General features: G+C 67.8%; 57 protein-coding genes (2 of these 57 cut by a window edge). 36 read left to right on the forward strand and 21 right to left on the reverse strand.

The genetic code is table 11. The features are described 5' to 3' along the window. From CGU34_RS08875 to CGU34_RS08890, 4 genes are all read left to right on the forward strand, one after another. A protein-coding gene (locus tag CGU34_RS08875) for an NYN domain-containing protein (RefSeq protein ID WP_036300938.1) crosses the window boundary here: on the forward strand, positions 1-290 show its 3' portion. It extends 274 nt beyond the left edge of the window; the window shows 290 of its 564 coding nt (coding positions 275-564); its start codon lies beyond the left edge, outside the window; its stop codon occupies positions 288-290. Between the two features lie 79 nt (positions 291-369). Next, positions 370-798 carry a DUF6325 family protein gene (locus tag CGU34_RS08880; protein WP_036300936.1) on the forward strand — a complete coding sequence of 143 codons (429 nt, stop codon included), beginning with the start codon at positions 370-372 and terminating at the stop codon, positions 796-798. Positions 799-890: 92 nt separating this feature from the next. After that, positions 891-1,244 carry an SHOCT domain-containing protein gene (locus tag CGU34_RS08885; RefSeq protein WP_332870614.1) on the forward strand — a complete coding sequence of 118 codons (354 nt, stop codon included), beginning with the start codon at positions 891-893 and terminating at the stop codon, positions 1,242-1,244. 88 nt (positions 1,245-1,332) lie between these two features. Then, entirely contained in the window at positions 1,333-2,034 is a 702-nt protein-coding gene (locus tag CGU34_RS08890) for a DUF2510 domain-containing protein (protein WP_100813885.1), read from the forward strand. A gap of 6 nt (positions 2,035-2,040) precedes the next feature. Here CGU34_RS08890 and CGU34_RS08895 read toward each other — a convergent pair whose 3' ends face one another. The 3 genes from CGU34_RS08895 to CGU34_RS08905 are packed head-to-tail and all read right to left on the reverse strand — an operon-like array spanning position 2,041 to position 4,574. Beyond that, the gene (locus CGU34_RS08895) at positions 2,041-2,850 is read right to left on the reverse strand and encodes an alpha/beta fold hydrolase (protein WP_100813886.1); all 810 of its coding nucleotides are present in this window, start codon (positions 2,848-2,850) and stop codon (positions 2,041-2,043) included. Positions 2,851-2,859: 9 nt separating this feature from the next. After that, the gene (locus CGU34_RS08900) at positions 2,860-4,029 is read right to left on the reverse strand and encodes a DUF4349 domain-containing protein (RefSeq protein WP_100813887.1); all 1,170 of its coding nucleotides are present in this window, start codon (positions 4,027-4,029) and stop codon (positions 2,860-2,862) included. Beyond that, the gene (locus CGU34_RS08905) at positions 4,026-4,574 is read right to left on the reverse strand and encodes an RNA polymerase sigma factor (RefSeq protein WP_100813888.1); all 549 of its coding nucleotides are present in this window, start codon (positions 4,572-4,574) and stop codon (positions 4,026-4,028) included. The genes CGU34_RS08900 and CGU34_RS08905 overlap by 4 nt, the downstream gene beginning before the upstream one ends. Before the next feature lie 304 nt (positions 4,575-4,878). Here CGU34_RS08905 and CGU34_RS08910 point away from each other — a divergent pair, with 304 nt between their 5' ends. Beyond that, entirely contained in the window at positions 4,879-5,967 is a 1,089-nt protein-coding gene (locus CGU34_RS08910; protein WP_198517728.1) for a TerC family protein, read from the forward strand. 141 nt (positions 5,968-6,108) lie between these two features. Here the strand turns inward: CGU34_RS08910 and CGU34_RS08915 are convergent, their stop codons facing one another. Next, positions 6,109-7,002 (reverse strand): hypothetical protein, encoded by an 894-nt coding sequence (locus CGU34_RS08915; protein WP_157811267.1) that lies wholly within the window; start codon positions 7,000-7,002, stop codon positions 6,109-6,111. Positions 7,003-7,441: 439 nt separating this feature from the next. On the opposite strand from CGU34_RS08915, the gene leuC reads away from it, so the two are divergent. The 6 genes from leuC to CGU34_RS08950 are packed head-to-tail and all read left to right on the forward strand — an operon-like array spanning position 7,442 to position 13,813. After that, entirely contained in the window at positions 7,442-8,926 is a 1,485-nt protein-coding gene (gene leuC / locus CGU34_RS08925; protein WP_232711618.1) for a 3-isopropylmalate dehydratase large subunit, read from the forward strand. Position 8,927: 1 nt separating this feature from the next. After that, entirely contained in the window at positions 8,928-9,539 is a 612-nt protein-coding gene (leuD, locus tag CGU34_RS08930) for a 3-isopropylmalate dehydratase small subunit (RefSeq protein WP_036300885.1), read from the forward strand. Between the two features lie 11 nt (positions 9,540-9,550). Then, the gene (gene murA / locus CGU34_RS08935; RefSeq protein ID WP_036300882.1) at positions 9,551-10,933 is read left to right on the forward strand and encodes a UDP-N-acetylglucosamine 1-carboxyvinyltransferase; all 1,383 of its coding nucleotides are present in this window, start codon (positions 9,551-9,553) and stop codon (positions 10,931-10,933) included. A gap of 4 nt (positions 10,934-10,937) precedes the next feature. After that, positions 10,938-11,702, forward strand: coding sequence for a lysophospholipid acyltransferase family protein (locus CGU34_RS08940; RefSeq protein WP_036300879.1), 765 nt, complete (start codon positions 10,938-10,940; stop codon positions 11,700-11,702). After that, positions 11,692-12,819 (forward strand): NAD(P)H-dependent glycerol-3-phosphate dehydrogenase, encoded by a 1,128-nt coding sequence (locus CGU34_RS08945; RefSeq protein WP_036300875.1) that lies wholly within the window; start codon positions 11,692-11,694, stop codon positions 12,817-12,819. Before CGU34_RS08940 ends, CGU34_RS08945 begins: the two co-directional genes overlap by 11 nt. Then, positions 12,725-13,813, forward strand: a complete 1,089-nt coding sequence (locus tag CGU34_RS08950) for a D-alanine--D-alanine ligase family protein (protein WP_036300872.1) — start codon at positions 12,725-12,727, stop codon at positions 13,811-13,813. The genes CGU34_RS08945 and CGU34_RS08950 overlap by 95 nt, the downstream gene beginning before the upstream one ends. An 18-nt stretch (positions 13,814-13,831) precedes the next feature. Here CGU34_RS08950 and CGU34_RS08955 read toward each other — a convergent pair whose 3' ends face one another. Further along, a complete protein-coding gene (locus tag CGU34_RS08955; protein WP_036300869.1) occupies positions 13,832-14,308 on the reverse strand; it encodes a DUF3515 family protein in 477 nt (158 codons plus the stop codon). Positions 14,309-14,594: 286 nt separating this feature from the next. Here CGU34_RS08955 and thiL point away from each other — a divergent pair, with 286 nt between their 5' ends. Continuing rightward, positions 14,595-15,584, forward strand: a complete 990-nt coding sequence (gene thiL, locus CGU34_RS08960) for a thiamine-phosphate kinase (protein ID WP_036296886.1) — start codon at positions 14,595-14,597, stop codon at positions 15,582-15,584. Positions 15,585-15,605: 21 nt separating this feature from the next. Here the strand turns inward: thiL and rsmD are convergent, their stop codons facing one another. Next, complete coding sequence (gene rsmD / locus CGU34_RS08965) at positions 15,606-16,160, reverse strand: 16S rRNA (guanine(966)-N(2))-methyltransferase RsmD (protein ID WP_036296888.1); 555 nt, start codon at positions 16,158-16,160, stop codon at positions 15,606-15,608. 81 nt (positions 16,161-16,241) lie between these two features. Between rsmD and CGU34_RS08970 the strand changes: the two genes are divergently transcribed. The 6 genes from CGU34_RS08970 (at position 16,242) to mutM (ending at position 21,525) form a co-directional block, all read left to right on the forward strand. Beyond that, complete coding sequence (locus CGU34_RS08970; protein WP_036296891.1) at positions 16,242-18,413, forward strand: ATP-dependent DNA helicase RecG; 2,172 nt, start codon at positions 16,242-16,244, stop codon at positions 18,411-18,413. A 76-nt stretch (positions 18,414-18,489) separates the two neighbouring features. Beyond that, the gene (gene coaD / locus CGU34_RS08975; RefSeq protein WP_036296894.1) at positions 18,490-18,987 is read left to right on the forward strand and encodes a pantetheine-phosphate adenylyltransferase; all 498 of its coding nucleotides are present in this window, start codon (positions 18,490-18,492) and stop codon (positions 18,985-18,987) included. A 145-nt stretch (positions 18,988-19,132) separates the two neighbouring features. Beyond that, entirely contained in the window at positions 19,133-19,624 is a 492-nt protein-coding gene (locus CGU34_RS08980) for a YceD family protein (RefSeq protein WP_051513164.1), read from the forward strand. A gap of 24 nt (positions 19,625-19,648) precedes the next feature. Beyond that, complete coding sequence (gene rpmF, locus CGU34_RS08985; protein ID WP_036296900.1) at positions 19,649-19,858, forward strand: 50S ribosomal protein L32; 210 nt, start codon at positions 19,649-19,651, stop codon at positions 19,856-19,858. 16 nt (positions 19,859-19,874) lie between these two features. Beyond that, complete coding sequence (gene rnc, locus CGU34_RS08990) at positions 19,875-20,597, forward strand: ribonuclease III (protein WP_051513166.1); 723 nt, start codon at positions 19,875-19,877, stop codon at positions 20,595-20,597. Further along, entirely contained in the window at positions 20,590-21,525 is a 936-nt protein-coding gene (gene mutM / locus CGU34_RS08995; RefSeq protein ID WP_036296903.1) for a bifunctional DNA-formamidopyrimidine glycosylase/DNA-(apurinic or apyrimidinic site) lyase, read from the forward strand. The genes rnc and mutM overlap by 8 nt, the downstream gene beginning before the upstream one ends. Before the next feature lie 145 nt (positions 21,526-21,670). Here mutM and CGU34_RS09000 read toward each other — a convergent pair whose 3' ends face one another. Beyond that, positions 21,671-22,759, reverse strand: a complete 1,089-nt coding sequence (locus tag CGU34_RS09000; protein ID WP_036296906.1) for a GNAT family N-acetyltransferase — start codon at positions 22,757-22,759, stop codon at positions 21,671-21,673. 56 nt (positions 22,760-22,815) lie between these two features. Next, the gene (locus tag CGU34_RS09005) at positions 22,816-23,085 is read right to left on the reverse strand and encodes a hypothetical protein (RefSeq protein ID WP_036296908.1); all 270 of its coding nucleotides are present in this window, start codon (positions 23,083-23,085) and stop codon (positions 22,816-22,818) included. Between the two features lie 499 nt (positions 23,086-23,584). Here CGU34_RS09005 and smc point away from each other — a divergent pair, with 499 nt between their 5' ends. The 3 genes from smc (at position 23,585) to CGU34_RS09020 (ending at position 28,608) form a co-directional block, all read left to right on the forward strand. Next, a complete protein-coding gene (gene smc, locus CGU34_RS09010; protein ID WP_100813891.1) occupies positions 23,585-27,115 on the forward strand; it encodes a chromosome segregation protein SMC in 3,531 nt (1,176 codons plus the stop codon). Between the two features lie 9 nt (positions 27,116-27,124). Beyond that, entirely contained in the window at positions 27,125-27,997 is an 873-nt protein-coding gene (gene ftsY / locus CGU34_RS09015; protein ID WP_100813892.1) for a signal recognition particle-docking protein FtsY, read from the forward strand. 110 nt (positions 27,998-28,107) lie between these two features. Next, on the forward strand, positions 28,108-28,608 hold the full coding sequence (locus CGU34_RS09020) for a DUF2004 domain-containing protein (protein WP_036296915.1): 501 nt from the start codon (positions 28,108-28,110) through the stop codon (positions 28,606-28,608). A 69-nt stretch (positions 28,609-28,677) separates the two neighbouring features. Here CGU34_RS09020 and lipA read toward each other — a convergent pair whose 3' ends face one another. Together lipA and lipB are read right to left on the reverse strand one after the other, a co-directional pair. Continuing rightward, positions 28,678-29,640 (reverse strand): lipoyl synthase, encoded by a 963-nt coding sequence (lipA, locus tag CGU34_RS09025; RefSeq protein ID WP_036296949.1) that lies wholly within the window; start codon positions 29,638-29,640, stop codon positions 28,678-28,680. A gap of 83 nt (positions 29,641-29,723) precedes the next feature. Next, positions 29,724-30,362 (reverse strand): lipoyl(octanoyl) transferase LipB, encoded by a 639-nt coding sequence (lipB, locus tag CGU34_RS09030; RefSeq protein ID WP_100813893.1) that lies wholly within the window; start codon positions 30,360-30,362, stop codon positions 29,724-29,726. Between the two features lie 173 nt (positions 30,363-30,535). On the opposite strand from lipB, the gene CGU34_RS09035 reads away from it, so the two are divergent. The 4 genes from CGU34_RS09035 to ffh all read left to right on the forward strand — a co-directional run bounded on the left by CGU34_RS09035 (position 30,536) and on the right by ffh (position 33,884). Then, positions 30,536-31,123, forward strand: a complete 588-nt coding sequence (locus tag CGU34_RS09035; RefSeq protein ID WP_036296921.1) for a TetR/AcrR family transcriptional regulator — start codon at positions 30,536-30,538, stop codon at positions 31,121-31,123. Positions 31,124-31,184: 61 nt separating this feature from the next. Further along, complete coding sequence (locus tag CGU34_RS09040) at positions 31,185-31,796, forward strand: hypothetical protein (RefSeq protein ID WP_036296924.1); 612 nt, start codon at positions 31,185-31,187, stop codon at positions 31,794-31,796. Continuing rightward, on the forward strand, positions 31,793-32,287 hold the full coding sequence (locus CGU34_RS09045) for an RNA polymerase sigma factor (protein ID WP_100813894.1): 495 nt from the start codon (positions 31,793-31,795) through the stop codon (positions 32,285-32,287). Before CGU34_RS09040 ends, CGU34_RS09045 begins: the two co-directional genes overlap by 4 nt. Positions 32,288-32,327: 40 nt before the next feature. Then, positions 32,328-33,884, forward strand: a complete 1,557-nt coding sequence (ffh, locus tag CGU34_RS09050) for a signal recognition particle protein (protein WP_100813895.1) — start codon at positions 32,328-32,330, stop codon at positions 33,882-33,884. A gap of 140 nt (positions 33,885-34,024) precedes the next feature. Here the strand turns inward: ffh and CGU34_RS09055 are convergent, their stop codons facing one another. After that, on the reverse strand, positions 34,025-35,188 hold the full coding sequence (locus CGU34_RS09055; protein ID WP_100813896.1) for a glutamate--cysteine ligase: 1,164 nt from the start codon (positions 35,186-35,188) through the stop codon (positions 34,025-34,027). Positions 35,189-35,394: 206 nt separating this feature from the next. Here CGU34_RS09055 and rpsP point away from each other — a divergent pair, with 206 nt between their 5' ends. Genes rpsP through rimM form a run of 3 tightly spaced genes read left to right on the forward strand, consistent with a single transcriptional unit; the run spans position 35,395 to position 36,707 of the window. Beyond that, entirely contained in the window at positions 35,395-35,820 is a 426-nt protein-coding gene (gene rpsP, locus CGU34_RS09060) for a 30S ribosomal protein S16 (RefSeq protein ID WP_100813897.1), read from the forward strand. A 4-nt stretch (positions 35,821-35,824) separates the two neighbouring features. Continuing rightward, positions 35,825-36,055 carry an RNA-binding protein gene (locus tag CGU34_RS09065; RefSeq protein ID WP_036296939.1) on the forward strand — a complete coding sequence of 77 codons (231 nt, stop codon included), beginning with the start codon at positions 35,825-35,827 and terminating at the stop codon, positions 36,053-36,055. Continuing rightward, positions 36,039-36,707, forward strand: a complete 669-nt coding sequence (gene rimM, locus CGU34_RS09070) for a ribosome maturation factor RimM (protein ID WP_100813898.1) — start codon at positions 36,039-36,041, stop codon at positions 36,705-36,707. Before CGU34_RS09065 ends, rimM begins: the two co-directional genes overlap by 17 nt. A 38-nt stretch (positions 36,708-36,745) precedes the next feature. Here the strand turns inward: rimM and CGU34_RS09075 are convergent, their stop codons facing one another. From CGU34_RS09075 to CGU34_RS09085, 3 genes are read right to left on the reverse strand one after another with little or no spacing between them, the layout of a single operon-like run. Next, positions 36,746-38,929 (reverse strand): molybdopterin oxidoreductase family protein, encoded by a 2,184-nt coding sequence (locus tag CGU34_RS09075; protein ID WP_269800298.1) that lies wholly within the window; start codon positions 38,927-38,929, stop codon positions 36,746-36,748. Continuing rightward, positions 38,926-40,530: an FAD-dependent oxidoreductase gene (locus CGU34_RS09080; protein ID WP_232711611.1), complete on the reverse strand. Its 1,605-nt coding sequence runs from the start codon at positions 40,528-40,530 to the stop codon at positions 38,926-38,928. The genes CGU34_RS09075 and CGU34_RS09080 overlap by 4 nt, the downstream gene beginning before the upstream one ends. 5 nt (positions 40,531-40,535) lie before the next feature. Continuing rightward, on the reverse strand, positions 40,536-41,960 hold the full coding sequence (locus CGU34_RS09085) for an MFS transporter (RefSeq protein WP_100813899.1): 1,425 nt from the start codon (positions 41,958-41,960) through the stop codon (positions 40,536-40,538). Between the two features lie 165 nt (positions 41,961-42,125). On the opposite strand from CGU34_RS09085, the gene trmD reads away from it, so the two are divergent. Continuing rightward, positions 42,126-42,803: a tRNA (guanosine(37)-N1)-methyltransferase TrmD gene (gene trmD, locus CGU34_RS09090; RefSeq protein ID WP_036296374.1), complete on the forward strand. Its 678-nt coding sequence runs from the start codon at positions 42,126-42,128 to the stop codon at positions 42,801-42,803. A 15-nt stretch (positions 42,804-42,818) separates the two neighbouring features. On the opposite strand, the gene CGU34_RS09095 is transcribed toward trmD, so the two are convergent. The 6 genes from CGU34_RS09095 to CGU34_RS09120 form a co-directional block, all read right to left on the reverse strand. Further along, entirely contained in the window at positions 42,819-43,541 is a 723-nt protein-coding gene (locus tag CGU34_RS09095) for a sirohydrochlorin chelatase (RefSeq protein ID WP_036296371.1), read from the reverse strand. Then, on the reverse strand, positions 43,538-44,680 hold the full coding sequence (locus CGU34_RS09100; RefSeq protein ID WP_036296369.1) for a uroporphyrinogen-III synthase: 1,143 nt from the start codon (positions 44,678-44,680) through the stop codon (positions 43,538-43,540). Before CGU34_RS09100 ends, CGU34_RS09095 begins: the two co-directional genes overlap by 4 nt. Further along, positions 44,677-45,930, reverse strand: coding sequence for a uroporphyrinogen-III C-methyltransferase (gene cobA, locus CGU34_RS09105; protein ID WP_051513087.1), 1,254 nt, complete (start codon positions 45,928-45,930; stop codon positions 44,677-44,679). Before cobA ends, CGU34_RS09100 begins: the two co-directional genes overlap by 4 nt. After that, a complete protein-coding gene (gene nirD / locus CGU34_RS09110; protein WP_036296366.1) occupies positions 45,927-46,310 on the reverse strand; it encodes a nitrite reductase small subunit NirD in 384 nt (127 codons plus the stop codon). The genes cobA and nirD overlap by 4 nt, the downstream gene beginning before the upstream one ends. After that, positions 46,307-48,883 (reverse strand): nitrite reductase large subunit NirB, encoded by a 2,577-nt coding sequence (nirB, locus tag CGU34_RS09115; RefSeq protein ID WP_100813964.1) that lies wholly within the window; start codon positions 48,881-48,883, stop codon positions 46,307-46,309. The genes nirD and nirB overlap by 4 nt, the downstream gene beginning before the upstream one ends. Before the next feature lie 303 nt (positions 48,884-49,186). Next, positions 49,187-49,852: a GAP family protein gene (locus CGU34_RS09120; protein WP_100813900.1), complete on the reverse strand. Its 666-nt coding sequence runs from the start codon at positions 49,850-49,852 to the stop codon at positions 49,187-49,189. 127 nt (positions 49,853-49,979) lie between these two features. Between CGU34_RS09120 and pyk the strand changes: the two genes are divergently transcribed. Beyond that, positions 49,980-51,443 (forward strand): pyruvate kinase, encoded by a 1,464-nt coding sequence (gene pyk, locus CGU34_RS09125; protein WP_100813901.1) that lies wholly within the window; start codon positions 49,980-49,982, stop codon positions 51,441-51,443. 57 nt (positions 51,444-51,500) lie between these two features. Here pyk and map read toward each other — a convergent pair whose 3' ends face one another. Then, on the reverse strand, positions 51,501-52,283 hold the full coding sequence (gene map / locus CGU34_RS09130; RefSeq protein WP_100813902.1) for a type I methionyl aminopeptidase: 783 nt from the start codon (positions 52,281-52,283) through the stop codon (positions 51,501-51,503). Positions 52,284-52,414: 131 nt separating this feature from the next. Between map and CGU34_RS09135 the strand changes: the two genes are divergently transcribed. The 6 genes from CGU34_RS09135 to CGU34_RS09160 form a co-directional block, all read left to right on the forward strand. Continuing rightward, on the forward strand, positions 52,415-52,966 hold the full coding sequence (locus tag CGU34_RS09135; protein WP_232711612.1) for an MFS transporter permease: 552 nt from the start codon (positions 52,415-52,417) through the stop codon (positions 52,964-52,966). 165 nt (positions 52,967-53,131) lie between these two features. Then, on the forward strand, positions 53,132-53,479 hold the full coding sequence (gene rplS / locus CGU34_RS09140; RefSeq protein WP_036296357.1) for a 50S ribosomal protein L19: 348 nt from the start codon (positions 53,132-53,134) through the stop codon (positions 53,477-53,479). 166 nt (positions 53,480-53,645) lie between these two features. After that, positions 53,646-54,410, forward strand: a complete 765-nt coding sequence (gene lepB / locus CGU34_RS09145; RefSeq protein ID WP_100813965.1) for a signal peptidase I — start codon at positions 53,646-53,648, stop codon at positions 54,408-54,410. Then, complete coding sequence (locus tag CGU34_RS09150; protein WP_036296355.1) at positions 54,407-55,063, forward strand: ribonuclease HII; 657 nt, start codon at positions 54,407-54,409, stop codon at positions 55,061-55,063. The genes lepB and CGU34_RS09150 overlap by 4 nt, the downstream gene beginning before the upstream one ends. Positions 55,064-55,139: 76 nt before the next feature. Further along, positions 55,140-55,466, forward strand: coding sequence for a DUF2469 family protein (locus tag CGU34_RS09155; RefSeq protein ID WP_036296353.1), 327 nt, complete (start codon positions 55,140-55,142; stop codon positions 55,464-55,466). A 127-nt stretch (positions 55,467-55,593) separates the two neighbouring features. After that, positions 55,594-55,807, forward strand: partial view of a YraN family protein gene (locus CGU34_RS09160; protein ID WP_036296350.1) — the 5' portion only. The gene runs 149 nt beyond the window's last position; the window shows 214 of its 363 coding nt (coding positions 1-214); its start codon is at positions 55,594-55,596; its stop codon lies off the right edge, out of view.

A 55,807-nucleotide genomic window follows, 5' to 3' on the forward strand; every position in this document is an offset into this window, starting at 1 on the left:
TGGTCGACATCGCCATCCAGCGCACTTTGCAGGCGCTGCTCGCTCGCCCCGAAGACGTCATGCTCGTCAGCCACGACGGGGACTTCCTGCACGACCTCGGGGCTTTGCTCGCGGCCGATCGCCGGGTCGGTGTCGCCGCGTTCTCGGAGTTCCGCAACGCCGGCTTCGGCACCCTGGCCGGGCTCGAGAAGTTCGATCTCGAATACGACGCACACGTCTTCGATGCGCCGCTCCCGCGCATCCGGGTCATCCCGATCGACGAATTCGACCCCAGCGACTTCCTGCGCTGATTCCGCGACGACCGCGGGTGGCGGCGGGCCTCGACGGGGTGTCAGGATGAGCAGCACACCCCTACCCGGAAGGCGCCCCATGGTTGCGTTCGCATACGGTCCCGTCGAGCTGTATCTCGTCGGTCTGGAGAATGAACGTCCCGCGCCGGCGGTCGTCGATGCGCTCGCGGAGGTCCTCGACGCGGGGCTCGTACGCTTGCTCGACCTGGTACTGATCTCGCGCGACGAGGACGGCAACCTCACGGTTGTCGAGATCGAAGACGAGGCCGACGAGTACGGATTCGAGGGCGTCGAGCTGGCCGTGGTCGGCATCGTCGGTGACGAAGACATCGCGGAGCTCTCCGAACTGGTCGAGCCAGGAACATCTGCGGTTCTGGTTGCGCTCGAGCTCGCGTGGGCTCGGCGGCTCTCCGAGAAGCTCGCTGCCTCGGGCGGGCAGCTGCTGAGCGTCGAGCGGATTCCCGCTCCGGTCGTCAACGCGCTGATCGATTCCATCGACGAGGAGTGACGACCAACACGGCGTGTTCACCCGACCGCGTCGCTTGAGATACGCGTCGACCGGGCGACTGGAACGGCCGACATCACGAACGGATGCTTCACATGAGAAGAATGGGACGCCCCGGGTTGCTGGGGCTCGCGGCCCGCACCGCCGTCGTCGCGGGCACGGCATCGGCCGTCAGCGGCGCGATGTCCGGACGCCAGCAGCGCCGCGCCCAGGATCAGTACGAGCAGGATCAATACCGAGCAGCGCAACAGCAGGCACAGATCGACACGGCCGCGCAGGCTGCCGCCGCCCATGCCGCAGCTCAGGCGCCCGCCGCGCCGGCACCCGCATCGAATCCCGCTCCCGCCTTCGACCTCGTCGGCGAGCTGCAGAAACTTGCCGCGCTGAAGGATGCCGGCGTCCTGAGCGACGCCGAGTTCCAGGCCGCGAAGGCCAAACTCCTCGCCTGACGCCTGGGTAAACTCATCGGTTCCCGCGCTCGATGCGCCCCGGCGTGCCCGCGGACCACGAACTCGACACGAACGACGAGAGGCGACGATGTCTGACACGACACCCACGAACGTTCCCGCAGGCTGGTACCCCGACCCGACGGATGCGTCGTGGCAGCGGTGGTGGGACGGCTCTCGGTGGACCGAGCACGCGGTGCCCGCGGCATCCGCCGCCGTTGTGCACAACGCCGGCACCGCTCAAGCGCCCGCGTACGCGCAGGCCCCCGCGGCGCCGAGCGCGCCGTTGCGCACCGACATCCAGACCAACACGGTCTGGATCTGGCTCGTCGTGCTGCTCCCGCTCGTGACGCTGCCGATGATCTTCCTGATCGACTGGCGCGGATACCTCGAGTCGAGCATCGACATGTCGATGACCGACACCGCGAACCCGATGCTGCCGTCGGTCGGCGTAACCCTCGCGTCGCTGGTGCTCAGCGTCGTCGGATATGTCGTGGTGGGCCTCGGCATTCTTTTCGCGTGGCTCGACTGGCGCGAATTGAAGCGCCGCGGCATTCAGAAGCCGTTTCACTGGGCCTGGGCGTTCTTGGCCTTGGTCATCACGAACGGTGTCTACGTGATCGGGCGCGGAGTCATCCTGCGTCGTCAGACGGGCAAGGGTCTCGGCCCGGTCTGGGTGTGGATCGCGGTCACGCTGTTCAGCCTCATCGTCGGCCTGGTCTTCGCGGGCATCATCGTGTCCGAGGTCTTCGACCTGATCTTCGAACAGACCGGCGACATGCAGTTCTCGTAGCGCCGACTACGATTTCGCCGACTCAGGTGCTGATCCGTTCGGCGAGTGTCGCGCGTGCGCGATGATCAGTCGCGCCGCCGGATCGGGGTTCGTGATCATCGCTTCGTGGCCGCGTTCGGGGATTTCCCGCATCCCGGCGTGGGGGAGAAGCTCGGTGACGTGCGCGACCCACTCGCGGGGGCACACGCGGTCGTCCGCCCCACGCAGCACGAGCGCGTCGGCCTGCACCTCGGGCAGCGTCTCTTCGATGTGGTGGTCGAGCATCACGCGCAGTTTCCGCAGAAACCAACGCGGACCCGTCTTGACGTAGTGCACGGCGCCGATCCAGATCACGCGCGGGTTCTCGTCGACCAGGTCCTGAACCATCCGCCACGCCTGCTTCCGCACGCTCCGCTCGGCGGTGTTCACCGTCGGTGCGATCAGCACGATGCGATCGGATACTTCCGGATGTCGTGCCACCGCCTCGACGACGACCTGTGTTCCCATCGAGTGACCGACGAGCACGGGATCGTCGATGCCCAGCTGCTTCACGAAGTCGACGATCAGATCACCCGACTCCGCCATCGAGCGCGGACTCGACGGCTCGGGGGACTCGCCGAAGCCGGGCAGGTCGAGCGCGAGCACGCGCCCCACGGTGCCGAGCTCACCCGCGAGCGCCCGGAACACGCTGTGCCCCATACCGATCCCGTGCACCAGAACGAAGGTCGGGCCTCCGCGCACACCGGTGTCTTCGTAGACGACATCCTGGTCGCCGATACGCACCGTCCGGTCACGTGGTTCGGCATCGCTGCTCGGCGCGGGGTGGCTCTTCGGCACCCCGTGAGCCTAGTCGCGTGGCGTGGCGGGCCCGGTTTCGCCGTCTCGACCGGTCGAAGACGCAACGGAATCGCGTGAGCGCAACTCCGCCCGCCTCATCCGCCCGCGCCGGATCGCTCGGCGGATAGCCCAGACGATCACGCCCGAAACAGCGATGACGACGATCCAGGGCAACAGGAAGCCCAGCCCGATCACGATGCCGTTGAGCGTCGCGATCAACCCGTTCCATCCCGCGACCAGTCCGTCGCCGAAGCCGGCGGGGTCGGCCTCGATGGTCTCTTGCGCGAGCGTCAGATCGACGCTCAGACTCGACATCGCGACCTGGCCCTCGAGCATCTCGAGCTGCTGCTGCAGGGACTCCAGGGTCGCCTGCCGTTCGGCGAGCGCCGACTCGGCCGCGATCAGGTCGGCGACCGACCCGCTCTGCGACATCAGCTCGGTCAGACGGGCGACGGATGTCTCGGCCGACGTGATCCGGGCACGCAGGTCCACCGCCTGCTCGGTCACGTCTTGCCGCGAGATGTTCGACGCCGTCACCTCGCCGAGCGAGCCGAGTTCGTCGATTATCGCGGTCAGCTGGTCGGCGGGCACCCGCACCTGCACCCACGCCCCGTTGGGAGCCGCGGGCATCGTCGTCATGCCGTCGATATCCATCACCAAGCCGTTGGTGCCCACGTTGAGGCTCTCGACGTATCCGCCGCGTGCCTCCGCAGCATCCGCCACGGCCGCCGCCGAGGCGTCGATGTCATCGACCCGCAGGCTGAGCGACCCCGACGCGATCAGTTCACGATCGCCGGATGCATCGGACTCGGCTGTTGCATCGCTTCCTGCGATCGCGCCGCCCTCGATCGCGCCACTGTCGGCTCGGAAGCCGTCCTCCGACTCGGGGATCACGGCCATGTCGCCGTCCTGCACCTGGCCGATCGCCGGCTGACCGGCCTCGTTCGACGCACCCGAGAATCCACCGAATCCGCCTGCGAGTGAAGGGCCGACGATCGCGGCGACCACGACGACGGCGGCGGCAGCTCCGACGCCGGCCCACACCCGCCCACGCCGCGCACTCCGTCGTCGCCGGTCCGCACCGATTTCGGCGAAGACCCCCGTCTCGATCCGGGTGATCGTCTCGTCCGTCACTTCGGGCAGCGCGTCGGCGTGCGAAGCATCCTGTGTCGTGTTCATGTCGTCTCTCCGATGGCCGACCGCATGCGCGTGCGGATTCGCGAGAGACGATTGCGGACCACGCCGTGCGGTACACCGAGTTCGTCGGCGGCCGCCTGGTAGGCGTACCCGCCCGAGGCGCACAGCACGAAGATCTCGCGATCGAGCGGCGACAACCCCTCGACCTCGCGCAGGATCCGTTCGGCCACCTCGGCGTCGATGATCTGCTGCTCGACATTTATCGTGTCGGGCAGGTTTTCGTCGGCCACGGCGCCCGTGTGCTCACGGTCGCGCCTCCGGGCACGCATCCGATTCGCCGCCTGGAAGCGGCAGATGGTGCTGAGCCACGGCAGCAGTGAATCGCTTGCCAGCTCGAGCGACGGCAGCTTCCTCCACGCCACCACGAACGTCTCTTGCGTGACGTCCTCGGCGTCGGAGGTGTCCTGCAGCAGCCGATGCGCGATCCAGTACACGGGCTTCACATAGGCCGCGTAGAGGGCACGAAACGCGTGCTCACTGCCCGCGGCGGCCTGCGCCACCAGCATCCTGTCGCTCACGTCCACCATCCCGCCAGTCGGCAACGCCCCACGGCGTCTTGGGCGCGCCGCCCACTGCGGTGGCACGGCTGTCGCTCATTGTCTCTCACCCTGCAGGTGTCGACATCGGGCCGATCGTCTCAGATCTGGCCGATCGTCTCAGATGCGCTGCCGCGCAGTATGCTTGCCGACGCGAGAGGGAGTATCCCGACAGCGCACATCCGTCATCACGGGTCCCGACGACGCGGCCCCGGGTGTGCGCCGCCCGGCACGATCCGGACGAGGGAGAGACTTTCGTCTTCGAACGACCCTCCCTCTTCTTTGAAAGGCCCTCATGGACCTGGAACTTCCCCTGTGGTTCGAGATCGGCTCGCTCGTCGTGCTGACGCTGATCTTGGCCGCCGACCTGCTGCTGATCCTGAAGCGCCCGCACATCCCCTCGACGCGGGAGTCGACGCTCTGGGTCGTCTTCTACGTCACCCTCGCGCTGATCTTCGCGGGATTGATGTGGATCTTCGCGGGCGGTGAGTTCGCGGGGCAGTTCGTGGCCGGATGGCTGACGGAGTACAGCCTCTCGATCGACAACCTGTTCGTGTTCGTGCTGATCATGAGCCAGTTCGCGGTGCCGCGCCGGTACCAGCAGGAGGTGCTGATGGTGGGCATCATCATCGCGCTCGTGCTGCGCGGCGCGTTCATCCTCGTCGGCGCCGCCGTGATCGAGAATTTCAGCCCGATCTTCTACATCTTCGGCGCGTTCCTGGTGTGGACCGCGATTCGCCAGGCATTCCCGGGCGATCACGATGAAGAGGTCAAGCGCGAGAACTTCATCGTGCGGATGCTCCGCCGCACGATCGACATCAGCGACGAGTACGACGGCAAGAAGATCCGAACCGTGGTCAACGGCAAGAAGATCTGGACGCCCATGATCATCGTGTTCGCGGCGATCGGTGTGACGGACCTGCTGTTCGCGATCGACTCGATCCCGGCGATCTTCGGCATCACGACGAGCCCCTTCATCGTGTTCACCGCCAACATCTTCGCCCTGATGGGCCTGCGCCAGCTGTACTTCCTGCTCGGCGACCTGCTCGATCGCCTGCGCTACCTCCACTACGGCATCGCGTTCATCCTGGCGTTCATCGGTGTGAAGCTCGTGCTGCACGCCATGCACGTGAACGAACTGCCGTTCATCAACGGCGGTGAGCACATCGAGTGGGCTCCCGAGATCTCGACATGGACGTCGCTCGGTGTGATCGTGGCGTCTATGGTCGTCGCGACGGTCGCGAGCCTGATCGCTTCGTCCCGAGACCGTCGCGTCGCCGAGGCCAGCCTCGCGGCAACGCCAGAGGCGGCCGCTGCCGTCGTCGCGGATGAGAAGGGCACGCCGCCGACGGTCGAGCAGCCCCCGGCCCCCGACGCCCGCTGAGAACCCCATGGCGGCGGTCGTGCGCCCGGGGTCGCCAGCCCGAAACACCGAGAGGACGCAACATGCCGTGCGTGCGTCACGCCCCACGGCATGTTGCGTCCTCTCGGGAAGGTAGAGACGAGGCGCGCGCGCACCGCGCCACTACTCGGGCCATCCGCGCGAACGAAGCGCGCGTGCCGCTCTTGCGGCAAGGTCGCCGTCGGTCATCGTCTTCGAGGCCCGGATGACGAGCCAACCGGCCTCGGCAAGGTCGTTGTAGCGTTCGAGATCGTGTGCCCATTGCCACGGATCGGCGCGGTGGTGGTCGCCCTCGTACTCGATGAGAACGCGCCACCGTCGATACAAGAGATCGCCGTGAACCGTCCGACGGCGCAGGACGATTTCGGCGTTCAGCTCAGGTTCCGGAAGCCCCGCGCGGACGAGGGCCAGCCGCGCGCGTGTCTCGCGCGGCGAGCGCGAGCCTGGCCGCACCAGTTCGAAGGCGCGCACGAGCGTTCGGTATCCGCGTAGACCCGCGCTCGCGTCCATCGCCTCGGACATCGCCGCATGAGTGGTCAGTGAGCGAGGTTGCCCGATCAGGCGATCACCGGCTTCGACGAGTTCATCCACGCTCAGTTGCGACGCCAAGTCCGTCCATGTCCGCAGCGCTGATGTCACCCGAAGGCCGCCCGAGACGCGCTCGACGAGCGTTTCGCGGCGGGTGGCGTATCCGGCGACTCGGATGCCGCGGGGCGCGCGACCGTCGACGGCCGTGACGTGCACTCGTGTGTCGTGCGACAACCGGGCGGGCAGGGGGATACCGAGCAGGCGAGCGGCAGTGACATGCGAGAAGACATGGTTGGCAGGCATCCGTGTCGCGTACGCGATGCAGTCGGAGTACCCACCCGCTTGTTGTGCGGGTCGACGCACGCCGTGGAACGGGGCCGCGAGATCCGTGCGGCGCAGCCGGTCGGCCAGGATTCCGCGCCCGACCGCATCGGCGACGGCAAAGGCGCGGTCGCGAAGCTCTGGGGGAAGTTCACGTGGCTGAGGCATCAGCGCATCATCGTCACGGGAGTGTGGCCCCGCGTGTCCTCCGGCCCATTTCAGTGAGGCCGGACTCGACGGGGCACCGGGGGAGGAGCGGCCATCTGTGCACCGAGAGGACGCAACATGCCGTAGGCGGAGGACACCGCACGGCATGTTGCGTCCACTCGCGCCATCCCGAGGCGTGCTGACGCGCCGCCCCGGTGCCGGCGCGCGCTGCCCGGCGACGGCGGGGGAGCGCCGCGCGGTGGTAGCCTGGCCGGATGCTGATCGCTCGCCTTCTCCTTAGTGGCCGCGACGAGTCCTAGTCCCAGGCCTCACTCGTCGCGGAGTCTGTCGCGGGCTTGATCCACCCTCACAGGAGAGAACGACTGATATGAGCACCCCCGAATCCACGTTCACCGCGTCCAGCACAGCGGAGCCTTCCGCCGCGCAGATCGCGGCCCGCATGCCGGATGCCCCGCGCACCCTGGCCGAGAAGGTCTGGGACGACCATCTCGTCGTCAAGGGTGAGAGCGGTGAACCCGACCTCATCTACATCGACCTGCACCTGGTGCACGAGGTCACGAGCCCCCAGGCCTTCGACGGCCTGCGCGCCGAGGGCCGCCCCCTGCGCCGCCTCGATCTGACGATCGCGACGGAAGACCACAACACCCCGACGCTCGACATCGACAAGCCGATCGCCGATCTGACGAGCCGCACCCAGATCGACACGCTCCGCCGTAACGCCGAGGAGTTCGGCGTGCGCCTGCATTCGCTGGGTGACAAAGAGCAGGGCATCGTGCACGTCGTCGGACCCCAGCTGGGCCTGACGATGCCGGGCATCACCGTCGTCTGCGGCGACTCGCACACGAGCACCCACGGCGCGTTCGGCGCGATGGCGTTCGGCATCGGAACGAGCGAGGTCGAGCACGTCATGGCGACGCAGACACTGCCGCTCAAGCCCTTCAAGACCATGGCGATCACGGTGGAGGGCGAGCTGAAGCCCGGTGTCACGGCCAAGGACATCATCCTCGCGATCATCGCGAAGATCGGCGCCAACGGCGGTCAGGGCTACGTGCTCGAGTACCGCGGCAGCGCCATCCGCGCCCTCTCGATGGAGGGCCGGATGACGATCTGCAACATGTCGATCGAAGCGGGCGCTCGCGCGGGCATGGTCGCGCCCGACGAGACGACCTTCGCGTATGTGAAGGACAAGCCGCACGCGCCGCAGGGCCAGGACTGGGAGGATGCCGTCACCTATTGGCGCACGCTCCCGTCCGATGAGGGCGCCGTCTACGACGCCGAGGTCTTCCTCGACGCGAATGAGCTCGAACCGTTCGTGACGTGGGGGACGAACCCGGGCCAGGGTGTCTCGCTGAGCGACGTCGTGCCGACCCCGGCAGACATCGCGGACCCGAACGAGCGCGCCGCCGCCGAGCGGGCGCTGGAGTACATGGATCTGAAGGCCGGAACGCGGATGAAGGATGTCCCGGTCGACGCCGTCTTCATGGGCTCGTGCACGAACAGCCGTATCGAGGACCTGCGCGCCTTCGCCTCCATTATCGAGGGTCGCAAGAAGGCCGATGGCGTCCGCGTCATGGTGGTCCCGGGCTCCGCGCGGGTGCGGCTCGAGGCAGAGGCCGAGGGCCTCGACAAGATCATCACGGACTTCGGCGCTGAATGGCGCTTTGCCGGATGCTCGATGTGCCTCGGCATGAACCCCGACCAGCTCGCGCCGGGGGAGCGGTGTGCCTCGACGAGCAACCGCAACTTCGAGGGACGTCAGGGCAAGGGGGGCCGCACGCACCTCGTCTCGCCCCTCGTCGCCGCTGCCACCGCGATTCGCGGCACGCTGTCGAGCCCGAGCGACCTCGAAGCCGACGTGATCGCCGACACGATCGACGACAACGACACACCCATCTACGCGCGCGTCGAGGCGGGGGAGATCTGACATGGACAAGTTCGCTACCCACACCGGTATTGCGGCGCCGCTGCGGCGTTCCGCGGTCGACACCGATCAGATCATCCCGGCCGTCTATCTCAAGCGCGTCACCAAGACCGGCTTTGAGGACGCACTGTTCGCGTCATGGCGTCAGGACCCCGAGTTCGTGCTCAACCAGCCCGCGTATCAGGGAGCATCCGTCCTCGTCGCAGGACCCGACTTCGGTACGGGGTCAAGTCGCGAGCACGCCGTCTGGGCGCTCCGCGATTTCGGCTTCAAGGTCGTTCTGAGCCCCCGCTTCGCGGACATCTTCCGCGGCAACGCAGGAAAGCAAGGCCTACTCACAGGTGTGGTCCCCGAGGCCGAGATCGAGCGCATCTGGGCGCTCATCGAGGCAAACCCCGGCGTGCAGATGACGGTCGATCTGGAGGCGCGCGAGGTCGCTATCGCTGATATCCGGGTCCCGTTCGAGATCGATGATTACACTAGGTGGCGTCTCTTGGAGGGACTCGACGACATCGGGCTGACCCTCCGGAACGAAGACAAGATCGCCGCCTACGAAGCGCGACGCGAACCCTGGAGGCCACGCACTTTACCGGTGCCGCCGCTTCCCGCACAGTAAGGCTGCACCGCATGACGACACTCCTGAACGACACCGCGGGCAACAAGAAGTCGGGGCCAGGACGGAGCGCGAAAGTGAGTGCAGAGGTTCTGGCGATCCGGGGTGGCCGGCCGCTGCGGGGAACGATCGAGGTCAAGGGCGCGAAGAATCTCGTCACCAAGGCGATGGTGGCGGCGCTCCTCGGCGAGACCCCCAGCATCCTGCGTGATGTGCCCGAACTGAGTGACGTCGCGGTTGTTCGCTCGTTGCTCGAGGTGCACGGCGTCACGGTCATGGACGGCGATGAACCGGGCAGCCTCGTGCTCGACCCGAGCGGCGCCGCCTCGGCGCACTTCGAAGAGATCGACGCGCATGCGGGAGCCTCGCGCATCCCGATCCTGTTCTGTGGTCCTCTGCTGCATCTGCTGGGCGAGGCGCTGATTCCGGATCTCGGTGGATGTCGCATCGGTGACCGTCCGATCAACTTCCACATGGACGCGCTTCGCGCATTCGGTGCCATCGTCGACAAGAGCTACGAGGGCATCCGCATCACGGCGCCGAACGGCCTGCACGGCGCGAACATCGAGCTGCCGTACCCGAGCGTCGGGGCGACGGAGCAGGTGCTGCTGACGGCCGTCAAGGCGAAGGGCATCACCGAGCTGAAGAACGCGGCCATCGAGCCCGAGATCATGGACCTGATCGCGGTGCTGCAGAAGATGGGCGCGATCATCTCGTACGAGCCGAACCGCGTCATCTTGATCGAGGGTGTCGAGACTCTGCGCGGCTACGACCACCGCTCCATCTTCGACCGCAATGAGGCCGTCTCGTGGGCCTGCGCGGCTCTCGCGACAGATGGCGAGATCTTCGTCGCGGGCGCGAAGCAACAGGACCTGCTCACGTTCCTCAACGTGTTCCGGAAGGCCGGCGGATGGTTCGACATCCGCGAAGACGGCATTCTGTTCCGTCGTGACGGATCGATCAAGCCGGTCATCGTCGAGACGGATGTGCACCCCGGCTACATGACCGACTGGCAGCAGCCCCTCATCGTCGCGCTGACCCAGGCCGAGGGCGAGTCGACCGTGCACGAGACGGTGTACGAGAACCGCCTCGGATTCACCCAGGCTCTGGTCAAGATGGGCGCCGACATCGTCGTTCACCCGCACGGGCTCGAGGGGGGCGAGCGCCGCGTCCCGCGTCGTGCGCTCGAGCAGGCCGCAGTCATCAACGGTCCGACGCCGTTGACCGGTGCCGACATCGAGGTGCCCGACCTGCGCGGAGGCTTCTCGTACGTCGTGGCGGCTCTCGCAGCCCAGGGCGAGTCCCGCGTGTCCGGAGTCGGCATCATCAGCCGGGGTTACGAAAAGTTCTTCGACAAGCTCACCGCGCTCGGCGCCGACTTCGACATCGTCGGGTGACCCGGTGACCCGGACCCGCCCGCGATCAAGCGAAAAGACACGACCGAGCGTCTTCTGGTTGCTCGGCGGCATCGTCGAACCGTTCACCAAGTACTTCGCCCGCATCCGCATCCACGGTGCCGAGAAGATCCCCACCGAGGGGGCGTTCATTCTCGCCCCGAACCACTACAGCGAATTCGACCCGCTCATCGTCTCGGTAACGGTGTGGGACATCGGCCGCGCGCCGCGGTTCCTCGTCAAGGAGAGTCTGTTCCGTGTGCCGGTGCTCGGGTGGGCGCTGAAGGCGACCGGCATGGTGCCGGTCTCGCGCGACTCCAGCTCGTCGTCGGCGAAGTCGACGCTGTCGGGCGCCGAGCACCTCGCAACGACCGGCAGCAGCATCATCGTCTACCCCGAGGGCACGCTCACGCGCGATCCTGACCTGTGGCCCATGCGCGGCAAGACCGGCGCCGTGCGGCTCGCTTTTGAATCCGGTGTTCCCCTGATTCCCGTTGCCCACTGGGGAGCGCAAGAGATCATGCCGAGGTACGGCGGCAAGCTCCGGTTCTGGCCTCCGCGGAAGCCGGTCGATTTCTTGGTCGGCGACCCCCTCGACCTGTCCGACTTCGACGGGCGCCACCATCAGCCCGGCGCCCTGGTCGAGGCGACCGAGCGTCTCATGAACGCGATCGCCGCGCTGCTGGAAGAGCTGCGGGACGAGAAGGCGCCGCCCGTTCGCTGGAACCCGGCCACGCACGCGCAGAAAGAGACGGGTCGCTTTGAGTCGTAAAGCTCCGGATGGTCCGAAGGTCGCCGTCATCGGCGCCGGCAGCTGGGGCACGACCTTCGGCAAGATTCTCGCCGACGGTGGTGCCGCGGTCACGATGTGGGCCCGTCGCCCCGAACTGGCGCACGAAATCGCCGAAGGCAAGCGCAACAGCGAGTATCTGCCGGGCGTCAACCTGCCCCGGTCGATGACGGCGACGGCGCACCTCTCCGAAGCCCTCGACGGTGCCACGCAGATCTACCTCTCGGTACCGAGCCAGGCCCTCCGCGAGAGCCTCAAAGCCGTCCGCCCCCTGGTCGCCGACAACGACGCCCTGCTCATCAGCCTGATGAAGGGCGTCGAGCGGCGCTCGGGCATGCGCATGAGCCAGGTCATCGAGCAGGAGCTCGCCTGCGATCCAGCGCGCATCGCCGTGGCATCCGGCCCGAACCTGGCGCTCGAGATCGCGCGAGAGCAGCCCACCGCGGCGGTCATCTCGTCGACGAGCCAAGAGACCGCGGACGCCGTCGCACGTCGAGCGCGGAACGCCTATTTCCGCTCGTTCGTGAACACGGATGTCATCGGCACCGAGTTCGGCGGCGTGCTGAAGAACCTGATCGCGGTCGCGATCGGCATCGTCGACGGCGTCGGCTACGGCGAGAACACGAAGGCGTCGATCATCACGCGCGGACTCGTCGAGATGACGGACTTCGCGGTGGCCTACGGCGCGCAGCCCGAAACTCTGCAGGGTCTCGCGGGGCTCGGCGACCTGATCGCGACGTGCCAGTCGCCGCTCTCGCGCAACAACACGGCGGGCCGACTGCTCGGTCAGGGATACTCGTTCCAGGATGTCGTGAAGCAGATGCAGCAGACGGCCGAGGGACTCGCATCCGTCGCACCCGTGCTGCAGCTGGCGAAAGAGGTCGGCGTCGAGATGCCGATCGTCGAGCAGGTCAAGCGCGTGCTGGATGGCACGATGAAGCCGCAGCAGATCGCCCCACACCTGACCACCGACGATGACACCCCCCGGGGCGAGAGGACGCAGAATGCACAAACGGGCGGTGGCGGTGCTCTTTGGCGGTCGCTCCAGCGAGCACTCGATCAGCTCCGCAACGGCGGGCGGGGTGCTGCGGGCGATTGATCGCGAGCGGTATCGGGTAATCCCGATCGGCATCACCCGCGCGGGGGTCTTCGTGCTCGAAGACGACGATCCCGACAAGTTCGCCCTCGATGCCGAGAAACTGCCGGAGGTCGACGATAACGGCACCCGCATCGTCTGGCCCGAGGGCGGCGCTGCGCGTGAACTGCGCGTGCGCCGCGCCGACGGAACGGTGGATGATCTCGGTGCCATCGACGTCGTCTTGCCGATCCTGCACGGCCTGCACGGCGAGGACGGCACGATCCAGGGGTTCCTCGACACCCTCCAGCTGCCCTATGCCGGTGGCGGGGTGCTCGATTCTGCGCTGTGCATGGACAAGCACTTCATGAAGATCGCGCTGCAGGCCGAGGGCGTGCCGGTCGCTCCCTGGGTGACCGTGCGGCGCGCACTCTGGGACAGCGACGCCGAGGGTGTGCGGACGGATGCCGCGGCACTCGGAGAAATCCTGTTCGTCAAGCCGGCTCGTGCCGGGTCAAGCGTCGGTGTCTCGAAGGTGCATCACCTGGGCGAACTCGATGACGCCCTCGCCCTGGCCTTCGCCGAGGACGACAAGGTGTTGATCGAATCGGCGCTCGTCGGGCGCGAGATCGAGGTCGCCGTGCTGGAGGGACGTGGGGGAGCACCCGCCCGGGCCTCGCTACCCGGTGAGGTCGTGCTGACGACTCGCGAGTTCTACGACTTCGAGGGCAAGTACCTCGGCGGCGACGGCGTGGACGTGCGTTGCCCGGCCGATCTGGAGGCATCCGAGATCGAGGCGATCCAGGCGCTCGGCGCGCGAGCCTTCGAGGCTGTGGACGGGCGCGGACTCGCCCGCGTGGACTTCTTCCTGACCGATGACGGGCTCGTCGTGAACGAACTCAACACGATGCCGGGGTTCACCCCGATCTCGATGTTTCCGAAGTGCTGGATCGCATCCGGCATGTCGTACGCCGAGCTCATCACCGAACTGATCGACACGGCCCTCGAGCGCGCCTGACGGGCGTCTGTTCGGCTTTTAGGGCACAGGGACGTCGGTGCAGGCCCCGTCGATGGGTAGCCGTCCGACCGACGAGGCGAGCGCCTCGAGCACGACGGCACTCGATACGCCCGTGTCGACGTTCGTGTCGAGATAGAGCTCGACCGCCGGCGTCCGCCCGAACGTGGTCACACGGAAGCGGAACTCACCGAGGTCCTCGATGATCCAGTCGACACCATCGACCGTGCTGCACGGGAGCGTCGTCGGTCCGGGCGGCTCGATGCCGCACGTCAGCAGCACAGCGGCCGGGTCACCCCACGCGCCGGTGGCCTGGGCATCCGTCTGACGCCGCTCTTTGCCGTCGAGCGTTGCGGGCAGCCGCACCGAGACCTCGGCGCAGAGCGGATCGTTCGCGCTCGGAGCGGGCTGCATGGCCACGGGTGCGGTGCAGCCGCTCAGCACGCCCGCCGACACGAGCACTGCCGCCGAGAGGACGAGCAGGCGACGCGGGGGCATCCCTCCAGCCTACCCAGGCCGTGTCGGTCGGGCCCGCGGCGGGCCATGCGCGGCCGGTGCTTCCACCTCAGCGTTCACAATTCAGTCTCCACGGACGAGCCGCAGCCCTGGGCCCCCGGTGGTTCCGGCTGTGCGCCGGGCTGCTGCCCGCGGCGAGACTGAATTGTGAACGGACTACCGTGGGTAGAGGTCGGCGAAACCGCGCGTTCGGTGGCAGGCGCGGCTGGTGGCCGGCACCGTCGGAGCAGGCAAAGTCTGTCTCAGACGGCATACAGAGGAGACGTGGATGACCGAACTGGACGATCCGCGGGTGGGGGACCTCGCCGAGTCCACCATCCTGCGCGTCATTCTCGACAGCGTCGGCATGGCCGAGGGGGCCGAGGTAGGGCCCGGCGATGACGCTGCCGTCCTACGCGTTCCGGACGGTCGTGTTGTGGCGACGACCGACACGCTCGTGCACGGCCCGGACTTTCGGCTGGCCTGGTCGTCGGGCACCGATCTCGGGTGGAAAGCAGCCGCGGTGAACCTCGCCGACGTCGCGGCGATGGGGGCACGCCCGACCGGCTTGCTCGTCGCGCTAGCGATGCCCGCCGACACCCGCCTGTCGTTCGTGCGCGCTCTCGCGGAGGGACTTGCCGCGTGCTGCAGCTCGCTCGCGCCCGGCTGCGCGGTGATCGGCGGTGACCTGACCATCTCGTCCACGCTGACGATCGCCGTGACGGCTCTCGGATCGCTCGAGGGCCGCGCACCGGTGCTCCGCTCGGGCGCACGCCCGGGGGACGTCGTCGCATTGGCTGGGGCAGCCGGTGTGGCAGCGCGCGGGATCGATCTGTTGTTTTCGCGATTCACGGATAGCTCGGGCCCTGTCGCCGTCGACCGGGCGACGCTCAACGCGGCCGAGCTCGAGGCGCTCGACGCCCAGCTGCGCCCGTCGCCCCCGATCGGACAGGGCGTGGCGGCGGCGGATGCCGGTGCCACCGCCATGATGGATGTGTCGGACGGACTCGCTCTCGACGCGACGCGCCTGGCGGAAGCATCCGGGGTGACGCTCGCGCTTCGCATTGCTGAGGTCGGCGGCGATCCGCGCTGGGCCATCGATGGCGGCGAGGACCATGCGCTGCTCGCGACCTTCGCCCGCGGCTCGGACCTGCCGGAGGGATTCCGCGTGATCGGCGACGTCACAGCGGCGGGTGCGCATCCGTTGCTGCTGGATGGTGAGCCCCGAGCACCCCGCGGTTGGGACCCGTACCGGGACTGGGACGCCGGAATTGGCTGAGCCGGACGTGGGCGTGTCCCGTCAGTGTGCCTGCCAGATGACCGTGTCGCCGTAGGTGCGTTCGCGCGCGAGTGCCAGACCCGCTGGCCATCCTGGCTCGGGTGAGTGCCGCGAACGTTCGACGACGACCAGGCCGTCCTCCGCCAGATGCGGCGCGAGGAGCGAGAGGGTTGCGGTCAACTCCGATTCTCCGAGCTCGTAGGGCGGGTCGAGAAACACGAGATCGAAGGGGCCGACGGGGCCGCGCAAGTACGCATCCGCCGCGATCGTGTGCACGCGTCCGAGCCCCGTACGACCGAGGGATCGCTCGACCCGGCCGATATTTTCGCGCGCGATCGCCGCGGCCGGGCGAGACAACTCAACCAGGTCGACGGATGCGGCACCCCGAGACAGGGCCTCGAGGCCCAGCGCGCCGGAACCCGCGTACAGGTCCAGGACGCGCGCGTCGTCCAGCGCACCCGCCGACTCCATCCCGGCGAAGAGCGACTCGCGCACGCGGTCGCTCGTGGGACGTGTGCCGCGAGCGGGGACGGCGAGCCGGATGCCGCGGGCGTCGCCGGCGATGATCCGGGTCATCCCCTCACCCTACAAACCGCGCGCACCGATGACGCACACGCCGGGCACAGCGACGTCCCACCCGCGAACTAGAGTCGTGGCATGTCGTCGGTGGTTCTCGAAACCCGACTCGAGGGCGTCGTGGGTGGCAAGACCTCCGCGGCCCTCGAGCGAGCATTTGGCATGCGAACGGTCGGCGACCTGCTCGCCCACTATCCCCGGCGTTACGCCCAGAGGGGTGAGCTGACGCCGATCCGCGATCTGCCGGTGGGGGAGCAGGTCACGATCGTCGCCGAGGTCGTCAGCGCGGGCGAACGTCGTATGCAGGCACGCAAAGGGTCGATTCTCGAGGTCGTCATCAGCGACGGGCAGGGTCGCCTCACGCTCACGTTCTTCAACCAGACGTGGCGTCTGAAAGAGCTCCACGCGGGCCGGCGGGGGATCTTCGCGGGCAAGGTCGGCGAGTACCGCGAGACCAAACAGCTCGCACACCCCGACTACGAGCTCTTCGACGACGAAGAAACCGCACGTCGCAGCGCCCAGGAATATGCGAACCTGCCGATCCCGATCTATCCCGCCACGTCGACGATCGCGAGCTGGCAGCTGGGCAAGATCATCGCGATCGTGCTCGACGCCCTCGGTGAGGTGGACGATCCGATCCCCGCTGCGCTGCGTTCGCGCAAGGGTCTGGTGCCGGCGCGGGATGCCCTCGAGAAGATCCATCGCCCGGCGTCCGATACCGACGTTTACATCGCCCACGAAACGCTGCGGATGCACGAGGCCCTCGTACTGCAGACGGCGCTCCTCCAGCAGCGTGCCGCGGTCCGCGCCCTGTCGGCTCGCCCGCGCCCGGCACAGGAGGGCGGCTACCTCGAGCGCTTCGACGCGGCGCTGCCGTTCTCGCGGACACCCGACCAGGACGACGTCGGTGAACGGATCGCGGCCGACCTGGTCGGCGCGTGGCCGATGAACCGGCTCGTCCAGGGTGAGGTGGGGTCGGGCAAAACTCTCGTTGCCCTGCGCGCGATGCTGCAGGTGGCGGAGTCCGGCGGACAATCCGCGCTGATCGCTCCGACGGAGGTGCTCGCCGGGCAGCACGTGCGCTCGATCGCCCGGATGCTGGGACCCGATCTGGCTCCGGAACTCATGCCGACCCTGCTCACGGGTCAGCAGGGTGCCGCGGATCGGCGCCGCGCAGCGCTCCGTGTCGCGTCGGGGCAGGCCCTGATCGTGATCGGAACACACGCGCTCCTGAGTGACACGACCACTTTCGCCGACCTCGGCCTCGTCGTGGTCGATGAGCAGCACCGCTTCGGCGTCGAGCAGCGTGAGACATTGCGCGCGAAGGGCTCCAGCCCGCACGCCCTCGTCCTGACGGCGACGCCGATTCCGCGCACCGTCGCGATGACCGTCTTCGGCGACCTGGACGTGTCGACCATCCGAACCATGCCCGCCGGCCGCGCCGGCATCGAAACCTTCGTTGCGCCGGTCGGGGAGCGCCCGGCCTGGTTCGAGCGTGTCTGGCAGCGCGCCGCAGAAGAGGTGTCGAAGGGGCATCAGGTCTTCGTCGTCTGCCCCGCGATCGATGTCGAGGCCACGGGCAAGGCGGCGACCGACGACACCGTCGAGGCTCCACCCGTCGCGGGGGAGTCGGCGCGAGAGCGTTGGGGGGTGGTGCAGGTGGATCGGATGCTCGCCGCTCGCGCCGACTTCGCCGACCTGCGCGTTTCGATTCTGCACGGGCGCATGCCCGGGGATGAGAAGGATGCGACGATGCGGGCCTTCGCCGACGGCCAGATCGACGTGCTCGTCGCGACCACCGTGATCGAGGTCGGCGTCGACGTTCCCAATGCCTCGACCATGATCATCCTCGAGGCCGACCGTTTCGGTGTCTCGCAACTGCACCAGCTGCGGGGCCGTGTCGGCCGCGGAGGCGTCCCCGGCCTGTGTCTGCTCGTCACCGAGGCGCCGGGCGGAACGCCCGCTCGCGCCCGCGTCGAGGCCGTGGCGCGCACACTCGACGGCTTCGAACTCGCCGAGGTCGACCTCGAGCTGCGGGGTGAAGGCGATGTGCTGGGAGACATCCAATCGGGCGCTCGCTCGTCGCTACGGTTGCTGCGCGTTGTGACGGATGCTCCGCTCATCGCCGAAGCGCGCGCTGAAGCCGAGGGGATTCTTCGCGACGATCCGGACCTGAGCGCCCATACCGGGCTCGCTCGTGCCATCGATCGTCGTCTGGACGTCGAGGACCGCGCGGCGATGGCGCGCAACTGATCGAAAGTATGCCGAGAAGCGCCGTCGGACGTAACGCTGCTCGGTCACGTGCGGTGAGCGCGGATAGGCTGGCCGAGTGAACAACAGGATCGCGGTCGTTCCGGGTTCGTTCGACCCGCCGACCCTCGGCCATCTCGATGTCATCCGTCGCGCTGCATCGCTGTACGACTCGCTGCACGTCCTCGTCGTGCACAACCCCGACAAAGAAGCGATGCTCCCCATCGCCCACCGTCTGGAGTTGCTCGAGCAGTCGATCGCCGAGAGCGGGATCGACGGTGAGATCATCGTCGCGTCGTGGAGCATGGGCCTCCTGGTCGACTACGCCACCGATGTGGGTGCGGGAGTGCTCGTGAAAGGCATCCGTTCGCAGATCGACGTCGTCTACGAAACGCCCATGGCGATCGTGAATCGTCACCTCGCGCACGTGGAGACCGTCTTTCTCCTGCCCGATCCGTCCCACGCTCTCGTGTCGAGTTCGCTCGTGCGTCAGGTTGCGGGGCTGGGCGGGGATGTCTCGCCCTACGTACCGGCGCCCGTCGCGCGATTCCTCGCCACGGGAACCAGCGCCGGCTAGAGCCCCCTCGCGTGCTGGCAGGCCGGGCGCGCGGGTCGGCTGACCCCGACGCAGCGCACCGCGGGTAGCATGGTCCCCCGTGAGAAACCGCAGGCCAGGACCATTCGCCATCAACGTCCGCGACATCGAGCGCCGTCCGGGCGAGATGCGCGAGCACGACTTCGAGGTGACCCTCGCCGAGCGATGGGGCGAAGGCCTCGTCCACCTCGAGCAGGGCGGCGCGATCGACGTGGATGTGAGGCTCGAGTCCGTCCACGAGGGCATTCTGGTCACCGGAGAGGCGCACGGGGAGTACGTCGGGATCTGCGGCCGCTGCCTGATCGACATCGCCGCGCCCCTCGAAGTCGAATTCCAAGAGCTTTTCGCGTACCCTGGACAGGAAACATCTGACTTCGAGGTTCAAGACGATCACGTGGATCTTGAAACTCTTGTCAGGGATGCGGTCATTCTGTCGCTTCCGTTTCAGCCGGTATGCCAGCCGGATTGCCCCGGGTTGGACCCGGTAACGGGCGAGCGACTGGCCGATACGGATAGTACTTCTTTGAGTTCCGACCTCGATCCACGCTGGTCGGCGCTCAGGCAACTGGCCCAGGACGACGCTTCAGCGAGCGCCCGCGAGCCGGACCAGAACCCCTAAGACTCGAACGAAAGAGATAGAGCCATGGCAGGTAACCCCCCGAAGCGCAAGGTTTCGCGCTCCAACACCCGTTCGCGCCGCGCGCAGTGGAAGGCCGAGCCCATCGCGCTCGTCAAGACCATCGAGAACGGCAAGGTCGTCTACAGCCGTCCCCACCAGGCCAAGGTGGTCACCGACTCGCAGGGAACCGAACTGTTCCTCGAGTACAAGGGCCGCAAGGTCGCCGACGTCTGATCGGCTCGCTGTAGCCGTGGCAGTGCTTCCGGGGGGGAGACGCGCTCTTGTCCAGCGCCTCGGGGTCGTCATTGACCCCGGTTTGCTGACGCTTGCGCTGACCCACCGCTCGTACGCGTATGAGAACGGTGGCACGCCGCACAACGAGCGCCTCGAGTTTCTCGGGGACTCGATCCTCGGTCAGGCCGTGACGGTGATGTTGTTCACGCGGCATCCTGAGCTCGACGAGGGATCTCTGGCGAAGCGCCGGGCGAGCCTCGTTTCGACGGTTGCTCTCGCCGAGGCCGCGCGCCACATCGACCTGGGCCGCCACGTCCTTCTCGGGCGGGGTGAAGAGCAGACCGGTGGACGCGACAAGGACTCGATCCTCGCCGACACCACGGAAGCGATCATCGGAGCGACGTACCTGTCGGCCGGAGCGGAAGCCGCGACCGACCTCGTGCTGCGTTTGATGGAACCCCTGCTCGGTGACCCCGAGCGCTACGGGGCCGCGATGGATCCGAAGACGAGCCTGCAGGAACTGGCTGCTCGCCGACAGGAGTCGCCGCCCGCGTACTCGGTTCAGGCGGCGGGTCCCGATCACAACCGCATCTTCACCGCCACGGTGCGGGTCGGCGCCACCGCGGCGCAGGGCGTCGGTTCCAGCAAGAAGTCCGCCGAGATGGCTGCTGCACTCGCGGCCTGGCGGGACATCACGACGCGAGACGTCGAGAGCGACGACATCTCCGCGAGTGCCTGAGCTTCCCGAGGTCGAGGTCGTTCGCGCCGGGCTTTCCCCTGCTGTGACCGGTGCCCGCATCGTCGCTGTCGACGCACGGGACCCTCGCGCTCTGACCCGGCACACGGGAGGGCCGCTCGATTTCGAGGCCCGCCTGCGAGGGCGCAGCATCACCGGAGCGGCACGGCGCGGCAAATTCCTCTGGTTGCCTCTTGATGCCGATAGTACGGACGGCGAGAATCTATCCGATGTGCCCGAGGCGATTCTCGTCCACCTCGGGATGAGCGGACAGATGCTGCTGCGCGCAGACGGCGCATCGATCGAACGTCACGAACGCATCCGCCTGTCGATCGAGCACGCCGACCACGGGCCCCTCGATGTCGTATTCGCCGATCAACGCACGTTCGGATCGCTCGCGATCGACCACCTCGTGCCGACCGCGGATGGCGAGGCGGCCGGATGGGGCACACCGGATCCGCTTCTGCCGAGTCAGGTCTCGCACATCGGTCGTGACCCGCTCGACCCCGCATTCCGCGACCGAGCGTTTGTGCAGGCGCTGTCCCGGAAGGACTCGGCGATCAAGCGCGTGTTGCTTGATCAGACCCTGGCGAGTGGCATCGGGAACATTTACGCCGACGAGGCGCTCTGGGCGGCACGCATCCATCCCGAGACTCCCGCTCGTACGCTTTCGTCGCGCGCCGCCGGACGATTGCTCACGGAGGTGCGGGCGGTGCTGAACCGCGCGCTGGCCGAGGGTGGCACGAGCTTCGACGCGCAGTACGTCAACGTCAACGGCCAGGCCGGCTACTTCGCGCACAGTCTGCGGGCGTACGGCCGCACGGGTCAGCCGTGCGAGAGGTGCGGGCGGCCGATCGTGCGCGCATCCTTCATGAATCGTTCGAGCCACTTCTGTCCGCGCTGCCAGCGCCTCCCGTCGCCGCGACCCTGACCCTCGTTCACCGTGCGCCGCGCTGCAGCCTTTCTTGGCGCCGAAACACCCCCTCCGCGGCCAAACACCCCGTGCCAGGGGGTGTCTCGGCGCACCAGGGGTGTTTCGGCGAAGTCGCGGTGGAGTGAGGGACGGATGTCGGAGGTCAGGCGCCCAGCACCTTCTTCCACGCACCCTCATAGGCGATCGGCGCGAAGCCGATGGCCTCGTTGATGTCGAGCATCGGGCGATTCTCCTCGGCGTTGTACGTGATCACGCGGGGCGACTCGGGTGCGATGTCCCGCCACGCCCGAAGGCCCGCGCACTTCACGAGCATGCCGAGGCGGTGGCCGCGGTGCTCGCTCAGCACGAGCGTGTCCTCCTGATGGGATGCGGCGGTGCGGTCCGGCCCGATCGCCAGCTCGTTGAACGCACACAGCTCACCCGTCTGGATGTGCTGCGCCGCCGTGACGTGCAGCAGGCGGCCCGCATCGATCGCACGTGCGTCATGGATCGCGACGCGTGTCGCATCCCACTTCTCTTCGTCGTACTCGATCGCCGCGGACGGGGCATCCGTCACCATGCGCGACTTCATCCACGCGTAGCCGTCGGCGAATTCCGGGGGAGTGGGGGCATTCCATGACACGACTCGATAGCCCTCGGTTGCCGCAGTGGCCTCCGCGAGAAGGCGGTCGACGTTGTCCCGCGTCGCCCGTAGGTCGAGTGCGCTGTTGCGCTCGATCTGCTCGAGCGTGAATCCGTGCCGCACGAAGAATCGCGCGCCGGGGTCCTCCGCGGGAATGCTGCCGAAGCCGGTCGGAGGCTCGAGCCTGGGACCAGGGCGGTCCGGGTGCTCCGCCCACGACTGCAGGATCGTGCGCTTGTTCTCGCGCGCCACCCGTTCGATCAGCGCGAGAGCTTCGGTGCCGATGCCCCGACCCCAGACATCCGGAAGCAGCTCGATGAACATATATGCGACGCGCGAGTCGGTCTCGACGGGTAGGTCGAGACCGACTCGCCCAACCGGACGTCCGCGGTCGAGAACGAGCCACATCATGCGGATCTCGTACGGTTCGGGCCGGTAGCTGGGCAGCAGTTCGGCGGGTGAGAGGGATTGATCGTCGTGACCCGAGATATGCCGGTAGACCGCGTTTCTCACCTCGGTCATGGCGCGGAAGTCCGCCGCGCCATCGGCATCCACACTCTCGGGGATGACCAGCGGCCGGTATTCGATACCGGCGAGGGTCTTGCTCATCAGGTTTCTCTTTCGTCAGATGTTCGGATGCAGGGGTGCGGATGCACGGCGTCGGATCAGGCGCCGTGCATCCACAAGCGGGTTGCCAGGGCCGCCTCGGCCTCGCGCTGCGCCCGCTCCTGGGCAAGGAAGGCGCGGTGCCGGTGACGCGCGAGCGCCTCGGCGTTCGACACGGGGCGTGAGCCCCAGAGCACGAGCCACAGGCCGACGCGCATCGCGGCGCGATCGAGCCAGGATGCTCCGGCGACGCGGTTGGTGGTCGGCGCGAGGAGCGCGAGCGGTTCGGGCGGGTGGGACAGGTGCGGCTGCTTCAGCTGCGTATTCATGGTGGTTCCTCGGATGGGAAGAGAGAAGTGGGTGAATCGAGGGAAGCCGGAGTGGAGGCATCCGGATCCCGTCGCCGGCTACGCGCGAAAGTGCGCCGAGAGGGCCGGTCGGGCGGGAGGGAATGCGGGCGAGCCGCTGGGCGGACCGCGCACGCGTGAGGAACGAGCCCGGCGACGGGCAGAGTTCTCCTACGCGCGGGTCAGCTGCCGGTGTGGGCGCGGTGTCCCGAGAAGGCGCCGAGGGAAACGGTCACCAGGGGGAACGCGACGACTCCTCCGAGAGCGGAGCGAGTGGCGGTAATGCGGGTGCGTGTGCAGTTCATCAACATGGTGACCTCCTTTCAAACCTCTGACGCGAGAAGCGACGCTAGCGCGGACCCGGTCGCCGCGTCAAGCCGATTCACAGAAATCGTGGACGCCCGGGCGTTGCCTGACGGGAGGCACGCCCCGCCTCGGGTAGCCTGAACCGCACTGTAATGCTGGGTCGGAGGCTGAATTCATGCACCTGAAGAGCGTGACGCTCAAGGGGTTCAAGTCGTTCGCCCAACCCACGACGTTCGCGTTCGAGACGGGCGTGACGGCGATCGTCGGCCCCAACGGATCCGGAAAATCCAACGTGGTCGACGCCCTCGCCTGGGTGATGGGCGAGCAGGGCGCGAAGACGCTCCGCGGCGGCAAGATGGACGACGTCATCTTCGCCGGTACGTCGACGCGCGGCCCTCTCGGTCGCGCCGAGGTGCAGCTCACAATCGACAACGCGGATGGTGCGCTGCCGATCGAGTACTCCGAGGTCACGATCAGCCGCACGCTGTTCCGCAACGGTGCGAGCGAGTACGCGATCAACGGCGACACCTGCCGACTGCTCGATGTGCAAGAGCTGCTGAGCGACTCGGGCCTCGGGCGGGAGATGCACGTGATCGTCGGTCAGGGCCGGCTCGACACGGTGCTGCAGGCGAGCCCCGAAGATCGGCGAGGCTTCATCGAAGAAGCCGCGGGCATCCTGAAGCATCGCCGCCGCAAGGAGAAGACCCTCCGCAAGCTCGAGGCGATGGAGGCGAATCTCACGCGACTGAGCGACCTCGCCGGGGAGATCCGACGGCAGTTGAAGCCGCTGGGTCGTCAGGCCGAGATCGCGCGTGAAGCCCAGACGATCGCGGCCGTCGTGCGTGACGCCAAGGCCCGCTTGGTCGCCGACGAACTGGTGGGGTTGCGCAACGAACTCGCGGCACATGTGCGCAGTGAGCATGAACGCCACTCCGAGCGACTGGTGCTGCAGGAACGCGCGGACGACGTCCGCAAGCGTGTCGAGGTGCTCGAGACCGAGCGTCGGGGATCGGATGCGGTCGACGCGGCCCGCAGCGTGTTGTTCGAACTCGAACGGGTCCGCGAGAGGTTGCGTGGATTGTTCACGCTCGCAAATCAGCGCATCGCGCTGCTCGGATCGGCCGATGAGCAGACCGAGATCGGTTCGAGCGTTTCGCAGGCGGACATCGACGAGGCGCGCGCGGAGATCATCGAGCTGCGCGACGCCGTGGACGCCGCGGCCGAGATCGCGACGGATGCTGGTCGTGCCGTTGCGCACGCCCGCGCCGAGCTCGACGCTCTCGACACCGATATCGCCGCACAGAGTGCCCTCGTCTCCGAGCATGAGATGCGCATCACGGCCCTTCGCGGGTCGGCGGATGCCGCGGCATCCGCTCTGGCCGCCGTCCGGGGCGCCGTGCTCCGCCAGCAGAACGCGCTCGATGCGGCCCTCGCCCGGCGCGCGGCCGCTGCCGAGGCGCTCGACGGCCTCGAACCTCTGCCGCAGCCAGCCGGAGACGTCGACCATCCCGCCGCGTACGACCATGCCCAGCGTGCTGTCGCCGACGCGGATGCCGAGCTCGCGGGTATTCGCGACCGCCTGCACGAGGCCGAGCGTGAGGCCGGTGCCTTGACCGCGCAGACGGCCGCGCTCACCCGCGCGCTCGACGTGCGCAATGGCGCCTCGGCCCTGATCGAACGGGGACTCGCCGGTGTGCGGGGCCTCGTGGCGGACGGCATGCAGGTGCGTCCGGGGTACGAGGCCGCCGTTGCTGCGGTTCTCGGGTCTGTGGCCGAAGGATTGCTCGTGGATTCGCGTGACGAGGCGTTCGGCGCCCTCGCCGAGGCCGAGCGCGCTCAGCTCGGGTCTGTGGAGGTCGTCGTGGGCGACGCGGACGGGTCGGCATCCACGAGTTTCCCGACCCTCGACGGCATCGTTCCCGCCCTCGACGTCGTCACCGCGCCGAGCGGAGTTTTGGGCCTGCTCGCGCATGTCGCCATCGCCGATGATCTCGATGCAGCACGCGCCGCGTGGCCGCGCCTGCAAGAGGTCGCGAGCGGCACACCCCTCACGGTCGTCACACTCGCGGGCGAGGTCGCGACCGCGTATCTGTTGCGCGGGGGGAGCGGCGGGTCGCCGTCGCGCCTCGCTTTGGTAGCCGAAAGGGATGCCGCGGCTGATCGGTTGAGCGAGCTGACCGTGATCGTCGATTCGCTCCGCGAAGCATCGGCCGACGCGAAGGCCGGCCTCGCCGAATCACGACAGAAGGCAGCGGCGGCGCTACACGATATGCGGGCGTACGACGCCGCCCTCGCCGCGCGGGCCGAGCACGTCAACCGTGTGACGGTGCAGCATGAGGCCGCGGTAGCCGAGTGCGAGCGCCTCGAGGCGGGTCTGGTTCAGGCTGAGTCTGCCGTCAGCGAAGCGGAGGCCGCGGCACACCGCACCGCGCGTGAACGTGACACCGCGCTCGAAGCACCGCGGCCGATCCTCGATGCGTCGGCGCGGGAGGGCGTGCTCGGTGAGGTCGAGGCGGCGCGTGAGTCCGAGATGCGCGCCCGACTCGAGGTCGAGACGCTGCGCGAGCGCGTGCGTGCGCAGGAGGCGCGGGTCGTTTCCCTCGAACGGCGTCGCGAGAGCGAGCGCGCCGCCGCCGAAGAAGCTGCCCGTCGGGCCGTCATCCGACGCGCTCAGCGCGAGGCTGCCGCCGGGGTGATCGCGCGGGTGCCGCACGTGCTCGATGCGGTGGAGCGATCCGTCGCGCAGGCCGGCATGGATCTGGCCAATGCCGAGCGTGAGCGCACCGAGCAGAACGTCGAATTGGCGACCCTTCGCGAGCAGGACGTGCAGCTGCGTGAGCGCCTCGCGGCCCTGACGGAGGGTGTGCATTCGCTCGAACTGCGCATTCATGAAAAGCGCCTGCATGTGTCCGGGCTCCTCGACCGCGCGCGATCGGAGCTTGGTCTCGAGGAAGATATTCTTATCGAGGAATATGGTCCGGATCGCGAGGTACCCACACCCGAGGCCGGCGAAGATTCATCCGAACCCTTCGACCGTTCGCGTCAGCAGCGGCGTCTGCAGCAGGCCGAACGCACGCTTGCTCAGCTCGGCCGGGTGAATCCGCTCGCGCTGGAGGAGTTCGCGGCTCTCGAGCAGCGGCACGCATTCCTGGTCGAACAGCTGGGCGATCTGACGCAGACGCGCAAGGACCTGATGACGATCATCGGCGACCTGGACGAGCGGATGCAGACGATCTTCGCCGCGGCCTTCGACGATACGAAGGCGGCTTTCGCCGAGGTCTTCCCCGTGCTGTTCCCCGGCGGAACGGGAAGCATCTCTTTGACCGACCCCGACAACATGCTCACGACGGGCATCGAGGTGTCGGTGCGCCCGGCGGGCAAGAAGATCGAGCGTCTCTCGCTGCTGTCGGGCGGAGAGCGCTCGCTCGCGGCCGTCGCCCTGCTCGTGGCGATCTTCAAGGCGCGCCCGAGCCCGTTCTACATCCTCGACGAGGTCGAGGCAGCGCTCGACGATGCGAACCTCGGTCGCCTGCTGAGTGTGTTCGAGCAGCTGCGCGAGAGCAGCCAGCTGATCGTCATCACTCACCAGAAACGGACCATGGAGATCGCGGACGCCCTGTATGGCGTTTCGATGCGCCAAGACGGGGTCTCGGCTGTCGTCGGGCAGCGCGTCGGCGATCGAACGTCCGAGCGCGCCTCCGCGTAGGCTGGACGGATGGCGGAAAGTTCCTGGTCGCTCGGTCGTGCCCTGCGCGGCATGTTCGTCAAGCCCACGATCGACGAGACCACGTGGGAGGACCTCGAGACGGCCTTGATCCAGGCCGACTTCGGCCCGGACATCACCGAGCGCATCGTCGACGAACTGCGGGCGAAGGTCGAACGTTATCGCACGACCGACCCGAAGGACCTGCAGCGTATGCTGCGCGAAACGCTCGAAGAGCACTTCGCCAAGTTCGACACCACGCTGAACCTCACCGAACGGCCGGCTGTCGTTCTGGTCGTCGGCGTCAACGGCGTGGGCAAGACGACGACGATCGGCAAGTTCGCGAAGTTCCTGCAGCGCTACGGTCGCTCGGTCGTCGTCGGTGCGGCCGATACCTTCCGCGCCGCCGCCGTCGACCAGCTCGCGACCTGGGCCGAGCGCGGTGGGGCGGCGATCGTGCGGCCGCAGCAAGAGGGTCAGGATCCCGCATCCGTCGCTTATCAGACGATCGAGTATGCGCAACGGACCGGCACCGAGATCGTGCTGATCGACACCGCCGGGCGCCTCCACACCAAGGGTGGGCTCATGGACGAGCTCGGCAAGATCAAGCGCGTGATCGAGAAGCAGGCGCCGATCAGCGAGGTGCTGCTCGTTCTCGACGCGACGACAGGTCAGAACGGCGTGATGCAGGCGCAGGCGTTCCTCGAGCACGCCGGCGTGACGGGTCTCGTGCTGACGAAACTCGACGGATCGGCCCGCGGGGGCTTCGTGCTCGCGGTGCAGGAGCGCACCGGCATCCCCGTCAAACTCCTGGGCCAGGGCGAAAGCATCGGGGACCTGACGGGTTTCACCCCGCACGTCTTCGCGTCCGCGCTCGTCGACTGAAGCGGCTGAACGCGCGCCGACAGCGGCCGCACAGATCTCGGTTCGCCTCGTAAGTGGCGCCGCGCCGCGTCGGGCTACCGTGTACGGCATTCGGCTGGTTACATGGGGGAATGGCGATCGAGCACGACTTTTTCGGAGTACTCGAGTCCGGACCGGATGGATCGATCTTCTGGTCCGAGAACATCGAGCTGGGAGACCAGTCGGTGACGGTCGATCTCACCGCGCCCGATCAGGACGATGTCTCGTCCGCGGCGCTGGACATGGCAGCGACGCTCGTGTCGTCGATCGAGGAGGTCGACCGCCGGGCGCGCGACGCGATGCTGTCACTCTTCGACGACCGCACGAGCGAGGTGACCGAGTACATCATTCAGCAGCAAGAAACTCTGGGCGATGACATCGAGGGCATGCTCACCGACATCTCGGGCGACATCGCCGTGGATGTCATCCGATCCCTGCAGCTGATGAGCATGACGATCCTCGCCGACGAGATGGGCAGTGGCGACCCGTTCGCCGTTCTCGAGTACGCGCTCGACCCGGATGCGACCGACGACGTGCTGCTGGTCAACATGAGCAGCGACGGCGACGTGCAGTCGGTCACCAGCGCCGAGTAGCTACAGCAGGTCGCTTCGACAGGCTCAGCGACCGGTCCCTGAGCTTGTCGAAGGGACCAGACCGAGATCTCAGACCGCCTGAGCGAACCCCAGGTCGGCGGCCTCGGCGATATGCGACAGGTGCGCGGGAATCTCGAGCCCCTTCGATCGCATCGACTGCGCCCAGAGGCGCCCGGCGCGGTACGACGACCGCACGAGCGGACCCGCCAGCACGCCGAGGAATCCGATCCTCTCGGCCTCTTCCTTGAACTCGACGAATTCTGCCGGCTTGACCCAACGCGCCACCGGCAGGTGCCGCGGCGTGGGCCGCAGGTACTGGGTGATCGTGATGATGTCGGTGCCGGCATCGTGCAGGTCCTGCAGTGCCTGGACGACCTCTTCGGGCTCTTCGCCCATCCCGAGGATCAGGTTGGACTTGGTGATGAGGCCGGCGTCGTGCGCCTGCGTGAGGACGTCGAGCGAGCGCTCGTACCGGAACGCGGGGCGGATGCGCTTGAAGATGCGCGGCACGGTCTCGACGTTGTGGGCGAACACCTCGGGGCGCGCATCGAAGACGACGTTGAGCAGGTCGGAGCGACCCGAGAAGTCCACCGCGAGGATCTCGACGCCCGTGTTGGGGTTGGCGTCATGGATGCGCCGGACCGTCTCGGCGTGCAGCCACGCGCCCTCGTCGGGCAGGTCATCGCGGGCGACGGCCGTGACGGTCGCGTAACGGAGTTGCATCTGCGTGACGCTTTCGGCGACGCGCCGCGGCTCGTCCATGTCGTAGTCAGCGGGCTTGCCCGTGTCGATCTGGCAGAAGTCGCAGCGCCGCGTGCACTGCGAGCCGCCGATCAGGAACGTGGCCTCGCGGTCTTCCCAGCACTCGAAGATGTTCGGGCAGCCCGCCTCTTGGCAGACCGTGTGCAGGCCCTCGTCCTTCACGAGGGAGTGCAGGGCCGTATATTCGGGGCCCATCTTCGCCTTGGTCTTGATCCACTCGGGCTTGCGCTCGATGGGGGTCTCGGCGTTGCGGATCTCGAGCCGGAGCATCTTGCGGCCGTTCGGCGCGGTCGCGGGCGTCGAGCTCGCGCCGTGCGTGTGCGAGCCCGACCCGCAGGCCGGTCCGCACCCGCTCACGCGGCGACTCCCATGTACTCGTTCTGGAACGCCGCGCTGACGGTGTCGAGGATGTCGCGGGGTGAGACATCCGCTCCCACCACCTCGCTGACCGTTGTGACCCCGGCATCCGTGATCCCGCACGGGACGATCGCGCGGAACGCGGCGAGCGAGTTGTTGCAGTTGATCGCGAAGCCGTGCATGGTCACGCCGCGCTGGACGCGGACGCCGATCGCTGCGACCTTGTCTTCCGACAGGGGTCGACGTACCCAGACCCCGCTGCGGCCCTCGACGCGGTAGCCGTCGACGCCGTGGGTGCGGAGGACATCGATCAGGATGCCTTCGAGGCGCCGGACGTGCGCGACCACGTCGATGGGCTCGTGCAGACGGACGATCGGGTAGCCGACGAGCTGCCCGGGCCCGTGCCAGGTGATCTTGCCGCCTCGATCCACATCGATGACGGGGGTGCCGTCGTTCGGGCGTTCGTGTGCCTCGGTGCGCTTGCCGGCCGTGTAGACGGCCTCGTGTTCGAGCAGCAACATCGTGTCGGGGCGAGCGGAGGAGACCACGTCGGCGTGGACACGGCGTTGCAATTCCCATCCCTCGAGATAGGGGACGTAGTCGGGCGCTAGGCCGACCGTCTGCACTTCGAGCACGCGAGCTCCCTCGTCGGTGGGATCAATTGCTGGATCGCGTCCAACAATACCTCGCTGCCGGATTCCGTCGCCCCAAAACGCTCCGCTGCCACAGATCGATCGTCGGTGCCCTCCCGAACGTCGATCTGCGACAGCGGAAGCGAGGAGCAGGACGGTGCGGGTAGCCTGACCGCATGTCGTCGGAACCGCGTGGTCGCCCGCGCGCTTCGTCGCGGGAGGTGCTGGCCGAGGCCGCGTGCGAGCTGTTCCTCGAGCAGGGATACGGCGCAACCTCCGTCTCGGACATCACACGCCGGGCCGGGGTGAGTCGGTCGAGCTTCTTCAACTACTTCCCGTCGAAGGCGGACGTGCTGTGGGGCGGCTTCGACGAGCGGATCGCCGAGCTGGGGGCGCAGCTCGAGCCCATCGAGGGCGCGGATGCGGGGGCGGTAGATGTCGATGTGCGCGCTGCGCTCGCTTCGATGGCCCAGGGTTTCGCGCCGGACAGCCTCGCGCTGGCGCTCGTCAACGCCCGCCAAATGGAACTCGACGATGAGCTCGAGCGTGAAGCATCCGTGCGCCAATCGCGCATCGCGCGCGTGTTGGCGGAACGGATGCGCGGAGCCGGCGTCGAGGAGCTGCGTGCCGCGGTCATCGGTTCGGCGTATGGGGGAGCGCTGATGGCGGCCGTGGAGGAGTGGGCGCGGCAGGGCGCGGGTCGGGTCTCGCTCGGTGACGTGCTGGATCGTGCACTCGCCGTCGTGAGCTTCCGCGTCGGGTGACGGACGTTCGGCGCGTTGCCGGACACGTACGGAGTGAAGGCACCCCGACGATGGAGGCACAATGACCGGCGATCCGCTCGACGACATCCTGCAGCGCTCGGCGCCGCACGTCTCGTCTGCTCGCGACGCAGATGTGCGCGCCATGATCAGCGCAGCGCGCGCCCAAGCTCCGGTGCGACGGGGTGTGCCGCGGATCGCGCTGGGCGTGAGCCTGGCTGTCCTATTGGTCGGCAGTGCTGGTGTGGCCACGGCATCCTCCGTCTGGGATTGGGGGTCCGGTATGTCAGACCCCGATCGGAGCTATACGTATACGTCGCCCACATGGGGCTCGTGTGAGCTGCGCTTCGGCGACTACGTCGCAGCGAACCCTCTGCGGCAGGCCGAGCTGGATCACGTGATCAACGAGTGGTTCGCGAACACTGACATCGAGGCGGAAGCGGCTCCCCTGGTGGGGGAGTATCTCCAGCAGATCGAGGAGGACCAACGCACAGATCCCGACATCGTCGTCGCCGATCCGCGTTTGCCGGACCTGAACTACTGGTTTGCCAGCGACCAGGCAGTCGGCGAGCTGCTCGATCGTGAGCTGAAGGAGCACGGCTTCGACGGCGGCGAGGGAACCGGCCTCGCTTCGGGGGCGGGCCAGGTGCACTGCGACGACGAGCAGTGGCAGTGAGCCGCTCTGACGAGCGACGCCTCACCGCCGCTCTGAGAGCAGCATCCGACGATCTGCGGGCGTATCTGCAGCGTCGCGTCGGTGCGGACGACGCGCCGGATCTGCTCGGCGAGACGATGGTCGTCGCGTGGCGGCGGCTCGTCGATCTTCCGCGCGAACCGGAGCGTGCGCGGATGTGGCTCTTCGGTATCGCGCGAGGGACCCTGCTCAATCACGCCCGGGGAGAGCGACGGCGATGGGCGCTGGCCGATCGGATCCGAGGGACGGGGGCGGATGCGGTGGCCCCGCCCTCCGACGAGGGCGCTGACGCACGGGACGCGATCGACCGGCTGGATTCCGACCTCGCCGAACTTGTGCGGCTCGTGCATTGGGAGGGGCTGAGCCTGGTCGATGCGGCGGACCTGCTCGGCATCCCGGCGTCGACGGCGCGCGGCCGCTACCAGCGTGCGAAGGACGAGCTGCGCGTTGCGCTCGGGGTGGAGGTCGGCTGACGCCGGCGTCGTTTCGTCTCTCGCGTAAACTCGACGCATCATGGCTACCTTCGGCACCCTCTCCGATCGGCTTACCGATACGTTCCGCAACCTTCGCAAGAAGGGACAGCTGACTCCGGCGGATGTCGATGGCACAGTTCGCGAGATCCGGCGCGCCCTGCTCGAGGCTGATGTCGCGCTCGTGGTCGTCAAGGAGTTCACCGCGAAGGTCCGCGAGCGCGCGCTCGGCGACGAGGTCAACAAGGCGCTCAACCCGGCCCAGCAGGTCGTCCAGATCGTCAACGAAGAGCTCATCGCGATCCTCGGCGGCCAGCAGCGCCGTCTGCAGTTCGCCAAGACCGCGCCGACCGTCATCATGCTCGCGGGCCTGCAGGGTTCGGGTAAGACGACGTTCGCGGGCAAGCTCGCGAAGATGCTCGAGAAGGACGGCCACACGCCCCTCCTCGTTGCCGCCGACCTGCAGCGTCCGAACGCCGTCAACCAGCTCCAGGTCGTCGCCGGCCAGGCGGGCGCCGCGATCTACGCGCCCGAGCCGGGCAACGGCGTCGGCGACCCCGTGCGGGTTGCGCGTGACGGTGTCGAGACCGCGCGCCGCCAGCAGCACGACGTCGTCATCATCGACACAGCCGGACGCCTCGGCGTCGACGCCGAGATGATGAAGCAGGCTGCCGACATCCGTCGCGGGACGAACCCGGACGAGGTCCTGTTCGTCATCGACGCGATGAGCGGTCAGGATGCCGTCAACACGGCCAAGGCCTTCCAGGAGGGCGTCGACTTCACCGGCGTCGTGCTGTCGAAGCTCGACGGCGACTCCCGCGGTGGCGCGGCACTGTCCGTCGCGTCCGTCACCGGCCGCCCGATCATCTTCGCGTCCACGGGCGAGGGCCTCGATGACCTCGAGGCGTTCCACCCCGACCGCATGGCCTCGCGCATCCTCGACCTCGGTGACATCCTCACCCTCATCGAGCAGGCGCAGGGCGCCTTCGACGAAGAGGAAGCCCGCAAGGTCGCCGAGAAGATCGCGACCGACAGCTTCACCCTCGAGGACTTCCTTCAGCAGATGCAGCAGCTGAAGAAGATGGGCTCGATGAAGAAGATGCTCGGGATGCTCCCGGGCATGGGCGGGATGAAGGATCAGCTCGAAAACTTCGACGAGCGCGAGATCGACCGCACCGAGGCCATCATTCGGTCGATGACGCCGGGCGAGCGCCGCAACCCCAAGGTTCTGAACGGCTCGCGGCGTCTGCGCATCGCGCGGGGATCCGGAATGACGGTGACCGACGTCAATCAGCTCGTGCAGCGTTTCGACCAGGCCGCCAAGATGATGAGGACTGTCGCCCGCGGAGGCACCCCCCAGATTCCCGGCATGGGTCCGATGCCGGGCGCGCGCCCCGGCGCTTCGTCGAAGCGCGGCAAGCAGGCGAAGGCCAAGGGTGGGTCGCGGTCGGGTAACCCGGCGAAGCGTGCGGCCGAGTCATCCGGAGTCGTCGCGAAGGCCCCCACGGGTTCGGGCTTCGGCCTCGGCGCGGGCGCTGCGGCGAAGGAGCCGACCGAGGCGGACCTCGCCGAGATCCAGAAGCTCTTCGGCCGCGGCTGAGCGCTCGACCGCGCCGGTCTGTATCGCGAGATAAACGCCGAAACACCCATCGTGCGACGAAACACCCCATGTCGAGGGGTGTCTGGACGCAAACGGGGTGTTTCGGCGGGCGGACCGTGGGCGTGAGCGGAGCGTGAACGTCAGGCGCCGAGCTTCGCGAGGTGCTCGCGCAAAGTGGGGCCGGCCCGGAATTCCCGGATGAGGTGTTTGACGACCTCACGTAGGTCTCCACCCGCGGCATCCGCCACCAGAACCTGGCGCGAGTAGCTCGCACCGCTCGCCAAGATCTCGCCCACGCCCGCGAACTCGCGCGCGCAGTGCAGCTCTTCGGCAATCGTCTCGAGCCGCTCCATCGTCTCGCGGATGTGGTCGGCGACCGGCACCTGCGTGCCCTGGCGGTCGACGATCACCCGCGCGTCGAGGCCGTACCGGGCGGCTCGCCACTTGTTCTCGCGGACGAACCACGGCTGGATGATCGTCAGGTCGCGGCCCGCGTCGAGCTCGCGCGAGAAGTGCTCGACGAGCGTCTGCACGAGGGCTGCCACCGCCGCGAGCTCGGGCAGCGTCGACATCCCGTCGCACGCACGCACTTCGATCGTGCCCCACTTGGGTGCCGGACGGATGTCCCACCGCACCTCTGTCGCATCCTCCATGACGCCGGTGCCGACCATGTCCGCGAGGTACGACTCGTACTCCGCCCAGTCCGTCAGTGGCCAGGGGAGGCCCGCGGTCGGCAACTGCTGGAAGACGAGGGAGCGGTTGGACGCGTAGCCCGTGCGCTCGCCCGCCCAGAACGGGCTCGATGCCGAGAGCGCCTGCAGATGAGGCAGGTAGACGGCCAGGGCGTTGACGATCGGCAGCACCTTGTCCACATCGTCGACGCCGACGTGCACGTGGATGCCCCAGATCATCATGTTGCGTCCCCACCACTGGGTGCGCTCGATGAGCGTGTTGTACCGGGTCTTGTCGGTCACGCTCTGCTCGTACCACTGGGCGAACGGATGACTGCCCGCACACAGCAACTCGACGCCGAGAGGATTCGTGATCTCGCGCACCGCCGCGATGGCGTCGGCGATGTCGTCGACGGCAGCTTCGACGGTGTCACCGATACCGCTCGTCACCTCGACGGTGTTGGTGAGCAGCTCCTCGGTGACGGTGTATCGCTCATGTTTGGTGGCCTCGCCGACCGGCCCGGTGACCTCGCTGGCCCGACCGACGAGATCGCCGGAGTCGCCATCGGCGAGCATGATCTCCCACTCGAGTCCGACCGTCGACCGGCCGGAGGACGCGAAGGTCACAGTCATGCGCTCAGTCTGGCACGCAGGATGGATAGCGCCCATGACATCCGGATGGTTCGCGACGCACCCCGTCATCTGGCAGAATGGTGGGTCGGGTGGGCGCTCGACCCTCTATCCAGCGCCCGGTCCCTTTCATTTGAGCTTCCGCCGGGTGTGCACCCCACTCTCCAGGCGATCGGTTCGTCTTTCCGTAATTCACATTCAGGAGAATCGTGGCTGTCAAAATTCGTCTCAAGCGCATGGGCAAGATCCGCGCGCCGTACTACCGCATCGTTGTCGCCGACTCGCGCACCAAGCGCGACGGCCGTGTCATCGAAGAGATCGGCAAGTACCACCCGACCGAGGAGCCCTCGTTCATCGAGGTCGACTCCGACCGCGCGCAGTACTGGCTCGGCGTCGGTGCCCAGCCGACCGAGCAGGTCGCCGCGCTGCTGAAGCTGACGGGCGACTGGGGCAAGTTCAAGGGTGACAAGGACGCGGTTTCGACCGTGCGTGTCGCCGAGCCCAAGAAGCCGTTCGAGGCGGATGCCGCCAAGAAGGCCGTTCTCGTGCCGAAGGCCGAGAAGAAGGCTCCGAAGGCGGACGAGTCGGCCGAGGCCGACGCCCCCGCAGACGCCGACGCGAACGCAGCTGAGTAGTCCGTTGCTTTCCGCCGCACTCGAACACCTGGTGAAGGGCATCGTCGATCACCCCGACGAGGTCCGGATCACGTCCGCAACCTCCCCTCGCGGGGAGGTCCTCGAGGTGCGCGTGCACCCCGACGATCGCGGGCGGGTGATCGGGCGCGGCGGACGCAACGCCAAGGCCCTGCGCACCCTCATCGGCGCTCTCGCGGGAAGCCGACGCGTTCGCGTTGATGTCGCGGACGACTGACGTGGCCGAGAAGGCCACGCCGCCCGAGGGCGCGAAGACGCAACTCCGAGTCGGACGCCTGGTCAAGGCGCACGGCTTGAAGGGTGCGCTCAAGCTCGAGCTGTACACCGACGACCCCGCGGGCCGTTTCGCTCCGGGTTCGACGTTCACCCTGCAGGTGCCGGAGTCATCCGCCTGGCACCGAAAGACACTGACGGTCCGCGAGTTCCGCTGGATGAACACGCACCCCGTCGCCTTCTTCGAGGGCGTCGACGATCGTGATGCCGCGGAAGGTCTGGTCAAGGCGATTCTCTGGATCGACGCGGATGCCACGGCCCAGCCGACCGAAGAAGACGCCTGGTACGACCACCAGCTGGTGGGCCTCGATGTCGTCCGTGATGGAGTGAGCATCGGCACGATCGTGCGCGTGGATCACATGCCCGCGCAGGACCTGCTGATCATCAAGGCGGGCGAGAACGAGGTCATGGTGCCGTTCGTCGCCGCGATCGTCCCCGAGGTGGACATCGCCGCGGGCCGTGCGACCGTCACGCCACCCCCGGGGCTATTCGAAGAGATCGCAGACGACAGCTCCGAAGAAGGCGCTCCCGAAGCTGGCGCTGAGGAGCCCGAGGCACCCGAGGCGTCCGCAGGCAGCGCCGACGTCCAGAAGTAACCGGCCAGCCGCACGTCTTCGAGCGCGCGAGTGACCGGTCAGTCTGAGATAGCCACGGTCGCTTCTCGTTCGAGGGTGACGACCGCCGTTTTGAACTCCGGCATCTTCGACAGCGGATCGACGGCGTCGCTGGTGAGCAGGTTCGCACTCTCGCCGTCGGCGTAGTGGAACGGCAGGAAGACCGTGTCAGGCCGGATGTCGATGCTCGTCGCAACGGTCGCCGCGACGGAGCCGCGGTGGTTCGAGACGCGCACCCGTGCACCGTCCGTCATTCCGCGGTCTCGAGCCGTGACGGGGTGGATCTGCACGACCAGGCCGGGGTGCGCATCCCGGAGTTCGGGCACCCGGCGGGTCTGGGTGCCGCTCTGATAGTGCTCGAGCAGCCGCCCGGTCACGAGCGTCAGCTGATCGCCCGTGGCCGCTTCGAGCACCGGTCGAGGGCGCACGGCGACGAGCTGTGCGCGTCCGTCATCCGTCGCGAAGCGGTCCGCGAAGAGCCGAGGGGTTCCGTGTGACCCGATCGGATAAGGCCAGTGAGCGCCGACTTCCGACCCCTCCAGCGCGTCCAGCATCCCGTGGCTGAGTCCCGAATAGTCGGCCAGGCCGCCGGCCGAGGCGCGTGCCAGCTCGTCGAACACGACGGCGGGGTCGGTGCTCCACACTCCGGGCGCCGCAAGGCGTCGTGCCAGTTCCGACATGATCCAGAGTTCGCTGCGTGACCCGTCGGGAGCATCGACCGCGCGTCGGCGGCGCAGGATGCGCCCCTCGAGGTTCGTCATCGTGCCCTCCTCTTCTGCCCACTGCAGCACGGGGAGGACGAGGTCGGCGACACGAGCGGTCTCGGAGAGGAAGAAGTCGCTGACCACCAGCAGGTCGAGCCGCCCGAGCGCCTGCCGCACGCTCCCGACGTTGGGCGCCGAGACGACGACGTTCGAGCCGTGGACGAGCAGTGCACGAATGCCGCCCTGCGTACCCGCCGACTGGAGCAGTTCGACGGCGGGTAGTCCTGGCCCGGGCAGATCGTCGGGCGATACGCCCCATACCGCAGCGACGTGTTCGCGCGCGGCGGGATCGGTGATCTTGCGGTACCCCGGCAGCTGATCGGCCTTTTGCCCGTGTTCGCGGCCGCCCTGGCCGTTGCCCTGCCCGGTGAGCGTTCCATATCCCCGACCGGGCACGCCCGGAAGGCCGAGGAGCAGGGCGAGGTTGATGGCCGCAGTCGCGGTATCTGTGCCGTCGACGTGCTGTTCGACACCGCGTCCGGTCAGGATGTACGTCGACCGCCCGGCCGCGAGTCGTCGCGCCAGATGACGGAGGACGGATGCCGGCACGCCCGTCGTCTGCTGCACGCGCTCGGGCCACCACGGCGCAAGGCTCCGCCGCAACCCTGCGATGTCCGAGCAGCGCTCGCTCAGGTACGTCTCGTCGTGCAGGTGCTCGTCCAACACGACGTGAGCGAGTCCGAGCAGGAGGACGAGGTCGGTGCCGGGTACGGGCTGGATGTGCAGGCCGGCGCCGTCGTCGGTCAGGCGCGCGGTTGTGCTGCGGCGCGGGTCGACGACGATCAAACCGCCGGCGGCTCGGGCGCCCTGCAGATGCGACATCAGCGGCGGCATGGTGTCGCCGACGTTCGACCCGAGCAGGAGAACGGTGTCGGCAGCGTCCAGATCGGTGAGCGGAAACGGCAGGCCACGATCGATCCCGAACGCACGATTCGCTGCCGCCGCGGCCGACGACATACAGAAGCGCCCGTTGTAGTCGATGCGCGACGTCCGGAGCGCGATGCGGGCGAACTTGCCGAGCTGGTACGCCTTCTCGTTCGTGAGGCCGCCGCCCCCGAACACACCGATCGCGTCGGCGCCGTGTTCGTTCCGAATACGGGTGAGCTCGTGCGCGAGCTGGTCGAGCGCGTCATCCCACGAGATCGGATGCAGCTCGCCATCCGTTCCCCGGCGGAGCGGGGAGGTGAGCCGTCCGGGCACGGTGAGCAGCTCGGCGGACGTCCAGCCCTTTTTGCACAGACCGCCGCGGTTGGTCGGGAAGTCCCGTCCCGATACGGTCACTGGGCTGCCGGGGTCGCCGCCGACAGGCCCGTCCAGCCGCATGGCGCACTGCAGGGCGCAGTACGGGCAGTGCGTGTCGGTGCCGTGCGATTCGTGCGTGTCGGTGCCGTGCGGTTCGTGCGAGGCGTCGCCCGACGTGGCCGCCGACGCAGCGCTCACGCGGGCGCCGTTTCGAGCGATCCGGATGCCTCGATCATGTCGGCGATGCGTGACCGGCAGCTGCCGCAACCGGTGCCGGCGCGCGTGCACCGACCGACTTCGGCGACGCTTGAGCACCCGTCGAGGATGGCCGCCTCGATTACGCCGGCCGATACCGCGTTGCAGACGCACACCGTCGCCTCGGGTCCGGCGATCGAGCGCGTCGCCTCGCCCGCGGAATCGAGGCGCAGCAGGAGTGAGCGGTCGGAGGGCAGTTCCGCTCGCCGTGCGTAGAGGACTCCCAGCTCCGCGGCCGTTCGCGGCATCCCGACGCTGACGAAACCGGTCAGGACGCCGTCTCGCGTGACCATCTTCGTGTAGGCGCCGTGCTCTTCGTCGGCCCAGACGGCCACGCCGGGCGCCACTTCGCCCCTGGGTGCGGGGGTGAACGGTTCGGGAGCGATCTCGCCCGCGGAGACGAGCTCGACGCCCTCGCTCTTGAGCACCACCATCGCCGGGAGCTCGTCATCGAATGGCGCCGCGAGCGCTCCGTCGACATCCGAGACGAACGCTCGCGCCAACCATTCCGCTTGACGCCAACCGGGCCCGATCAGCCCGCTCGGGCCACCGGGAACCCTCTTGTCGTGCAGGTGCGTGGCCGGATCCGCGATGTGCGCGCAGTCTCCGATCGCGTAGACATTCGGATCGCTCCACGAGCGCAGTCCGTGATCCACCAGAATCCCGGCGTCCGCGCGAAGGCCCGCCTCCGTCGCAAGGTCCGTGCGAGCTTCGACGCCGCACGAGAGCACGAGCACATCGGCTTCGATGCTCCTGCCGTCCGAGCTGACGAGCGCGTGAAACCGTCGCACCCCGTCCGCGTCGACACGCGTGACGATCGCCTCTGCCCGTGTGTGCGGAACGACCTGGACGCCGGCCGCGGCGAGTGAAGCGCTCAGGACCCAGGCCGCGCCGCGGTCGAGCTGGCGCGGCATGGGCGCGGGGCCGAAATGCGCGAGGGTCGGCACCGCCGCCGCGCCCGCGAGCATCAGGGCGAGTTCGATCCCGAGTACACCGGCACCGAGCACGACGACGCGTCCGCCCGCCGCAACGACCGCTCGCAGTGCATTGGCGTCATCGAGGTCGCGGAGAACCTGTACCCCCGCCGTGAGAGCGCCGCCCCCGTCCAGAACCGAGGAGTGGGCAGTGTCGCCGGCAGCGTCGGTTGGCGTTTGACAGGGGACCCGCTCGAGTCCGTCGAGGTGCGGCACGCGGGCACGAGCCCCCGTCGCCAGCACCACGCGGTCGTAGGGCAGTCGGGTCCCATCGCCCAGCTCCACGATCCGAACGGACCGGTCGATTCGATGGGCGTGCACGTTCGCGTGGATGAGCACGCCCGCTGCGGTCAGCGCGTCGATGTCGAGGAGATCGAGATCGTCTCGGTCGGCGCGTCCCACCGCGAACTCCGCGATCCGAACCCGGTTGTAGGGCGCCCCCGGCTCCGCGCCGACGACGGTCAGCTCGATTGCGCCCGACGCGACGGCGGGCACGATCTCTTCGGCGAAGCGGGCTCCGACCGGACCGAAACCGATCAGGACGACCCGCAGCGGGACGATGGGGGACACGCGGGTCAGATTCGCTGTCCCGCGAGGCTGCGGCGCGGGAGCACGTATACGAAGACGGTCAAAGCGAGCAGCACGACGTAGGCGCCGACGAAGCCGTAGAACGCGGCGACATAGGCGCCGGTGGCAAGTTGCGAGGCGTTCAGGATCTGGGGGATCACGAACCCGCCGTAGGCGCCGATCGCCGAGATGAGACCGAGGGCCGCCGCGGCCTTGCGCTGCCTGGACGCGGATGTCGACGCGTCGGCCGCGATCGCGAGGCCACGGGCGGCGAACACGTTCGGGATCATGCGATAAGTGGACCCGTTGCCCACGCCGGTTGCTGCGAACAGCACGAGGAAACATCCGAGAAAGACCCAGAAGCTCTGGAGTGGAAGCGCCCACACGAGTGCTAAAGCGCCCAGGGCCATGGTCCCGAACGCCGCCACGGTGACGCGTGCTCCACCGAAGCGATCCGCCAACCGCCCGCCGAAGGGCCGAGCGACCGATCCTACGAGGGCGCCCAAGAACGCCAGCGAAATCGCGGCCTGCCCGACCTGCAGGGTGGAGAACGCCGGGAACTGATCCGCGATCAGTTTCGGGAAGACGCTCGCGAAGCCGATGAACGACCCGAACGTGCCGATGTAGAGGAGCGCCAGGAGCCAGAGGTGCGGTTCCCGCAGCGCAGCGGCGGAACCCGCGACATCCGCCTTCGCGTTCGACAGATTGTCCATGTAGCGCCAGGCTCCCCACATCGCGAGCAGGATGAGCGGAATCCACATCCACCCCGCGAGGGCGATGTTGAGCGTGGCCCCGGCACCGATCGTGACGGCGATCGGCACGGCGAACTGTGCAACCGCGGTGCCGATGTTGCCGCCCGCCGCGTTCAGACCGAGCGCGAAGCCCTTCTCCCGCTGGGGGAAGAAGTAGGTGATGTTCGCCATGGAGCTGGCGAAGTTGCCGCCGCCGAAGCCGGCGAGTGCTGCCACGAGGAGCATGACGCCGAACGGCGTGTCGGGATTCGAGACGACGATTCCCAGGAGGACAGCAGGAATGAGGAGAAGTCCGGCCGAGACGATGGTCCAGTTGCGTCCGCCGAAGCGCGCGACCATGAACGTGTAGGGGAAGCGCATCGTCGCGCCGACGAGGCTCGGCAACGAGATCAGCCAGAACGACTCCGAACTCGTGAATGCGAAGCCCGCGCTCGGCAGCATCACGACGACGATGCTCCACAGCTGCCAGATGATGAAGCCCAAGAACTCCGCGAAGATCGACCAGTTGAGGTTGCGACGCGCGATCGCCCGCCCCTGCACCTGCCAGAATCCGAGGTTCTCGGGGTCGTAACCGTCGATCCACCGGCCCGGCCTGTGCGTAAGGACGACCGCGTCGGGCGACGCGAGATCATGGGGCGATTCGGTGGTGTTGGCGTTCGGGGGTACGACGGTCGTTGTCATGGCGTCTCTCCTCGTGAAGTTAGGACTGACGCTACGGACGGGGTGTTTCGGATGGTGGGCCCGCGCGGTTACTTCTGGGTCACGTCTGCATCACTCGCGCGGACGGGTAGCGGTTAGTACTTCGTCACACGGTCGAAACATGAGGGGATGCCTAGACTCGAGTCCGTGCGCATCGACATCGTGACGATCTTTCCCGCCTTCTTCGATGTGCTGGATCTGTCGCTCATCGGGAAGGCACGCGAGCGGGGCATCCTCGACCTGCGCGTGCACGACCTGCGCGACTGGACCTCGGACCGGCACCGAACGGTCGATGACACGCCCTACGGGGGTGGGGCCGGGATGGTCATGAAGCCCGAGCCCTGGGGCGATGCACTCGACGCCACGCTCGAAGACGACGCGGTGCTGATCGTGACGTCCCCCGCGGGGGAACTCTTCACGCAGGGCATGGCCCGCGAGCTTGCCACGGAGAAGCAGATCGTCTTCGCGTGCGGCCGGTACGAGGGCATCGATCAGCGGGTTGTCGATCACTACGCAGCGAAGGGTCGGGTGCGTTTGGTCAGCCTGGGCGACTACGTCCTGAACGGCGGGGAGGTCGCGGCGATGGCGATCATCGAGGCGGTCACGCGCCTGATCCCGGGGTTCGTCGGAAATCCCGAGAGTCTCGTCGAGGAGTCCCACGAGGACGGACTGCTGGAGTACCCCAGCTACACCAAGCCGCCCGTGTGGCGGGGGCTCGAGGTCCCCTCCATCCTTCTGAGCGGAAACCACGGCGCTATCGCGGAGTGGCGTCGAGCGCAGAGCATCGAACGCACGCGCGAGCACCGTCCGGATCTGCTGCCCTGATCGGTACGTTCTGTCTCACTCCGCGCGGGCGAACAGCCCCGCCGTGAGTGCGGCGGCCGCCGCACGGTACCGTTCGACGATCAGGGCGGCGATCCGCATGTCCGGGGCGAGGGGTTCGGTCACGACATCCGCACCGGACCGGCCGATCACGTCGTGGAAGTGGCCCGGAGCGAGGACGTAGCTCGCCGCGATGACCCGCTCCGCACCCGCGGTGCGGGCGGCGACGACCGCGTCGGGGATGCGCGGCTCGGCACCCGCGGCGAACGCGACCGTGACGGGGCTCAGGATGCAGCGCTCGAGCAGTCGCGTCATCTCACTGACGGCGACCGCAGCAGCGGGATCGCTCGAGCCCGCGGCGGCGAGAACGACGGCATCGCCGCCGCTCGCCCCGGCGACCGCCAGGCGGGATTCCAGCACGAGAGCGAGCAGGTCGTGAGGACCGAGAGCGGGTGTTGCAACGGCGCGGCCCGAATAGGGCGCGACGGCACGCGCGATATCGACCCGGGTGTGGTACCCCGCCGACAGCAACACGGGGACCACGACGGCCGTATCGTCTTGTGAGCGTCGGAGTTCCCGCTCCACGACATCCGCGATCTCCGGCTCCTGTACGTCGACGAAAGCCTCCTCCACCCGCACTTCCGGCAAGAGGGCGCGGACCTGGTCGAGGAGGGCCGAGATCGCGGCGCGTCCGGACGACGATCGTGTTCCGTGCGAACAGGCGATCAGCGTTGCGGTCATCGTCGCTCCTCCGCGGGTTCGATGATGTTCAGGCGATAGCCGCGCTTCACCACGGTCTTGATGAGATCCGGTGCCGCGAGCGCTTCGCGAACCCGGGCGACTGCCATCTCGACCGCGTGCGTGTTGTCGCCCGATCGGGGCAGCGCTCCCTGCAGGTTGGTCCGCGAGACGACGCCCCCGCGAGCGTCGAAGAGGGCGGCGAGCACATCGATTCCGGTCCGGGAGAGGGGGATGAGTCGCCCGTCGAGCACCGCACCGGTGCTGCGCAGCTCGAGGCGGCCGGCGCCCGTGTCGAGGCCGGGGGCACGTCCGCCGCCGAAGTGCGTCACGACCGACCGCACGAGAGACCCGAGTCTTCCGCGCTCGGCGATGAGAGGATCCAGCAGCGCCGCCTGGAGCGGTCCGGCTGTGATGGGCCCGACAGCGGCCATGAGCACGCGGCCGCTCCGCACGCGGTCGCGGATGTCGTCGAGCACGCGGTCGCGCTCCGCCGCGGCGACCCATTCCTGAGCGCCCGGGGCCGAGGTGAACAACACGGCGTCGACCTCGCCGGCGCCCGTCGCGATGACCGATCGCCGAACCGCTTCGGCGTCCGGAGGCGGGCCCCAGCGGTAGACGGTCAGGCTGACGACCTGGGCCCCGTGCGTCTCGAACAGTTCGTCGAGGCCGTCGGCGCCTGATCCGTGGTGCTGCACGGCGATCCGCCGCCCCGAGACACCCTCCGCGAGGAGAAACTCTCCGAGCTCGACCGACGTCTCGGACTCGGCAACCCAGTCGGCCGCGAATCCCGCCTGCTGGATCGCCCCGCGCGCCTTCGGCCCCCGCGCGACGATCTGAGCACCGGCGAGCGCGGGCTGCAGATCATCGAGCAGCCCTGCCTCGTCCGCGGCCTCCATCCAACCGCGAAAACCCACACCGGTCGTGACGACCACGATGTCCGGTGGTGTGGCGATGAGTTCACGGGTGCGCTCAATCAGGGCTTCGTCGTCGATGTGCGGCACGATCGTCAGGGCGGGCGCGTGCCGCACGGTCGCACCGTGTCGCTCGAGGGCTGCCGCGAGTTCGCCGGAGCGACGGTCGACGGCGATGACGATCGTGCATCCGGCCAGAGCGGAGGAGAGGGTGGGGCGGTCTGTCACCGGTGCGGATCACCCGTCCGTGTCAGGGCGGACTCGGCCGATGCGAGATGCGGCATCAGGAGGTCGGGATGAGCGACCTCGCCGATCACAATCACGGCCGGGTTCTGTACGCCGGCCGCGGCCGCGTCGTCCACGACGGAACCGAGCGTCGTACGTGTCGTGCGCTGCCGAGGCGTGTGCCCGCTCTCGACGATCGCCACGGGTCGGTGGATCGGCGCACCCGCGGCGATCGCGGCGTGGACGAGCCGGGGGAGCGCCGCGACCCCCATCAGGACGACCGTCGTCACCGCGTCGTCCGCGATCGCCGCGAGCGTGGCGCCGGTGATCTCGGCCTGACCGTTCACCACGTGCACCGAGGCCGAAACTCCGCGGTGGGTGACCGGGATTCCGGCGGCCGCCGGGACGGAGACGATGCTCGTCAAACCCGGGACGACCTCGACGGGAATCCCGGCAGCACGGCATGCGATGACCTCTTCGCCGCCACGTCCGTACACGAACGGGTCACCGCCCTTGAGACGAACCACGCGCTTGCCCGCGCGCGCGTGCTCGACGAGCAGGTCGTTGATCGCCTGCTGCGGAACGGGATGATTCCCCGGCTGCTTACCGACATCGATGATCTCGACGCCCGGATCGAGCTCGGTGAGAACGTCGGTGGGTCCGAGACGGTCCGCGATCACGACATCCGCTTCCGCGAGCAAACGCCGGCCTCGGACCGTCATGAGGTCTGCGGGACCGGGTCCGCCGCCCACGAGGTCGACGCGTCCCGCGGCGCGCGCTCGGCGACGGCGAAGGGGGAGCCGCCCCTCGCGCAGCATCGTCCCGATCTCATCACGCAGGTGCGCGGCACGTCCGGGGTCGACCCCGGCATCCGACATCACGCCCACGACCACATCTCCCGCGCGCGTCTCGGCGGTCAACCGTGCCGTGCCGTGGGCCCCGTCGGATGCGTTGACGCACAGGATGCGCCGGCGCTCGCATTCCGCTGCGATGTCTGCGTCCACCCGAATGTCTCCTGTCGCAACGTGGACGAGCCAGGCGCCGCCGATGTCGGAATACCGGGCGCGTCTCGAGGTCCACGCGACGACGTGCGTGTCCACGAGCTCCCGCACGTCATCGCACAGTTCGGGGGAAACGATCCGCACGTCGGCGCCATCGTCGAGGAAACGCTGCAGACGCCGAGCGGTCACCGATCCGCCGCCCACCAAAAGAACGTCGCGGCCGGCGAGCGAGACCCCGAGCATCGTCGTCATCTCCCCGCCTCCATCTTCAGAAAGAGCTCGCCATCCCGCACCTGTGCCGGCCAGACGTCCAGAACGCGTTCGTCCTTGCCCTGTGTATCGAGGCAGATTCCGGTGCGCAGATCGAAAACCTGCTTGTACATCGGCGAAGCAACCGTCGGCACCCCGCCACGCGTGCCGACGATACCCCGCGACATCACGTGAGCGCCTGAGTAGGGGTCATGATTCGACACGGCGTAGATCTCGCCGTCGTGCAAAAGGAAGAGCGCAACCTGCGTCATACCGACGAGAGCCGCGCGCCCACGCTCCGGCTCGAGTGCATCGAGCGGACAGATCCGTTTCCAGCCCGTGGGTGCGGATACCTCGACGGGCCGTGTCTCTGCGATCGTCATCGTCGAACCTCCAAGGTCGTTCCGGCGATCAGCACACCGGAGTCGGCACGCTCCTCGCGCGTCGCGGGGCGGGGCTGCCCGCGCTCGGCTGTGTAGGCCAGCGACGGGTCGGGAGTTGTCGGCGCGTTGACGAACGAGGCGAACCGTCGCAGTTTTTCCGGGTCCTCGAGCGTGGCCTTCCACTCGTCCTCGTAGTTGTCGACGTGGGACGCCATCGCGGCATCGAGATCGGCGCAGATTCCCAGCCTGTCGTCGAAGATCACCGCCCGCAGTTCGTCGATGCCGCCGTCGAGATCCTGGAACCAGGGGGCCGTCCGCTGCAAGCGGTCCGCCGTGAAGATGTAGTACATCAGGAAGCGGTCGATAGCGGTGAGCAACTGCTCGTCGTTCAGCCCCTCGGCGAACAGCACCGCATGGCGCGGGGTGAACCCGCCGTTGCCGCCGACGTACATGTTCCAGCCCGCTTCGGTCGCGATCACGCCGACGTCCTTGCCACGCGCTTCTGCGCACTCGCGAGCGCATCCGGACACGCCCAGCTTGATCTTGTGTGGCGAGCGGAGCCCGCGGTACCGCAACTCCAGGTGCACGGCCATGCCTACGGCGTCCTGCACGCCGTAGCGGCACCAGGTTGATCCGACGCAAGACTTGACCGTGCGGAGAGACTTGCCATAGGCGTGACCGGATTCGAAGCCCGCATCGACCAGCCGCTTCCAGACATCCGGCAACTGCTCGAGACGCGCACCGAACATGTCGATGCGCTGGCCGCCCGTGATCTTCGTGTACAGACCGAAGTCCTTCGCCACCTGCCCGATGACGAGAAGCCCCTCGGGAGTGATCTCGCCCCCGGGTATGCGCGGCACGACGGAGTAGCTGCCGTCTTTCTGCAGGTTCGCCATGACGTGGTCGTTCGTGTCCTGCAGGGTCGCGTTTTCGCCGTCGAGGACGTGAGCGCCGACCAGGGTGGAGAGGATGCTGGCAAGTGCCGGTTTGCAGATGTCGCAGCCGCGACCCGTGCCGAATCGTTCGATCACGGCGCTGAAGGTTCGCAGGCCCGACACGCGGACGGCGTCGAAGAGCTGACGGCGAGAGAAATCGAAGTGTTCGCAGAGTGCCGTGCTGAGGGTCGCGCCCGACTTGGCCAGCTCGCTGCCGACGATCGATTTGATCATCGACACGCACGAACCGCACGCCGCGCCCGCCCGCGTGCAGGTTTTGACGGACGCGACATCGCGGCATCCCTCGGCACCGACGGCGTGTCGGATGGTTCCGGCTGTGACGCCGTTGCAGGAACAGACGAGCGCGGTGTCTGGCAGTTCGCCCGTCGGCGCGGCGACACCGTCCGCGGGGATCAGGTACGCGGAGGGGTCCCCGCCGAGAGGCCCGCCGACGAGCGGTCGCAGCGATCCGTACGCCGAGGCATCGCCGACGAGGATTCCGCCGAGCAGGGTCTTCGCGTCGTCGGAGAGGACGAGCTTCTTGTAGACGCCGGCGACGGGGTCGGTGTAGACCACGTCGAGCGCACCCGGTGTGGTGGCGAACGCGTCGCCGAAGCTCGCGACGTCCACGCCGTTCAGCTTCAGCTTGGTCGAGAGGTCATACCCCGGGAAGGATGCATCGGCTCCGAGCAGGCGGCTCGCGGCGACCTCGGCCATCGCGTACCCGGGGGCCACGAGGCCGACGCACGCGCCGGCGTAGTTGGCGACCTCGCCGATCGCGTAAACGCGCGGGTCACTCGTCTGACAGCCGTCGTCGATCACGACCCCCTGCCGCTCATGCACCTGCAGGCCGGCCACGCGTGCCAACTCGTCCCGCGGGCGCACTCCCACCGTGAAGATCACCAGGTCGGCGCTTTCGCGGCTCCCGTCCCGAAGGACGATCCCCTCCACGCGCGAATATTCGTCACGCTCGACCCGTGTGGTGATCGATCCGGTCCGCACCCGGATGCCGCGAGCCTCGATCAGGCGTCGCAGTGTGTTGCCGCCGCTGACGTCCAGCTGAGTCGACATGAGTCGATCGGATGACTGCACCACCGTGCACGCCACTCCCAGTCCCTGAAGGGCTCCGGCGGCTTCGAGGCCGAGGAGCCCGCCGCCGATGACCGTGCCGGCGAGGGGGCGATCGAGCTCGGCGCTACGGCGTTCGACGAATGCGCGGAGCGACTCGACATCCGTGAGCGTCCGGTAGACGAAACATCCGTCGGCGTCGGCACCCTCGACAGGGGGACGAGCGGCGTAGGAACCGGTCGCCATGACGAGTCGGTCCCACTCGATCCGCGCACCCGTGCTCGTTGTGACTGAGGCTTGCTCGAGATCGATGCTCGTCACGGCCTCGCCGTCGACGAACCGTACCCGAGGGTCGGCGAAGACAGAACGGTCCAGGCTCAACGCATCGGCGTCTGCCCCGGCGAAGTACCCGGTCAATCCCACACGATCGTAGGGATGGCGTCCTTCTTCGCCGATGACCGTGACCCGCCAGTCCGCCCCGGCACGACTGAGCAGGCTCTCGACGAACCGATGCGCCACCATTCCCGCACCGACCACGGCGACGTGCGTGCCAGCGCCCTCGGTGCTCATGGCGCCACCGTACGTCGGTGATGTTGCCGCGGCATCAGCGGATTGTTTCGATGTCGCGACAGAAATCGGTGCGGGCGGCGGAGCCGCTTCCGAGGCCGATCCGGCTGTCGGGCGATGCGCGTCCTGGGTCATGACGTCTCCTGCGATCGACGTGGATGGGTCGGTCGTTTTAGGCTAGGAGCACGGTGTTTCGCGGCAGGACGACGTTCGGTTACCCGCAGCGAACGTTTCCCTCACTGCCGGGTGAAGCGCGTTGTGAGATCTTTCAGATCGGGCGCCGCGGACTCACAGCGGGGTCGGAAGTTACAGCCCCTCGAGGCCCTTGCCGATCAGGACGAAGCCGAAAACCACGAGCAGCAGCGCCATGATGGCCGTGTTGTGGAGAGTCAGCCAGTCGCGGAGCCCGGACAGCACATTCGCCATGCGATGCGGCGCAACGACCGCCGCGAGGACGATGGCGAGCACCGCGATGGAAGCCGTCGCGACGTAAACGACCCCGGCCGTGAGCGCCACATCGGCGCTGACGGTTGCGGACCCGATGGAGATGCCCGCGGCGATACCCAGCAGGGCATTCTTGGGGTTGGCAGCGGAGAGCAACAGCCCGAGTCCGATGCTGCGGGCCGGGCTCGCCGACATGAGCCCCGACATCCAGGCGGGCAACCGAGCCTCGGCGCCACGAGCCGCGGCGATCTTGCGGACGGCGAGGATCAGCAGTGCGATGCCGAACGCGATGCGAACCCACGCGAACATCGTGGGTGTGCTCCCCGGGTCATCGCTCTGGAGCAGCTCGGCCGCAACAGCACCGACCAGGACCACGATCGAGCAACCGACGATCCAGCCGACCGCGAACGCCGCGCCGCTGAGACGGGGCTTCGTCGACATGACGATGAGCACGGCGGCGATGAGGGGGATGGGGCTGAGCCCCGCGGCGACCGCGAGAGGCAGGATGTCGCCGATGACCTCGTTCATGACCCGATCCTGGCAGATCCGCGCATCCGGGCGCGCCGTCGCCGTTCGTTACGTGCCGTTCATCTGCAGAGCCATCGATCACGCAAGAATCGAGCGGGGCCCGAGGTGCGGGCGCGAAGGGACACGTATGCGCCGCGCGAAGATCGTCGCCACTCTGGGGCCAGCCTCGTCGTCGTATGAGGTGATCGAGGGGCTCGTTCGAGCCGGGATGGACGTCGCCCGCCTGAACCTCAGTCACGGTGCGTACGCGCAGCACGAAGAGACGTACGCGAACGTGCGTCGTGCAGCCGACAGCACGGGTCGAGCCGTCGGGATCCTCGTCGATCTGCAGGGACCGAAGATTCGCCTCGGTCGGTTCGCGGACGGGCCACACGTACTGGAGACCGGTGACCTCTTCACGATCACGACGGAGGATGTCGTGGGTACCCGCGAGATCGTCGGCACCACGTTCGCACCCCTGGCGCGTGACGTGAAGGTCGGCGATTCGATCCTGATCGATGACGGCAAGGTTCGGCTGCGAGTACTCGAGACCGATGGGGTCAGCGTTCGCACCGAGGTCGTCGTCGGGGGAGCGGTCTCCAACAACAAGGGCCTGAATCTTCCGGGCGTCGATGTGAAGGTGCCGGCGCTCAGCGAGAAAGACGAGGCCGATCTGCGTTGGGCGTTGGCGCTCGGCGCCGACATGATCGCGCTGTCGTTCGTACGGTCGGCGAAGGACGCGCATCCGGTGCGGCGGGTGATGGCAGAAGAGGGCCGCTTCGTCCCTGTCATCGCGAAGATCGAGAAGCCGGAGGCCGTCGCCGTCCTGCACGAGATCGTCGACGCGTTCGACGGTGTGATGGTCGCGCGCGGTGACCTGGGCGTCGAGCTACCGCTCGAGCAGGTGCCGATCGTGCAGAAGCGGGCGGTCGAGGATGCGCGGCGCTGGGCGAAGCCCGTTATCGTCGCCACGCAGATGCTCGAGTCGATGATCGAGAATCCCGTGCCGACGCGGGCCGAGACATCCGATGTCGCGAACGCCATTCTGGATGGGGCGGATGCCGTCATGCTCTCGGGTGAGACCGGCGTGGGCGCGCATCCGATCACCGTCGTCGAGACGATGGCGCGCATCATCGCGTCGACAGAGGAGCAGGGGCTCGACCGGATCGCGCCCCTCGGAACCAAGCCCCGCACCCAGGGCGGCGCGCTGACGCTGGCCGCGGCGAGCATTGCGGACTTTGTCGACGCGAAGTACGTGTGCGTCTTCAGCCAGTCCGGGGACTCGGCGCGGCGGATGGCTCGACTGCGCTTCCGTCTGCCGACCCTGGCCTTCACCGACCTCGCGTCCACGCGTTCGCGCCTGGCGCTGTCGTGGGGTGTCGAGACTTTCCTGGTTCCGCGCGTTCCGACCACGGATGAACTCATGCGCATCGTCGACGAGGTCCTGCTGCAGACGGGTCGCGCGGTGCCCGGCGATCGGGTGATCGTGACGGCGGGTGCCCCTCCGGGGATCGCCGGCTCGACGAACAACGTGCGGGTCCACCGCGTCGGAGACGGCGTGGGGGCGGACATCGCGAGCGAACTCGCCGCACGCGCCCCGGTCGGTCACTGAGCTTGTCGAAGTGACGAGCGGTGCACGGTCACTGAGCTTCTCGAGGCGAACCGCAGATCACTTCACGCCGAGGAATGACCGGTCGGTGAGCACGATCGGTCCGTCCGCGGTGATCGCGATGGTGTGCTCGGCATGAGCGCCTCGCGAACCATCCGCACTGCGGAGCGTCCAACCATCCGGATCCGTGATCAGCTCGTCGGTCGTCTGCAAGAACCAGGGCTCCAGCGCCACCACCAGGCCCGCGCGCAGCGGGTAGCCGCGACCGGCCTTGCCGTCGTTCGGGATGTGCGGGTCGCCGTGCATGATGCGCCCGACGCCGTGGCCACCGAAGTCCGTATTGATCGAGTAGCCCTCGCTGTGCGCGACACCGGCGATGGCAGCGGAGATATCACCGATCTTGTGGCCGACGGTCGCGCTCGCGATTGCAGCATCCAGGGCGCGCTCCGCCGTGTCGATCAGGCGCAGGTCTTCGTCCCGCGGTGTGCCGACGACGAACGACACCGCCGAGTCCGCGACCCAGCCATCGACCGCCACCGCGAAATCCAGCGATACCAGGTCGCCGTCGCGAAGGACGTAATCGTGGGGGAGTCCGTGCAGCACGGCATCATTGATCGACGTGCAGATCACTTTGCCGAACGGGCTCGCGCCGAACGACGGGTGGTAGTCGATGTAGCAGGACTCCGCTCCGGCGCGCTTGATCAAGTCGTGAGCACGACGATCGATCGCGAGCAGGTTGGTGCCGACTTTCGTCTCGTCGCGCAGCGTCGCGAGCGTTTCAGCGACGAAACGTCCGACGGGACGCATCGCTTCGATCTCGGCGGCGGTGCGCAGTTCGATCATCGTGTTCCTTTCCTGCTTACCCTCCATTGTGTCGGACTCCCGGCGGCGTCCCTTCCGACAGCGCTGAGAGGTTGCCCAGCGCATGCACTCCGGCGCCCGTTCCGGACGCGACGAGGCGTACCATCGTTCACATGTGGCTGCGGCGTGCTTTCTTCCACTGGTTGATTCCAGCCGCCTTCTTGCTGCCCATCTGGCTGCTCGTCGGCTGGGGAGTGTTTCAGGGCGGCGCCGGACCCTTCCTCTGGGTTCTGTTCATCGCGGTTCCGTCCGTCTTCCTCGGCCAACTGCTTCTGACCCTCCTGGTTCGCGCTCGTCCGACCGTGCGCGCGCAGCGCGCCGTCTCGTGGTGGGATGTCGCGGGTTTCGCGCTCTGGCATGCGCTGACGATCGCGGTCGGCTTCTTCGGCCCGTGGTTCGCGCCGCTGCTGGTCGGCGCGATCATCGTGGCCGTGGCGCTTTTCTGGTTGAGCCTCTGGCAGCTCTGGAGCGAGGCGCGCTCGGGCACAGGCCGAGTCGTGCTCCGTTACTCGACCGCTTCCGGCGGAGTCACGCCAGGCGGAGTCACTTCGGAGGGCAACACCTTCGATGGAGTGCGCGCGGCGCGCGAGTCGAACACCCGCGACGGGGACGTGATCGTCCTCTCGGAGACAGCCCAGCCCGGCGAAGGTCGCGTCTCGCACTGACGCGGTTTGGCGGCCCCGGGCATCCGTGGCAGAATAGGCGTTTGTGCCGCGACCGGCTCTGCCACAGGGGAGTCCAAGGGTCGAACTGATCCCGCATCGCACGACCTTCATCCTTTTCACACCTTCACCCGCGCCCGACCCGTGGCGGACGCAGAGAGATAGATCATGCAGATCCTCGACGCCGTTGATGCAGCATCGCTGCGCACAGACATTCCCGAGTTCGGCCCCGGTGACACCATCAAGGTGCACGTCAACATCACCGAAGGAACGCGCTCGCGTATCCAGGTCTTCCAGGGTTTCGTGCTCGGTCGCTCGGGCGATGGCGTGCGCGAGACCTTCACGGTCCGCAAGATCAGCTTCCAGGTCGGCGTGGAGCGTACCTTCCCGGTGCACAGCCCGGTGATCGACCACATCGAGGTCGTCACCCGCGGTGACGTCCGTCGCGCGAAGCTCTACTACATGCGGAACCTGCGCGGCAAGAAGGCCAAGATCAAGGAGAAGCGCGACAACTGAGTCGCCTTTTCCGACAAGACCCCGTGGTTCACGCCACGGGGTCTTGTCGTTTTCAGACCATCTGATCGATGTACGGATGTGTGCGTGCCCGGCGTCGGCACGCGCCCGGATGTGCGACGCTTGATGAACGGGCGCACGACGCTTGCGAGCCGTGAAGGACGAGACCGTGAGTAGCCCCGCAACAGATACCCCTGAGACCCCGCCGCGAGCGCGCAGCCGTCGCCGCGGAGCGCTGGCGCTGTTGCGCGACATCCTGGTGATCGTCCTCGTGGCGGTCCTCGTCTCGTTCCTCGTCAAGACCTTTCTCGTGCGGTCGTTCTACATCCCCTCGGGGTCGATGGAGAACACGCTTCTCGTGAATGACCGCATCCTGGTCGACGAGATCACCCCGCGCTTCGGGGGCTACGCCCGCGGTGACGTGGTCGTGTTCCGCGACCCGGGAGGGTGGCTGCCGCCCTCGACGCAGCCCGATCGCGCGCCTGTTGTCGAGGCGTGGGAGTGGGTGCTGTCGTTGGTGGGCCTGGCAGCTCCCGACAGCGAGGATCATCTGATCAAGCGGGTCATCGGTCTGCCCGGTGATCACGTCCAGTGCTGCAACGCGCTCGGGCAGATCACGGTCAACGGTGTGCCGATCGACGAGTCGGCCTATCTGTCCCTTCCTCCCGGTGAGACCGCCGCATCCGCCGATGCATTCGATGTCGTCGTGCCCGAGAACAGCCTGTGGGTGCTCGGCGACAACCGGTACCGCTCGAAAGACTCGCGCTACAACCAGGAACAGCCCGGGCGAGGCTTCGTGCCGCTCGACAACGTCGTGGGTCGGGCGTTCCTCGTCACATTCCCGTTCTCCCGGTTCGGCACGATCGACTTCCACCACGACGTGTTCGGCGGCGTGCCGGACCCCGAGGCGGGCGCGGGGGCCCTCGCGCAATGACCGTCATCGAGCCGCGTCTGACGCTCGAGCGTCGACTGCTTCGCGAACGGCCCATCGTGATCGCGTGTGACGAGGTCGGGCGCGGAGCTCTCGCCGGTCCTGTCGCCGTGGGAGCAACAGCGGTCGACGCTGGTCGTGCACGCAAGCGGATCCCGCAGGGGCTACGCGACTCGAAGCTCGTTCCCGAGGCGCGGAGAGCGGATGTCGCGGCTCGGGCGGCCGACTGGGTATCTGCGAGCGGGGTCGGGTGGGCCTCGGCCGCGGAAGTCGATGAGGTCGGGATCATGCGAGCCCTGGGGCTGGCGGCCATCCGCGCTCTCGCGGACCTGCGAGCCCACGGGATCGAGCTCGAAGAGGGGATCGTCATCCTCGACGGCAACTACGACTACATCACGGCGGCGGGGGCGACGGGCCTGACGGTGCAACCCGTCATCAAGGCCGACCGCGACTGCGCGAGTGCGGCCGCCGCATCCGTCATCGCGAAGGTCGCGCGTGACGCCGTGATGACGGGTCTGCACGATGATCTGCCGGAATACCAGTGGGCGCGAAACAAGGGCTACGCGAGTGCCGAGCATCGGCTCGCGATCGACGAGCACGGGCTCAGCCCTCACCACCGTGCGTCTTGGGCGATTGCGCCGGCCACGCTTTTCTGAACTCCACGCGTCTCGGGACTCCTGCGTTCTGCATGAGCCGGACGAGAGGTGCCGGGGTAACTAGGATGGAACCACCATGGATGACGATGTCTTCGAGGACTATGACCGCGAACTCGAGCTGGCGCTCTTTCGCGAATATCGCGACGTCGTTTCGCAGTTTCAGTATGTGATCGAGACCGAGCGACGCTTTTATCTCGCGAATGAGGTCAATGTCGTTCGCCGCGATACCGAGCACGACTTCTACTTCGAGATCACGATGAACGATGTGTGGGTGTGGGATATCTACCGCGCCGACCGATTCGTGAAGTCTGTGCGGGTGTTGACGTTCAAGGACGTCAACGTCGAAGAGCTTTCGCGCCGCGACTTCGAGTTGCCGCAGGAGCTGTCGCTCGACGGCGAGTAGCGCTCCGCCCTCCACAACGACCTGAATCTCGGCCGATCCCCGGAACGGTCGTTCACGCTCTGTTCGCTGTGTGCGCGCTGCGAGGGTTGACCCGCATCGACCAACGGTCGGGCGGGAGGAGCGGCCGATGGCGCAGAAGGATGAGCGCGGGCGCGCGGGGGAGCAACGGGCCGCGGAGTATCTGGAGCGACTCGGCTACGCCGTGATGGACCGCAACTGGCGGTGCGACCAGGGCGAGCTCGACATCGTCGCGTGTCAGGGCGATGACCTGGTCTTCATCGAGGTCAAGACGCGCCGCGCCACGGGCTACGGGCATCCGTTCGAGGCCATCACACCGGAGA

Source organism: Microbacterium lacus (assembly GCF_002812805.1).
Classification (GTDB): domain Bacteria; phylum Actinomycetota; class Actinomycetes; order Actinomycetales; family Microbacteriaceae; genus Microbacterium; species Microbacterium lacus_A.

What these genes read in the sequence shown, in the direction of transcription:
- CGU34_RS08880 (WP_036300936.1), top strand. Translation starts at nt 370, where the DNA reads ATGGTTGCGTTCGCATACGGTCCCGTCGAGCTGTATCTCGTCGGTCTG.
- CGU34_RS08885 (WP_332870614.1), top strand. Translation starts at nt 891, where the DNA reads ATGAGAAGAATGGGACGCCCCGGGTTGCTGGGGCTCGCGGCCCGCACC.
- CGU34_RS08890 (WP_100813885.1), top strand. Translation starts at nt 1,333, where the DNA reads ATGTCTGACACGACACCCACGAACGTTCCCGCAGGCTGGTACCCCGAC.
- CGU34_RS08900 (WP_100813887.1), bottom strand. Translation starts at nt 4,029, where the DNA reads ATGAACACGACACAGGATGCTTCGCACGCCGACGCGCTGCCCGAAGTG.
- CGU34_RS08905 (WP_100813888.1), bottom strand. Translation starts at nt 4,574, where the DNA reads ATGGTGGACGTGAGCGACAGGATGCTGGTGGCGCAGGCCGCCGCGGGC.
- CGU34_RS08910 (WP_198517728.1), top strand. Translation starts at nt 4,879, where the DNA reads ATGGACCTGGAACTTCCCCTGTGGTTCGAGATCGGCTCGCTCGTCGTG.
- CGU34_RS08915 (WP_157811267.1), bottom strand. Translation starts at nt 7,002, where the DNA reads ATGCCTCAGCCACGTGAACTTCCCCCAGAGCTTCGCGACCGCGCCTTT.
- leuC (WP_232711618.1), top strand. Translation starts at nt 7,442, where the DNA reads ATGCCGGATGCCCCGCGCACCCTGGCCGAGAAGGTCTGGGACGACCAT.
- leuD (WP_036300885.1), top strand. Translation starts at nt 8,928, where the DNA reads ATGGACAAGTTCGCTACCCACACCGGTATTGCGGCGCCGCTGCGGCGT.
- murA (WP_036300882.1), top strand. Translation starts at nt 9,551, where the DNA reads ATGACGACACTCCTGAACGACACCGCGGGCAACAAGAAGTCGGGGCCA.
- CGU34_RS08950 (WP_036300872.1), top strand. Translation starts at nt 12,725, where the DNA reads ATGCACAAACGGGCGGTGGCGGTGCTCTTTGGCGGTCGCTCCAGCGAG.
- CGU34_RS08955 (WP_036300869.1), bottom strand. Translation starts at nt 14,308, where the DNA reads ATGCCCCCGCGTCGCCTGCTCGTCCTCTCGGCGGCAGTGCTCGTGTCG.
- thiL (WP_036296886.1), top strand. Translation starts at nt 14,595, where the DNA reads ATGACCGAACTGGACGATCCGCGGGTGGGGGACCTCGCCGAGTCCACC.
- rsmD (WP_036296888.1), bottom strand. Translation starts at nt 16,160, where the DNA reads ATGACCCGGATCATCGCCGGCGACGCCCGCGGCATCCGGCTCGCCGTC.
- CGU34_RS08970 (WP_036296891.1), top strand. Translation starts at nt 16,242, where the DNA reads ATGTCGTCGGTGGTTCTCGAAACCCGACTCGAGGGCGTCGTGGGTGGC.
- CGU34_RS08980 (WP_051513164.1), top strand. Translation starts at nt 19,133, where the DNA reads ATGCGCGAGCACGACTTCGAGGTGACCCTCGCCGAGCGATGGGGCGAA.
- rpmF (WP_036296900.1), top strand. Translation starts at nt 19,649, where the DNA reads ATGGCAGGTAACCCCCCGAAGCGCAAGGTTTCGCGCTCCAACACCCGT.
- CGU34_RS09000 (WP_036296906.1), bottom strand. Translation starts at nt 22,759, where the DNA reads ATGAGCAAGACCCTCGCCGGTATCGAATACCGGCCGCTGGTCATCCCC.
- CGU34_RS09005 (WP_036296908.1), bottom strand. Translation starts at nt 23,085, where the DNA reads ATGAATACGCAGCTGAAGCAGCCGCACCTGTCCCACCCGCCCGAACCG.
- smc (WP_100813891.1), top strand. Translation starts at nt 23,585, where the DNA reads ATGCACCTGAAGAGCGTGACGCTCAAGGGGTTCAAGTCGTTCGCCCAA.
- ftsY (WP_100813892.1), top strand. Translation starts at nt 27,125, where the DNA reads ATGGCGGAAAGTTCCTGGTCGCTCGGTCGTGCCCTGCGCGGCATGTTC.
- CGU34_RS09020 (WP_036296915.1), top strand. Translation starts at nt 28,108, where the DNA reads ATGGCGATCGAGCACGACTTTTTCGGAGTACTCGAGTCCGGACCGGAT.
- lipA (WP_036296949.1), bottom strand. Translation starts at nt 29,640, where the DNA reads ATGCTCCGGCTCGAGATCCGCAACGCCGAGACCCCCATCGAGCGCAAG.
- CGU34_RS09035 (WP_036296921.1), top strand. Translation starts at nt 30,536, where the DNA reads ATGTCGTCGGAACCGCGTGGTCGCCCGCGCGCTTCGTCGCGGGAGGTG.
- CGU34_RS09040 (WP_036296924.1), top strand. Translation starts at nt 31,185, where the DNA reads ATGACCGGCGATCCGCTCGACGACATCCTGCAGCGCTCGGCGCCGCAC.
- ffh (WP_100813895.1), top strand. Translation starts at nt 32,328, where the DNA reads ATGGCTACCTTCGGCACCCTCTCCGATCGGCTTACCGATACGTTCCGC.
- CGU34_RS09055 (WP_100813896.1), bottom strand. Translation starts at nt 35,188, where the DNA reads ATGACTGTGACCTTCGCGTCCTCCGGCCGGTCGACGGTCGGACTCGAG.
- rimM (WP_100813898.1), top strand. Translation starts at nt 36,039, where the DNA reads ATGTCGCGGACGACTGACGTGGCCGAGAAGGCCACGCCGCCCGAGGGC.
- CGU34_RS09085 (WP_100813899.1), bottom strand. Translation starts at nt 41,960, where the DNA reads ATGACAACGACCGTCGTACCCCCGAACGCCAACACCACCGAATCGCCC.
- CGU34_RS09095 (WP_036296371.1), bottom strand. Translation starts at nt 43,541, where the DNA reads ATGACCGCAACGCTGATCGCCTGTTCGCACGGAACACGATCGTCGTCC.
- cobA (WP_051513087.1), bottom strand. Translation starts at nt 45,930, where the DNA reads ATGACGACGATGCTCGGGGTCTCGCTCGCCGGCCGCGACGTTCTTTTG.
- nirD (WP_036296366.1), bottom strand. Translation starts at nt 46,310, where the DNA reads ATGACGATCGCAGAGACACGGCCCGTCGAGGTATCCGCACCCACGGGC.
- nirB (WP_100813964.1), bottom strand. Translation starts at nt 48,883, where the DNA reads ATGAGCACCGAGGGCGCTGGCACGCACGTCGCCGTGGTCGGTGCGGGA.
- CGU34_RS09120 (WP_100813900.1), bottom strand. Translation starts at nt 49,852, where the DNA reads ATGAACGAGGTCATCGGCGACATCCTGCCTCTCGCGGTCGCCGCGGGG.
- pyk (WP_100813901.1), top strand. Translation starts at nt 49,980, where the DNA reads ATGCGCCGCGCGAAGATCGTCGCCACTCTGGGGCCAGCCTCGTCGTCG.
- map (WP_100813902.1), bottom strand. Translation starts at nt 52,283, where the DNA reads ATGATCGAACTGCGCACCGCCGCCGAGATCGAAGCGATGCGTCCCGTC.
- CGU34_RS09135 (WP_232711612.1), top strand. Translation starts at nt 52,415, where the DNA reads ATGTGGCTGCGGCGTGCTTTCTTCCACTGGTTGATTCCAGCCGCCTTC.
- rplS (WP_036296357.1), top strand. Translation starts at nt 53,132, where the DNA reads ATGCAGATCCTCGACGCCGTTGATGCAGCATCGCTGCGCACAGACATT.
- CGU34_RS09150 (WP_036296355.1), top strand. Translation starts at nt 54,407, where the DNA reads ATGACCGTCATCGAGCCGCGTCTGACGCTCGAGCGTCGACTGCTTCGC.
- CGU34_RS09155 (WP_036296353.1), top strand. Translation starts at nt 55,140, where the DNA reads ATGGATGACGATGTCTTCGAGGACTATGACCGCGAACTCGAGCTGGCG.